54 protein-coding genes (2 of these 54 cut by a window edge) are annotated in these 56,243 nt (G+C 71.9%); 36 read left to right on the plus strand and 18 right to left on the minus strand.

The window, feature by feature from the left end:
* The 7 genes from IGS67_RS13660 to IGS67_RS07855 form a co-directional block, all read right to left on the minus strand.
* On the minus strand, positions 1-570 hold the 5' portion of the coding sequence (locus tag IGS67_RS13660; protein ID WP_210767139.1) for an ABC transporter ATP-binding protein. It extends 336 nt beyond the left edge of the window; 570 of the gene's 906 nt are visible here — the first part of the coding sequence; the start codon lies at positions 568-570; its stop codon lies off the left edge, out of view.
* A gap of 3 nt (positions 571-573) precedes the next feature.
* Positions 574-1,584, minus strand: a complete 1,011-nt coding sequence (locus tag IGS67_RS13665) for an ABC transporter permease (RefSeq protein ID WP_210767140.1) — start codon at positions 1,582-1,584, stop codon at positions 574-576.
* The gene (locus IGS67_RS07835) at positions 1,577-2,572 is read right to left on the minus strand and encodes an ABC transporter permease (protein WP_192279408.1); all 996 of its coding nucleotides are present in this window, start codon (positions 2,570-2,572) and stop codon (positions 1,577-1,579) included. The genes IGS67_RS13665 and IGS67_RS07835 overlap by 8 nt, the downstream gene beginning before the upstream one ends.
* 46 nt (positions 2,573-2,618) lie before the next feature.
* Positions 2,619-4,349 carry an ABC transporter substrate-binding protein gene (locus IGS67_RS07840; protein ID WP_192279411.1) on the minus strand — a complete coding sequence of 577 codons (1,731 nt, stop codon included), beginning with the start codon at positions 4,347-4,349 and terminating at the stop codon, positions 2,619-2,621.
* A gap of 282 nt (positions 4,350-4,631) precedes the next feature.
* Entirely contained in the window at positions 4,632-5,930 is a 1,299-nt protein-coding gene (locus IGS67_RS07845) for an MFS transporter (protein ID WP_192279413.1), read from the minus strand.
* Between the two features lie 92 nt (positions 5,931-6,022).
* Positions 6,023-7,117 carry an inositol-3-phosphate synthase gene (locus IGS67_RS07850; RefSeq protein ID WP_192279415.1) on the minus strand — a complete coding sequence of 365 codons (1,095 nt, stop codon included), beginning with the start codon at positions 7,115-7,117 and terminating at the stop codon, positions 6,023-6,025.
* The gene (locus IGS67_RS07855) at positions 7,114-7,770 is read right to left on the minus strand and encodes a PadR family transcriptional regulator (protein ID WP_192279416.1); all 657 of its coding nucleotides are present in this window, start codon (positions 7,768-7,770) and stop codon (positions 7,114-7,116) included. Before IGS67_RS07855 ends, IGS67_RS07850 begins: the two co-directional genes overlap by 4 nt.
* Positions 7,771-8,037: 267 nt before the next feature.
* On the opposite strand from IGS67_RS07855, the gene IGS67_RS07860 reads away from it, so the two are divergent.
* From IGS67_RS07860 to IGS67_RS07885, 6 genes are all read left to right on the plus strand, one after another.
* On the plus strand, positions 8,038-10,410 hold the full coding sequence (locus IGS67_RS07860) for a penicillin-binding protein (RefSeq protein WP_192279417.1): 2,373 nt from the start codon (positions 8,038-8,040) through the stop codon (positions 10,408-10,410).
* A 189-nt stretch (positions 10,411-10,599) separates the two neighbouring features.
* Positions 10,600-10,947 (plus strand): 30S ribosomal protein S6, encoded by a 348-nt coding sequence (gene rpsF / locus IGS67_RS07865; RefSeq protein WP_235978026.1) that lies wholly within the window; start codon positions 10,600-10,602, stop codon positions 10,945-10,947.
* A 65-nt stretch (positions 10,948-11,012) separates the two neighbouring features.
* Positions 11,013-11,519 (plus strand): single-stranded DNA-binding protein, encoded by a 507-nt coding sequence (locus IGS67_RS07870; RefSeq protein WP_192279419.1) that lies wholly within the window; start codon positions 11,013-11,015, stop codon positions 11,517-11,519.
* An 85-nt stretch (positions 11,520-11,604) separates the two neighbouring features.
* Entirely contained in the window at positions 11,605-11,841 is a 237-nt protein-coding gene (gene rpsR, locus IGS67_RS07875) for a 30S ribosomal protein S18 (protein WP_102510777.1), read from the plus strand.
* A 29-nt stretch (positions 11,842-11,870) separates the two neighbouring features.
* Positions 11,871-12,320, plus strand: a complete 450-nt coding sequence (gene rplI, locus IGS67_RS07880; RefSeq protein ID WP_102510776.1) for a 50S ribosomal protein L9 — start codon at positions 11,871-11,873, stop codon at positions 12,318-12,320.
* A 164-nt stretch (positions 12,321-12,484) separates the two neighbouring features.
* Entirely contained in the window at positions 12,485-13,021 is a 537-nt protein-coding gene (locus IGS67_RS07885) for a hypothetical protein (protein WP_192279420.1), read from the plus strand.
* A 7-nt stretch (positions 13,022-13,028) separates the two neighbouring features.
* On the opposite strand, the gene IGS67_RS07890 is transcribed toward IGS67_RS07885, so the two are convergent.
* Together IGS67_RS07890 and IGS67_RS07895 are read right to left on the minus strand one after the other, a co-directional pair.
* On the minus strand, positions 13,029-13,463 hold the full coding sequence (locus tag IGS67_RS07890) for a VOC family protein (protein ID WP_192279421.1): 435 nt from the start codon (positions 13,461-13,463) through the stop codon (positions 13,029-13,031).
* A gap of 113 nt (positions 13,464-13,576) precedes the next feature.
* Positions 13,577-14,917, minus strand: coding sequence for an MATE family efflux transporter (locus tag IGS67_RS07895; protein WP_192279423.1), 1,341 nt, complete (start codon positions 14,915-14,917; stop codon positions 13,577-13,579).
* 306 nt (positions 14,918-15,223) lie between these two features.
* Here IGS67_RS07895 and dnaB point away from each other — a divergent pair, with 306 nt between their 5' ends.
* Positions 15,224-16,588, plus strand: coding sequence for a replicative DNA helicase (gene dnaB, locus IGS67_RS07900; RefSeq protein WP_192279425.1), 1,365 nt, complete (start codon positions 15,224-15,226; stop codon positions 16,586-16,588).
* Positions 16,585-17,052, plus strand: a complete 468-nt coding sequence (locus tag IGS67_RS07905) for an NUDIX hydrolase (RefSeq protein ID WP_192279427.1) — start codon at positions 16,585-16,587, stop codon at positions 17,050-17,052. The genes dnaB and IGS67_RS07905 overlap by 4 nt, the downstream gene beginning before the upstream one ends.
* A gap of 149 nt (positions 17,053-17,201) precedes the next feature.
* Here the strand turns inward: IGS67_RS07905 and IGS67_RS07910 are convergent, their stop codons facing one another.
* Together IGS67_RS07910 and IGS67_RS07915 are read right to left on the minus strand one after the other, a co-directional pair.
* Positions 17,202-18,251 (minus strand): zinc-binding dehydrogenase, encoded by a 1,050-nt coding sequence (locus IGS67_RS07910; RefSeq protein ID WP_192279429.1) that lies wholly within the window; start codon positions 18,249-18,251, stop codon positions 17,202-17,204.
* Between the two features lie 175 nt (positions 18,252-18,426).
* Positions 18,427-19,287, minus strand: a complete 861-nt coding sequence (locus tag IGS67_RS07915) for a LysR family transcriptional regulator (protein WP_192279431.1) — start codon at positions 19,285-19,287, stop codon at positions 18,427-18,429.
* Positions 19,288-19,356: 69 nt separating this feature from the next.
* Between IGS67_RS07915 and IGS67_RS07920 the strand changes: the two genes are divergently transcribed.
* Positions 19,357-20,391: an EamA family transporter gene (locus tag IGS67_RS07920; RefSeq protein WP_235977981.1), complete on the plus strand. Its 1,035-nt coding sequence runs from the start codon at positions 19,357-19,359 to the stop codon at positions 20,389-20,391.
* A gap of 169 nt (positions 20,392-20,560) precedes the next feature.
* Here IGS67_RS07920 and IGS67_RS07925 read toward each other — a convergent pair whose 3' ends face one another.
* The gene (locus IGS67_RS07925) at positions 20,561-21,649 is read right to left on the minus strand and encodes a magnesium and cobalt transport protein CorA (RefSeq protein WP_192279433.1); all 1,089 of its coding nucleotides are present in this window, start codon (positions 21,647-21,649) and stop codon (positions 20,561-20,563) included.
* 180 nt (positions 21,650-21,829) lie between these two features.
* Between IGS67_RS07925 and IGS67_RS07930 the strand changes: the two genes are divergently transcribed.
* The 9 genes from IGS67_RS07930 (at position 21,830) to IGS67_RS07970 (ending at position 33,107) form a co-directional block, all read left to right on the plus strand.
* Entirely contained in the window at positions 21,830-22,474 is a 645-nt protein-coding gene (locus IGS67_RS07930) for a helix-turn-helix transcriptional regulator (RefSeq protein WP_192279435.1), read from the plus strand.
* Between the two features lie 174 nt (positions 22,475-22,648).
* On the plus strand, positions 22,649-23,962 hold the full coding sequence (locus tag IGS67_RS07935) for an MFS transporter (RefSeq protein WP_192279437.1): 1,314 nt from the start codon (positions 22,649-22,651) through the stop codon (positions 23,960-23,962).
* Between the two features lie 84 nt (positions 23,963-24,046).
* On the plus strand, positions 24,047-27,832 hold the full coding sequence (locus IGS67_RS07940) for a nitrate reductase subunit alpha (protein WP_407925814.1): 3,786 nt from the start codon (positions 24,047-24,049) through the stop codon (positions 27,830-27,832).
* Positions 27,832-29,622: a nitrate reductase subunit beta gene (gene narH / locus IGS67_RS07945; RefSeq protein ID WP_192279441.1), complete on the plus strand. Its 1,791-nt coding sequence runs from the start codon at positions 27,832-27,834 to the stop codon at positions 29,620-29,622. The genes IGS67_RS07940 and narH overlap by 1 nt, the downstream gene beginning before the upstream one ends.
* A complete protein-coding gene (gene narJ, locus IGS67_RS07950; protein ID WP_328742029.1) occupies positions 29,619-30,407 on the plus strand; it encodes a nitrate reductase molybdenum cofactor assembly chaperone in 789 nt (262 codons plus the stop codon). Before narH ends, narJ begins: the two co-directional genes overlap by 4 nt.
* Positions 30,404-31,150 carry a respiratory nitrate reductase subunit gamma gene (narI, locus tag IGS67_RS07955; RefSeq protein WP_192279443.1) on the plus strand — a complete coding sequence of 249 codons (747 nt, stop codon included), beginning with the start codon at positions 30,404-30,406 and terminating at the stop codon, positions 31,148-31,150. Before narJ ends, narI begins: the two co-directional genes overlap by 4 nt.
* A 13-nt stretch (positions 31,151-31,163) precedes the next feature.
* A complete protein-coding gene (locus tag IGS67_RS07960; protein WP_192279445.1) occupies positions 31,164-32,381 on the plus strand; it encodes a ThiF family adenylyltransferase in 1,218 nt (405 codons plus the stop codon).
* Between the two features lie 70 nt (positions 32,382-32,451).
* Positions 32,452-32,691 carry a FitA-like ribbon-helix-helix domain-containing protein gene (locus IGS67_RS07965; protein ID WP_192279447.1) on the plus strand — a complete coding sequence of 80 codons (240 nt, stop codon included), beginning with the start codon at positions 32,452-32,454 and terminating at the stop codon, positions 32,689-32,691.
* The gene (locus IGS67_RS07970; RefSeq protein ID WP_192279449.1) at positions 32,688-33,107 is read left to right on the plus strand and encodes a type II toxin-antitoxin system VapC family toxin; all 420 of its coding nucleotides are present in this window, start codon (positions 32,688-32,690) and stop codon (positions 33,105-33,107) included. Before IGS67_RS07965 ends, IGS67_RS07970 begins: the two co-directional genes overlap by 4 nt.
* Positions 33,108-33,182: 75 nt before the next feature.
* Here IGS67_RS07970 and IGS67_RS07975 read toward each other — a convergent pair whose 3' ends face one another.
* Genes IGS67_RS07975 through IGS67_RS14370 form a run of 3 tightly spaced genes read right to left on the minus strand, consistent with a single transcriptional unit; the run spans position 33,183 to position 35,534 of the window.
* Entirely contained in the window at positions 33,183-33,704 is a 522-nt protein-coding gene (locus IGS67_RS07975; RefSeq protein WP_192279451.1) for a MogA/MoaB family molybdenum cofactor biosynthesis protein, read from the minus strand.
* A 22-nt stretch (positions 33,705-33,726) separates the two neighbouring features.
* On the minus strand, positions 33,727-34,215 hold the full coding sequence (gene moaC, locus IGS67_RS07980; protein ID WP_192279452.1) for a cyclic pyranopterin monophosphate synthase MoaC: 489 nt from the start codon (positions 34,213-34,215) through the stop codon (positions 33,727-33,729).
* On the minus strand, positions 34,212-35,534 hold the full coding sequence (locus IGS67_RS14370) for a molybdopterin molybdotransferase MoeA (protein WP_328742033.1): 1,323 nt from the start codon (positions 35,532-35,534) through the stop codon (positions 34,212-34,214). Before IGS67_RS14370 ends, moaC begins: the two co-directional genes overlap by 4 nt.
* A gap of 103 nt (positions 35,535-35,637) precedes the next feature.
* Here IGS67_RS14370 and moaA point away from each other — a divergent pair, with 103 nt between their 5' ends.
* Entirely contained in the window at positions 35,638-36,744 is a 1,107-nt protein-coding gene (gene moaA, locus IGS67_RS07990) for a GTP 3',8-cyclase MoaA (RefSeq protein ID WP_407925815.1), read from the plus strand.
* Between the two features lie 2 nt (positions 36,745-36,746).
* Entirely contained in the window at positions 36,747-37,016 is a 270-nt protein-coding gene (locus tag IGS67_RS07995; RefSeq protein WP_192279453.1) for a MoaD/ThiS family protein, read from the plus strand.
* Between the two features lie 76 nt (positions 37,017-37,092).
* On the opposite strand, the gene IGS67_RS08000 is transcribed toward IGS67_RS07995, so the two are convergent.
* Positions 37,093-37,569, minus strand: a complete 477-nt coding sequence (locus tag IGS67_RS08000; protein ID WP_328742036.1) for a molybdenum cofactor biosynthesis protein MoaE — start codon at positions 37,567-37,569, stop codon at positions 37,093-37,095.
* 167 nt (positions 37,570-37,736) lie between these two features.
* Between IGS67_RS08000 and mobA the strand changes: the two genes are divergently transcribed.
* From mobA to IGS67_RS08060, 12 genes are all read left to right on the plus strand, one after another.
* Positions 37,737-38,336 carry a molybdenum cofactor guanylyltransferase gene (gene mobA / locus IGS67_RS08005; RefSeq protein WP_210767141.1) on the plus strand — a complete coding sequence of 200 codons (600 nt, stop codon included), beginning with the start codon at positions 37,737-37,739 and terminating at the stop codon, positions 38,334-38,336.
* 121 nt (positions 38,337-38,457) lie between these two features.
* Complete coding sequence (locus IGS67_RS08010) at positions 38,458-38,859, plus strand: TOBE domain-containing protein (RefSeq protein ID WP_192279454.1); 402 nt, start codon at positions 38,458-38,460, stop codon at positions 38,857-38,859.
* Positions 38,856-39,773, plus strand: a complete 918-nt coding sequence (modA, locus tag IGS67_RS08015) for a molybdate ABC transporter substrate-binding protein (protein WP_192279455.1) — start codon at positions 38,856-38,858, stop codon at positions 39,771-39,773. The genes IGS67_RS08010 and modA overlap by 4 nt, the downstream gene beginning before the upstream one ends.
* Entirely contained in the window at positions 39,770-40,684 is a 915-nt protein-coding gene (locus IGS67_RS08020; protein ID WP_192279456.1) for an ABC transporter permease, read from the plus strand. The genes modA and IGS67_RS08020 overlap by 4 nt, the downstream gene beginning before the upstream one ends.
* Entirely contained in the window at positions 40,681-41,466 is a 786-nt protein-coding gene (locus IGS67_RS08025) for an ABC transporter ATP-binding protein (RefSeq protein ID WP_192279457.1), read from the plus strand. Before IGS67_RS08020 ends, IGS67_RS08025 begins: the two co-directional genes overlap by 4 nt.
* Complete coding sequence (locus IGS67_RS08030; protein ID WP_210767142.1) at positions 41,463-41,798, plus strand: DUF6457 domain-containing protein; 336 nt, start codon at positions 41,463-41,465, stop codon at positions 41,796-41,798. The genes IGS67_RS08025 and IGS67_RS08030 overlap by 4 nt, the downstream gene beginning before the upstream one ends.
* A 198-nt stretch (positions 41,799-41,996) precedes the next feature.
* Positions 41,997-43,280, plus strand: a complete 1,284-nt coding sequence (locus IGS67_RS08035; RefSeq protein ID WP_192279458.1) for an SWIM zinc finger family protein — start codon at positions 41,997-41,999, stop codon at positions 43,278-43,280.
* On the plus strand, positions 43,277-44,761 hold the full coding sequence (locus tag IGS67_RS08040; RefSeq protein WP_192279460.1) for a DUF5691 domain-containing protein: 1,485 nt from the start codon (positions 43,277-43,279) through the stop codon (positions 44,759-44,761). The genes IGS67_RS08035 and IGS67_RS08040 overlap by 4 nt, the downstream gene beginning before the upstream one ends.
* Positions 44,758-45,849, plus strand: a complete 1,092-nt coding sequence (locus IGS67_RS08045; protein ID WP_192279462.1) for an ATP-binding protein — start codon at positions 44,758-44,760, stop codon at positions 45,847-45,849. Before IGS67_RS08040 ends, IGS67_RS08045 begins: the two co-directional genes overlap by 4 nt.
* Complete coding sequence (locus IGS67_RS08050) at positions 45,846-48,290, plus strand: DUF5682 family protein (RefSeq protein ID WP_210767143.1); 2,445 nt, start codon at positions 45,846-45,848, stop codon at positions 48,288-48,290. The genes IGS67_RS08045 and IGS67_RS08050 overlap by 4 nt, the downstream gene beginning before the upstream one ends.
* Positions 48,287-49,459 (plus strand): VWA domain-containing protein, encoded by a 1,173-nt coding sequence (locus IGS67_RS08055; protein WP_192279464.1) that lies wholly within the window; start codon positions 48,287-48,289, stop codon positions 49,457-49,459. The genes IGS67_RS08050 and IGS67_RS08055 overlap by 4 nt, the downstream gene beginning before the upstream one ends.
* Positions 49,460-49,606: 147 nt before the next feature.
* Positions 49,607-50,266: a DNA alkylation repair protein gene (locus tag IGS67_RS08060; RefSeq protein ID WP_192279690.1), complete on the plus strand. Its 660-nt coding sequence runs from the start codon at positions 49,607-49,609 to the stop codon at positions 50,264-50,266.
* A 133-nt stretch (positions 50,267-50,399) separates the two neighbouring features.
* Here the strand turns inward: IGS67_RS08060 and IGS67_RS08065 are convergent, their stop codons facing one another.
* Positions 50,400-51,482: a Gfo/Idh/MocA family protein gene (locus IGS67_RS08065; protein WP_328742043.1), complete on the minus strand. Its 1,083-nt coding sequence runs from the start codon at positions 51,480-51,482 to the stop codon at positions 50,400-50,402.
* A 468-nt stretch (positions 51,483-51,950) separates the two neighbouring features.
* On the opposite strand from IGS67_RS08065, the gene IGS67_RS08070 reads away from it, so the two are divergent.
* The 4 genes from IGS67_RS08070 to IGS67_RS08085 are packed head-to-tail and all read left to right on the plus strand — an operon-like array spanning position 51,951 to position 55,801.
* Positions 51,951-52,937: an ABC transporter substrate-binding protein gene (locus IGS67_RS08070; protein WP_192279466.1), complete on the plus strand. Its 987-nt coding sequence runs from the start codon at positions 51,951-51,953 to the stop codon at positions 52,935-52,937.
* A 50-nt stretch (positions 52,938-52,987) separates the two neighbouring features.
* Entirely contained in the window at positions 52,988-53,995 is a 1,008-nt protein-coding gene (locus tag IGS67_RS08075) for an ABC transporter permease (protein WP_192279468.1), read from the plus strand.
* Positions 53,988-55,049, plus strand: coding sequence for an iron chelate uptake ABC transporter family permease subunit (locus IGS67_RS08080; RefSeq protein ID WP_192279470.1), 1,062 nt, complete (start codon positions 53,988-53,990; stop codon positions 55,047-55,049). Before IGS67_RS08075 ends, IGS67_RS08080 begins: the two co-directional genes overlap by 8 nt.
* The gene (locus IGS67_RS08085) at positions 55,046-55,801 is read left to right on the plus strand and encodes an iron ABC transporter ATP-binding protein (protein WP_192279472.1); all 756 of its coding nucleotides are present in this window, start codon (positions 55,046-55,048) and stop codon (positions 55,799-55,801) included. Before IGS67_RS08080 ends, IGS67_RS08085 begins: the two co-directional genes overlap by 4 nt.
* 42 nt (positions 55,802-55,843) lie before the next feature.
* Here the strand turns inward: IGS67_RS08085 and IGS67_RS08090 are convergent, their stop codons facing one another.
* Positions 55,844-56,243, minus strand: the 3' portion of a protein-coding gene (locus IGS67_RS08090; protein WP_192279474.1) for a PP2C family serine/threonine-protein phosphatase. It continues 374 nt past the right edge of the window; 400 of the gene's 774 nt are visible here — the last part of the coding sequence; the start codon falls outside the window, past its right edge; the stop codon is at positions 55,844-55,846.

Consider the following 56,243-nt stretch of genomic DNA (forward strand, 5'->3'; position numbering starts at 1 on the left):
GAGTGCCATGGCGATCATCACGCGCTGGCGCATCCCGCCCGAGAGCTCGTGCGCGAAGGAACCGAGACGGTTCGGGTCGACGCCGACGAGCTGGAGCAGCTCGGCCGAACGTTCCTCCTTCTCCTTGCGCGACATCGCCGGACGGTGCGTCGTGAAGATGTCGTGGAGCTGCGCGCGGATCGAGATCACCGGGTTGAGCGAGTTCATGGCGCCCTGGAAGACCATGGACACCTTGTCCCACCGGAAGGCGCGCAGCTGCTTGTCGCCGAGAGCGACGACGTCGATGTCCTCGCCGCTCTCGTCGTGGAACGTCACGGAGCCGCTCGTGAGGAGGGCCGGCGGCTTGAGCAGCCGGTTGAGCCCGTACGCGAGCGTCGTCTTGCCGCAGCCGGACTCGCCGGCGAGGCCGAGGATCTCCCCACGGTTGAGAGTGAGCGAGACGTGCTTGACGGCCTCGACGGGTGGCTTGACCTCGTAGGTGACAGAGACGTTGGTCGCCGTGAGGACGGGGGTCTGCTGCGCCAGGTAGGCGGCGTGCTCGGCGGAGCTCAGCGGTGCGGTGATGGTCATGTCTCAGGCCTCCTTCGGGGTGGCGGAGGACGCGACCTCGGCGCCGGCCTTGCGCGCCTTGCGGACGCTCTTGACGGCGGCCGGAGCGTTGCGGAGCTTGGGGTTGATGATCTCGTCGATCGAGAAGTTGATGAGCGACAGGCCGCAGCCGAAGAGTGCGATGAGGAGGCCCGGCGGGACGAACCACCACCAGGCACCGACCTGGAACGCGTTGTGGGCCATCGCCTGGTTGAGCATGACGCCCCACGTGAGAGAGCCGGACGGGCCGAGACCGAGGAACGAGAGGCCGGCTTCCGCGAGGATGGCGGCGATGAACGCCCCGAGGAACTGGGCGGCGAGGAGCGGCAGGAGGTTCGGGAGGATCTCAACAAGGATGATGCGGTGCGGGCGCTCGCCCGCGACACGGGCGGCGGCGACGTAGTCGCGGTTGCGCAGCGACCGGGCCTGCGTCCTCAGGACGATCGCCGGCCCCGCCCAGCTCGTGAGACCGAGGATGATCGCGATGACGATGAGCGAGCGGCTCTCGAGGTAGGCGGCGATGACGATGATGAGCGGCAGGCCGGGGATGACGAGCATGATGCTCGTGATGAGCGAGAGGACCTCGTCGGTCCACCCACCGATGTACCCGGCGATGATGCCGAAGACCAGGGAGAGAAAGATCGCGATACCGCCGGTGACGAGACCGACCATGAGCGACCCCGCAGCACCCTCCGCAAGCTGCGCGAGGACGTCGGCGCCGAGGTTGTTCGTGCCAAGGAGATGCGCACCGCTCGGAGGGAGGAACCGGTCGGAGTCGTAGTTGCGCGGGTCCTGGGTGACGTACGGCGCGATGATCGCGAAGAGCGAGATGCCAATCGTGAGGAAGAGTCCCACGGCAAGCTTGCCGGTGAGGCGGGGCAGGAAGGCCTTGACGCCGCCGCGCTGCGGAGGACCGGACAGGGTGGGCCTGGCGGCCTCGGTCGCGGGCGAGCCGACGTCGGCGCCGGCGGACGGGGTGAGATCGATGTCAGACATTCTGGCGCGCCCTCGGGTCGATGAGTCCGTAGAAGATGTCCATCACGAAGTTGGCCGCGAGGACCGTGAGCGTGATGACCAGGAAGACGCCCTGCATGAGGGCGAAGTCCTTCTGCGTGACCGCGGTGATCATGAGCTTGCCGATACCGGGGTAGGAGAACACCTGCTCCATGACGATCGAGCCGGCGACGACGAACCCGAGGGTGATCGTGAAGCCTGCGAGCGAGGGGAGCGAGGCATTACGCGTCGCGTACGTGAGGAAGACGCGGGAGGGCTTGAGCCCCTTGGCCTCAGCCGTCGTCACGTAGTCCTCAGAGAGCGTCGCGACCATCATGTTGCGCATGCCGATGAGCCAGCCGCCGACGGACGAGATGACGATCGTCGCGGCGGGGAGGATCGCATGGAACGCGGCGTTCGAGACGAAGGCCCAGGACATCTCCGGGCCCGCCCGGAACTCACGGGCGGAGTACCCGCCGATGATGGGGAACCAGCCGAGGTTCACGGAGAAGACCGCGACGAGGACGAGCGCGAGCCAGAAGTAGGGGATCGACTGGAGGAGCGCCGAGCCCGGGATGAGGCTGTCCACCCAGGTGCCGCGCTTCCAGCCGGCCCAGGCGCCGAGGCCGACGCCCAGGACGAACGCGATGACGGTCGCCGTGCCGACGAGGACGAGGGTCCAGGGGAGCGCCTCGGCGAGGAGCTCGGTCACGGGGGTGGGGTACTTCGTGGTGGAGACCCCGAGGTCCCACTGCAGGAGGTTCGACCAGTACCGGGTGTACTGCTCCCAGAGGGAGTCGTCGGGTGAGCCGAAGAGGAGCTGGATCGTCTGCTCCATGGCCGGGGTGATCTCGCCACCCTGGCGGAGCAGGTTCTCCCGGAAGATGTCCGCGGGATTGCCGGGCATCAGCTTGGGGATGAAGAAGTTGAGGCTGATCGCGGCCCAGAGGGTCACCAGGTAGAAGGTGATCCTTCTGACGTAGAACTTCATCGTGCTGCCATCCTCACTTCGATCCAGCTCCTCTTCGGCTCAGGTGTCACTTCTTGGGGCCCTGCACGTTGCCGAGCACGATGCCCGAGGAGACGGAGCCCCACGAGGACGGGAACGCGAACATGTTGTCCTCGGTCGGCCAGTTGCTGTAGTCGACCGTGTTGAAGAACGACTGCGTCGCGTTGATGATGAGCGGGATGTACGGGAGGTCGCGCACGATCTCAGCCTGGACCTTGCCGTACGCCTCCTTCTTCACGGCCTCGTCACGCGTGCCAGCGGCCGTCTGGATCGCCTCGTCGACGATCTTGTTGGAGTAGCGGGTCATGTTCCACTCGCCGGGCTCGAGGTTCGTGCCGACCTTCTGGGTGTAGTCACCGGTGAACCAGTCGCGGTAGAGCTGGAACGGGTCGGCGAGAGAGGTGCCCACCATGCCGCCGATGATGAGCTCGTAGTCGCCGGAGAGGCGGGCGTTGGAGAAGCCGTCCCAGTCGGTCGTCTCGACCTTGACCTCGATGCCCGCGGCCTTGGCCTGCGACGCGATGAGCTCCGTCGCGGAGACGTAGTCCGACCAGTCGGAGATGACCTTGAGGGTCATGGAGACCTTCTGGCCGTCCTTGGCGAAGATTCCGTCCGAGCCCTTGGCGTAGCCCGCGTCGGTGAGGACCTTCTCGGCCTCCGCGACGTTGGCCTGCTGCGCGATCTCCTTGGGCATGCCGTCGGCGATCCACTTGTCGTCACGGCCGAGGAGCGCGAACGTGGGCGAGATGGTGCCGGCGAGGCCGACGAACGCCTTCTCGTTGATCGTCGCGCGGTCGAGCGCGAGGCTGAGCGCGTTGCGCACGGCCACGTCCGTCTGCGCACCCTTGCAGCCGAGATCGGCGTTGGCGCAGGTGTAGAGGACGGTCGGGTCCATCGGGGTGTTGACCATCGCGACGTCACCGGTGCCGGTGATCGACTCGGGGTTCGGCACGAAGAGCGACATGTAGTCGATCTCGCCGGCCTGCATCATGGCCTGGGCCGAGCTGTTGCCGTCGATCGCGAGGTACTGGACCTCCTGGAGCGCCGGCTTGCCTTCCTGCCAGTAGTTGGGGTTGGCCTTGAGCGTGTACGACGCGGAGGTCGCTGCCTCGAGGACGAACGGCCCGGTGCCGACGGGCGCCTTGTCGTTCGCGAAGGCCACGAGCTTGTCAAGCGATGTGAACTCGCCGAAGACGTGCTTGGGGACCATGAAGCTCGCGCCGAGGACGGCCCACTCGTTGGTGAACGAGGGCGCGTTGAACTTCAGCTTGACGGTCGTGGCGTCGACGGCCTCGGCAGACTCGATGTACGCGGCCTTGGCGACGTTCGTGAAGGAGAAGACGACGTCGTCGGCGGTGAAGTCCTTGCCGTCGTTCCACTTGACGCCCGCGCGGAGCTTGATCGTCAGTTCCGTGCCGTCCTCATTGAACTCGAAGGACTCGCCGAGCATGGGCTCGGGGTCGACGGCCTTCGTCTTGTTGTAGTGGAACAGCGTCTCGTAGATGGGGCCGAGCGCGCCGTGGAGCACGGTCGGCGCGTAGGGGTTGAAGTTCGGCGTGATCGGCGACTGCGAGCCGGCGAACACGACGAGGGGGCGGTCGACCTTCTCGGCCGGGCCGTCGGACGTCGGAGCCGCGGAGCCACCCGGCTTCGGGTTGTCCTTGGGGTCGGTGCTGTCCGAGCATGCTGCGGCGAGCATCGCGATGCTTGCCGTGAGAGCCACCACGGGGAGCATGCGCTTGCGGGTAGTGCGGAACATTCGTCGTCCCTTTCGCTCAATGACGCATCATTGCGCCAACGGGCCTCCGTCAGGAGGGCTGCAGCCATAGTAAGGAACACTTACTTAGGTCGGGTGGCGTGCGACACAGTCGTTACCAAGTCGAGACTAAGTTAGGTAGCCAGCCTGACAAACTTTCGCTGACTTCTGAACTCGCAGTGTACGTAAAGCGCAAACTCAGGGGGGTGCGATGGTCATCCCAGGACTTGAGGCCCCATGAGGCCGTGTCCATTCCGTGGTGTGGAGCGCAGCAGTCGCACCGCGTCAAGGCGTCGGACGGGGAGCGCGAGCCCCTCGCAAGCCATAGACGGACGCGACGACGACGTACGTCACCGCGAGCACCGCGTACAGAGGCCGCGAGTAGCCATCGTCGGGCAGCGCGACCGCGGCGAGCGCCGCTGCACCCACGAGCCCCGTGTTGTAGAGGACGTCGTAGAGCGCGAACGCCCGCCCCCGGAAGTCGTCCGCCGTGTCCCGCTGGACGATCGTGTCGACCGCGATCTTCGCCCCCTGCGACGACAGGCCGAGCGCCGCCCCCGCGACGAGCATCATCGGCAACGACACGTGCACCGCAAGGGCCCCTTGCGCGAACGCGCCCAGCCCCAGGCAGACGAGGATCCAGCGGCGCTGGCCGAGCCGCGCCCCCACCGTCGGCGAGAGGACGACGGCCGCCGCGAAACCCAGTCCCGTCGCGGCACCGACCTGCGCGAACACCGCAAGGCCGCCCGAGGAGTCCGACGGCGGTGCGAGGTAGTTCTTTGCGAGAAGGATCCCGTAGACCATCGTCATGCCGAAGAGGAACCGGTGCAGCGACATGACGACGAGCGCCTGCCCCGGCGTACCGCGCCGCACAAGGTAGCGGGCGCCCGCGAGAAGGTCCCGCGCCATGACGCCGAACGCCTCGCGCACGGGCGTCCGGTCCGGCTCCTCCGGACCCAGCCGGTCCTTCGCGAGCCGCAGCGCGAGCGCCGACGCGCCCGCCATGAGCAGCGCCGCGACGACGACCGCCGCCGCATCCTTGACCCGTCCCGACGGTGCGACGAGCCCGAGGAGCAGCCCGAGTCCCGCGCCCACGCCCGCCGAGACAGCGCCGAGCGTCGGCAGCAACGAGTTCGCTGTGAGCAGCAGCGGTCCTTCGACGATGCGCGGCAGTCCCGCCGACAATGCCGAGAGCAGGAAGCGGTTGAGCGACAGGTTGACGAGCGCGAGCACGTAGATGCCCACGCCGAGGTCCTCGCCGACCGGGGTCGCGAGCATGAGCCCGCCGATGACGAGCGAGAGCGCCGCCCGGAGGAGGTTGGCGACGAGCAGCACCTGGCGACGGCGCCACCGGTCGAGGAACACCCCGGCCCACGGCCCCACGATCGTGAACGGCGCGAGGAGCACCGCGAAGGCGATCGCGACCTGGCCCGCACTCGACGCGCGCTCGGGCGAGAAGAAGAAGAGCGTCGCAAGCCCTGCCTGGAACATGCCGTCGGCGGACTGGCTCACGACCCGGATCGCGAAGAGGCGTCGGAAGTCGCGGATCCGCAGGAGTGTCCGGAGCTCGGCAAGAACGCGCACCGGATCACGGTATCGCTCACCTGCGGGAACGGGAGAGCCCCCGCGCTGTACGGCGCGGGGGCTCTCCCGTCGGTGCTCGTCGCTGAGGGCGGTCAGCGCTCGATCTCGCCCGCGAGGAACGCCTCAAGACGGGCACGGCCGACGCCGTCCTCCATCTGCAGCGGCGGCGACTTCATGAAGTACGTCGACGCAGCGTGGATCGGGCCGCCGACGCCACGGTCCTTGGCGATCTTCGCCGCGCGGAGCGCGTCGATGATGATGCCGGCCGAGTTCGGGGAGTCCCAGACCTCGAGCTTGTACTCGAGGTTGAGGGGGACCTCGCCGAACGCGCGACCCTCGAGGCGCACGTACGCCCACTTGCGGTCGTCGAGCCACGCGACGTAGTCCGACGGGCCGATGTGGACGTTGCGGTCCTCCTTCTTGCCGGACAGCGGGCCGTCCTCGAGGTTGGACGTCACGGCCTGCGTCTTGGAGATCTTCTTGGACTCCAGTCGCTCACGCTCGAGCATGTTCTTGAAGTCCATGTTGCCGCCGACGTTGAGCTGGTACGTCCGGTCGAGAATGACGCCGCGGTCCTCGAAGAGCCGTGCGAGCACGCGGTGCGTGATGGTCGCTCCGACCTGCGACTTGATGTCGTCGCCGACGATCGGCACGCCCGCGTCCTCGAACTTCGCGGCCCACTCCGGGTCCGACGCGATGAAGACGGGGAGCGCGTTGACGAACGCGACGTTCGCGTCGATCGCAGCCTGCGCGTAGAACTTCGCAGCCTTCTCCGAGCCGACGGGGAGGTAGCAGATGAGGACGTCGACCTTGTTGTCCTTGAGCTGCTGGACGACGTCGACGGGCTCGGCGTCAGACTCCTCGATCGTCTCGGCGTAGTACTTGCCGATCCCGTCGAGGGTGTGGCCGCGCTGGACCGTCACGCCGAGCGGCGGGACGTCGGCGATCTTGATGGTGTTGTTCTCGGAGGCGAGGATCGCCTCCGAGAGGTCGAAGCCGACCTTCTTCGCGTCGACGTCGAGAGCCATGACGAACTCGATGTCCTTGACGTGGTAGTCGCCCATCTGGACGTGCATGAGGCCGGGGACCTTCTGGTCGGCCGGGGTGTCGCGGTAGTAATGGACGCCCTGGACGAGCGACGCGGCACAGTTGCCGACGCCGACGATGGCGACGCGGATGGAGGTCATCCTCGCTCCTTGATGGTCGTGCCGGGACGCGGGTCGCCCTCGGCTTCGTTCTGCGTGGTGCTGCCCGGAGCGCGTCGCGCCTCGGACCGCGGAGCACGGGCACGCCCGCGCTCGGTGTCGATGAGCTCGTCAAGCCAGGCGACCTCGTGCTCGACCTGTTCGAGGCCGTGCCGCTGAAGCTCGAGCGTGTACTCGTCGAGACGCTCGCGGGTCCGGTTCGCGCTCTCGCGCACCATCTCCAGGCGTTCGGCGAGCCGCGTGCGACGTCCTTCGAGGATGCGCAGGCGGGTCTCGGCGTCGGTCTTCCCGAAGAGGGCGAACCGCACGTCGAAGCTCTCGTCCTCCCAGGCCGCGGGGCCCGACGAGGAGAGAAGTCCCTGCAGGTGCTCCTTGCCGTGCGCCGTGAGCTCGTACACGATGCGCGAGCGGCGTCCGGAGAGCGCGTGCTGGGGAGGAGCGTCCTTGGTCTCGGTCCCGGCGATGAGCGTGCGCTGCTCGAGCGAGCGCAACGCCGGGTAGAGGGAGCCGTAGGAGAGTGCGCGGAACGATCCGAGCACCATGTTGAGCCGCTTGCGCAGCTCATACCCGTGGAGGGGAGAGTCCGCGAGGATGCCGAGGATCGCGGTCTCGAGGACCTCCGACCGTGCGCGCACCCTGCACCTCCTCCGTGGGTCGTCCCGTGACCCTGGGGCTCAGGAGCACGTCGATGTATCGCACCGATACATCGACGAGCGTAAGTCGCGCGGGTCGATGCCGCAAGGAGCCACACGTGTCGCATGCCACGTCCCCTGTGAAGATCGTGCGGAGCACACGCGGCAGGCACGGGCAGAGTCGGCGTCGGGAGGACGACGGACCCCCACGCCTCCAGCGTCAGCGCATAGGGTGCCTACGGCCGAACCAACGAACAAGAAGGGGCCATCGTGACCGGGACGAGGAAGGCAGCGAGCGCGAGCCGCACCGCAGCACCGACGTCAGGCCGACGCCGTCTGTTCAACTACCCGCGCGCCGGACGAGGACGCATCCACCGCTGGGTGCCCTCCTGGCGCTTCGTGCTGACCTCCTTCCTCTTCGTCGGAGCCGTCGGCGTCGGCGCTCTCGTCACCGCCTACGCGCGCACCGAGATCCCCGAGGCCTCAGCGTTCGCCCTCGCCCAGACGACGACCGTCTACTACTCCGACGGCACGACGGAGATGGGCAAGTTCGTCGAGAACAACCGCGAGATCATCGAGTCCGAAGAGATCCCCGACGTCGTCAAGGACGCCGTCGTCGCCGCCGAGGACCGCACCTTCTGGGACAACGCCGGGGTTGACCTCAAGGGCATGGCTCGCGCCCTGTGGATCAACGTCACGACAGGCAAGCGCCAAGGCGGCTCGACGATCACCCAGCAGTACGCCGAGCGCTACCTCGGGGACGAGACCGTCACCGACTACGTCGGCAAGCTCAAGGAAGCCCTCCTCTCCCTCAAGCTCGGCCAGCAGGCCGACAAGGAGGACATCCTCTCCGGCTACATCAACACCATCTACTTCGGCCGCGGCGCCTACGGCATCCAGACCGCCGCACAGGCCTACTTCGGCGTCGACGCCAAGGACCTCACGACCGCGCAGGCCGTCCTCCTCGCCGGCGTCATCCCGTCCCCCAGCAAGTGGGACCCTCGCGTGAGCATGGCCGACGCCGAGCGCCGCTTCGACTACGTCCGCGGCTCGATGGTGACGACCGGGACTCTCACTCAGGCCGAGTCCGACAAGCTCAAGATGCCCAAGACCATCGAGGTCAAGCGGTCCAACTCCCTCGCCGGCCCCCGGGGCTACCTCCTCGACATGGTGCGGCGCGAGGTCGTCGCCGCGGGCCTCACGACCGACGAGGAGATCGGCGCCGTCGGCCTGAAGATCATCACGACGATCGACCGCAAGGACCAGGCCGCGCTCCAGGAGACCATCCAGAAGGACGGGCTCCTCGACGGCTCCTCGAAGAACCTCCGCGCCGCGGCCGTCGCGCTCGACGCGAGCACCGGCGCGATCCGCGCCCTCTACGGCGGCGAGGACTACACGAAGGTCCAGCAGAACCGCGTCACGCAGGACCGGGCCCAGGCGGGCTCGACCTTCAAGCCGTTCACGCTCGTCGCCGCGCTCGAGTCCGGACGCACGCTCGACGACAGGTTCAACGGCAACAGCGGACGCAAGTTCGACGGCGTCAAGGAGCCGGTGCGGAACTTCGGGAACCAGAACTGGGGCAACATCAGCCTGCTCCGCGCGACCGAGCACTCCGTCAACACCCCCTTCGTCGAACTCAACCTCGAGCTCACGCCCAAGGTGACGAACGAAGTCGCCATCCGTGCCGGCATCCCGGCCGACACCCCCGACCTCAAGGACGTGCCGTCCTCGGTGCTCGGCGTCGCCGCCGTCCACCCTCTCGACATGGCCGAGGCGTACGGCACGCTCGCCTCCGGCGGCATGCACGCCGAGCCCTACATCGTCGAGTCCGTCCGTCGTCTCGGCGGCGATACCGACGTCTACCGCGGCGCGCAGGCGCCCGAGCGGGTCATCGAGCAGGAGGTCGTCACCGAGGCCACCTACGCGCTCACCCAGGTCGTCCAGCGCGGCTCGGGCGACAAGGCGAAGCAGCTCGGGCGGCCCGTCGCGGGCAAGACCGGCACGTCGAACGAGAACCGCTCCGCCTGGTTCGTCGGCTACACGCCCCAGGTTGTCACCGCCGTCGCCCTCTACCAGAGCGGCGAGAACGGCAGCCAGGAGACGATCACGCCCTTCCGCGGCTACCGCGAGATCACCGGCGGCAGCGCCCCCCTCGACATCTGGACCTCGTTCATGACGAAGGCCATGGACGGCGTCCCCGTCGTCGACTTCCCGGCGCGAGCCGTCCCCGAGCGACCGACGACGACACCCTCCGCGACGCCGAGCGAGGAGCCCTCCGAGACTCCCACCGAGGAGACCACGACCCCGACGTCGGCGACCGTCCCCGGCGGGCTCGTCGGAGTCCAGGAGAAGACCGCACGCCGGCTGCTCTCGCGCGCGGGGCTCGAGGCCGTCGTCGTCTACCGCGAGGACGCCAACATCCCCAAGGGGCTCGTCATCTCGACCCAGCCCGGCGAGGGCACCGAGGTGCCCCCCGGTTCGAGCATCACCATCGTCGTCTCGTCGGGACCGCCGCCCGAGCCCGAGCCCGAGCCGACCGACGAACCGACGGACGCCCCGACGACCGAGCCAGCCCCGCCGGCGACGCCCACGCCGGACCCGACCCCGACCGATGCCGCAGCCACGCCCACGAGCGAGGGCTGACGCCCTGGGCGACGGGCCGCACCTGAGCGTTCAGTCACACCGTTGGTGAGGGTGTCGACGTTTCCGGTACCCTGACACCCTGCCCTGCGTCGACCGTCCGCCATCGGACGTGCCCGCCGCAGGGAGACGCACAACCCTCCTGTCACGGAAATCCCGTGGCCGCCAAGTCCAGAGGAGGTGGGTATGAGCCTGCGTCAGTACGAGCTGATGATCATCCTTGATCCCGAGATCGAGGAGCGCACCGTCGCCCCGTCGCTCGACAAGTACCTCACGGTCGTCACGACCGAGGGTGGGTCCGTCGACAAGGTCGACATCTGGGGCCGCCGTCGTCTCGCCTACGAGATCAAGAAGAAGTCCGAGGGCATCTACGCGGTGATCGACTTCACCGCGTCCCCCGCGACCGCCAAGGAGCTCGACCGCCAGCTCGGCCTCAACGAGGTCGTCCTGCGCACGAAGGTGCTCCGCCGCGAGGAGTCCAAGGCTGCTGCGGCCCCCGCCGTCGCTGCCGAGGCCCCTGCCGAGGCCGACGCTTCCTGACGTCTCAACGCTCCACCCCCGCCGGCAGCAGCCGGGGGGTCCCGTACATCTCGAAGGAGTAGGCAATGGCTGGTGACACCGTCATCACCGTGGTGGGAAACCTCACCGCGGACCCGGAGCTCCGTTTCACCCCCTCGGGTGCAGCGGTGGCCAACTTCACGGTGGCCTCCACGCCCCGCACCTTCGACCGCCAGACGAACGAGTGGAAGGACGGCGACGCGCTGTTCCTCCGCTGCTCGATCTGGCGCGAGGCCGCCGAGAACGTCGCAGAGACCCTCACCAAGGGCATGCGCGTCATCGTTCAGGGTCGCCTGACCCAGCGGTCGTACGAGACCCGTGAGGGTGAGAAGCGCACCGTCGTCGAGCTGCAGGTGGACGAGATCGGTCCGTCCCTGCGGTACGCCTCCGCCAAGGTCACGCGAGCCCAGCGCTCGGGTGGCGGCGGTGGTGGCGGTTTCGGCGGCGCCCCCCAGGGTGGTGGTGGCGGTGGCTACCAGCAGCAGAGCGACCCGTGGGCCACGTCCGGTCCCGCCTCCTCCGGCGGCGGCTTCTCCGACGAGCCCCCGTTCTGACCGTCCCCCGCCCGGGACACAGACACGACGACCCTCCGCCCGCCGCGCGGCGCGGAGGGACAGCACCTGACAAGGAGCCCCCACGATGGCCAAGGCCGTTGTCCGCAAGCCCAAGAAGAAGTCCAACCCGCTGAAGTCCGCGAAGATCGACGTCGTCGACTACAAGGACTCCGCGCTCCTGCGCAAGTTCATCTCTGACCGCGGGAAGATCCGTGCGCGCCGCGTCACGGGTGTCTCCGTCCAGGAGCAGCGTCAGATCGCGCGCGCCGTGAAGAACGCGCGTGAGATGGCCCTCCTGCCCTACTCGTCCTCGGCTCGCTGAGCCGGCGCCACGAAGGGAAGTCACAGAAGATGGCAAAGCTCATCCTCACGCACGAGGTCTCCGGCCTCGGTGAGCCCGGCGACGTCGTCACCGTCAAGGACGGTTACGCGCGCAACTACCTCGTCCCCCGTGGCCTGGCGACCGCCTGGTCGAAGGGTGCCGAGTCCGAGGTCACCGCGATCCGCAAGGCCCGCAAGGCCCGCGAGATCGCGACGCTCGAGGACGCCCGCGCCGTGCGCGACGCGCTCCAGGGCAAGCCGTTCACCGTCTCGGCGAAGGCCGGCAACGGTGGCCGTCTCTTCGGCGCCGTGACGACCGCGGACATCGCCGCGGCCGTCGAGGCCGCCGGTGGCCCCAAGCTCGACCGTCGCAAGATCGAGGTCGGCCAGACGATCAAGTCGACCGGTGACTACACCGTGTCGGTGCGTCTGCACGCCGAGGTCGCCGCGAACCTCAAGATCAAGGTCGTCGCCGCCTGAGCGCAGCGCTGACCAGCGAGGCCCGGCATCCCGTGAGGGATGCCGGGCCTCGTGATTTCGGCGGGCCCGGATGCTCGGCGCGGCGCGCCGCAACCTGCCGCGAAGTGCACGAAATCATCCCAAGGGCGGATGCACCGCGCGCACCATCGCCCTACGGTCGGCCTGTGAGCACCCCCGAGCGACGCCAACCACAAGTCCGCCGGGCGCGCATCGTCGCCGTCGTCGGCGTCGTGACCGTCACCCTCTACGCGGCCTGCGCCGCGGTCCACGCGCTCGTGCTCAACCCCCTCGCGGCCGTCCCCGGACGCACGCTCAGCGAGATCGTCGTCCACATTGAGTCGAGCCACGACGCCCTCGGCACCTGGACGACGCTCGCCGTGCTCGTCGGAGGGGTGCTCATCGCGCTCACGCTCCTCGCCATCACGTGGCTCTCCGCCGCACCACGCCCCAGCCACGTGGCCGCCTGGTTCCTCGGCATGCTCGCGGCGGGGTCGCCCGCCTCGTTCATCGCGAGTGTTGGGCCCGCGGCGGCCGTCGCCGACGCCTACGGCGTGAGCGGCGACGACGCGTCACCGTCGGGCCTCGCGCTCCATCTCGCCTCGACGGTCGCGTTCCTCGCGCTCGTCGGCGTGCTCGTCCACGACGCCCGTCGGACCGGACCGGTCGGGCTGGGGCGCGGGACAGCGTCGGCGGCGGGCTGAGCGCCGCTCAGCCCGCCGCGCCGCGCTCGTCGAGCGCCGTGCGCGTTCCCGTGGTCCAGCCGCCGCCGTTGTCGACGACGAGGCACAGCTCGTTGCCCTCCGGGTCCTGGAGGACGACGAACCCGTCACCGTCGGGCCCCAGCTCGCGCGTGCCCGTGACGGTGGCGCCGAGCGCGACCGCACGGGCCGTCTCCGCGTCGGCATCCGCGACGAGGACGTCGAGGTGAAGGCGGTTCTTCGGAGAGCCCTTCGGCTCGGGGACCTGCTGGAACGCGAGGAGCAGCGGATCGGCGTCGACGACGGCCCAGCCCTCGTGGCGCATCACCCAACGGGTGCGGAGGAGCCCGGCCCAGAAGGTGGCGAGAGCGGCGGGGTCGGCACAGTCGACGACGACCTCCTGGATCGAGGGGCGTGAGGCAAGGCCCTGCGGTGGCGTCGTCATGCGGCGAGCGTACCGAGGCACCACGGATAGACGCTTCCCGCCCGTTCGACGGGCGGGACCCGTCAATCCGTCGAGGAGGGAGGGGGCGGGAGGAGGGCGGTGAGGGGCGGGGCTCAGGAGCCCGTGACCATCCAGGCCGTCGTCCGCGCACGCAGACCCGTCGTCAGCGCCCGCGCGAGCATGAACACCCCGCCGAACGCGAGCCACAACCACACGACACCCCACGTGCCCGCGGGCGCCCACGCGCGCACAGCGAGCGCGCACGGCGCGTACGCGACGAGCGTCAACATGCCCGCCCACGCGAGATAGCGGCCGTCGCCCGCACCGATGAGCACGCCGTCGAGCACGAACACCCAGCCCGCGAGCGGCAGCAGCGCGGCCGTCGTCACGAGACCAGCGACGACAGCGCGGCGCACGTCCGGATCCTGCGTGAACAGCGGCGCGAGCAGAGGCGACGCCGCCGCGACCACGGCGCCGAGGACGACGCCCGCCCCCAGGCCCCACCGCAGCGTACGGCGCAGGACGGTGCGGACCTGAGCCGTGTCGCCCGCGCCGAGCCCGTGCCCGACGAGCGCCTGCGCCGCGATCGCGAGCGCGTCGAGCGCGAACGCCGTGAGGCCCCACACGCTGTTGACGACCTGGTGGGAGGCGAGCGTCACCGCGCCCAGGCCCGTCGCGACCCACACCGTGAGGAGGATCGCGAGCCGCAGCGACAGCGTCCGCACGACGAGCGGAAGACCTTCGCGCGCCGACACCCAGATCCCGCCCCGCTGCGGACGCAGGCTCACCCGCTCGCGCCGCGCGTAGCGGACGACGACGATGCCGAGCACGACCGCCATCGCGAGCTGCGCGACCGCCGTGCCGGCGCCGGAACCTGCGATGCCGAGGCCGAGCCCCCACACGAGCGTGACGCTGAGGACCGTGTTGAGCACCGCGCCGCCGACCGCGACGTAGAGCGGCGTGCGCGTGTCGAGCATGCCGCGCAGCACACCCGTCGACGCGAGGACGACGAGCATGCCCGGCAGACCGGGAACCGACCAGCGCAGGTAGTCGGCGGCGTGGCGGGCGACGTCCGCGTCCGCGCCGAGGAGCCCGACGACGTGCGGCGCCGCGACGCCGAGCCCGACCGCGAGGGCGACGCCGAGCGCGAGCGCGAGCCACAGGCCGTCGATGCCAGCCTGGAGCGCCTCGGCACGATGCCCCGCGCCCGCACGTCGTGAGACGGCGGCGGTCGTCGCGTACGCGAGGAAGACGCACAGGCCGACGACGGTCATGAGGATCGTGCTCGCGAGGGAGAGCCCCGCGAGCTCGGCGGTGCCGAGGTGGCCGACGACGGCCGAGTCGACGAGCACGAACAGGGGCTCGGCGACGAGTGCACCGAGGGCGGGGACGGCGAGCGCGAGGATCGACCTGTCCAGCGCGCGATCACGCGATCGTTCAGCTGGTGGACGCATGGCGGACAACTTTCTGTCCACAGGCGTGAACGGCGGAATCTTGCGGATCTCGAGGGTGTGTGACAACGTGCCCCCATGTTATCCCCCGAATCATCCACAGGCTGTGGGTGGTCTGACGGGCGGTTTCCACACCCGTGGAGCCACCTGTGGATTAGTCGGTGCACGACGACGTTGGTCCCCAGCCCGGACCCGCCGTAGGGTGCGGGTGTCCCGGGCCCGCGGCCCGGACACCCCCGAGCCAGGATGTCCGACGCTCGAGGGACGATGCGGTGGAGCGACCACCCGGTCGCACGAGAGGCAGGGCCCATGTCGGCGGAGCACAGCGAGGACTACGGCATCCCCGAGGGGCGCACCTTCGACCGCACCCCGCCCCAGGACGTCGCCGCCGAGCAGTCCGTCCTCGGCGGCATGCTCATCTCGAAGGACGCCATCGCGGACGTCGTCGAGGAGCTCAAGGGCAACGACTTCTACCGCCCCGCGCACGAGCTCATCTACGACGCGATCATGGATCTCTACGGGCGCGGCGAGCCCGCTGACGCCATCACGGTCCTCGCCGAGCTCACCAAGCGCGGCGAGGTCGGCCGCATCGGCGGCGCCCCCTACATCCACGAGCTCATCGCGATGGTGCCCACCGCCGCGAACGCCGGCTACTACGCCCGCATCGTCCGCGAGCGGGCCATCCTCCGCCGTCTCGTCGAGGCCGGGACCCGCATCGTCCAGCTCGGCTACGCCGCCGACGGCGGCGACGTCGACGAGATCGTCAACAACGCGCAGGCCGAGGTCTACGCCGTCACCGAGACCCGCGCGACCGAGGACTACGTCATCCTCGGCGAGGTCCTCGGGTCGACCGTCGACGAGATCGAGGCCGCCGGAAGCCGCGGCGAGGGCATGGTCGGCGTGCCCACCGGATTCGCGGACCTCGACAAGCTGACGAACGGCCTGCACCCAGGTCAGATGATCGTCATCGCTGCACGTCCGGCCATCGGGAAGTCGACGCTCGCCATCGATTTTGTCCGGGCTGCGGCCATCAAGAACAATCAGGCTGCGGTCGTCTTCAGTCTTGAGATGAGCAAGACCGAGATCACCATGCGACTGCTCTCCGCCGAGGCGCGCGTGCACCTGCAGAAGCTCCGTAACGGCTCGATGAGCGACGACGACTGGCAGAAGCTCGCCGGCACCATGGGCCGCATCTCCGAGGCCCCGCTCTTCATCGACGACTCCCCGAACATGTCGCTCATGGAGATCCGCGCCAAGTGCCGGCGCCTCAAGCAGCGGCATGACCTCAAGCTCGTCGTCATCGACTACCTCCAGCTCATGACGTCCGGCAAGCGCGTCGAGTCACGCCAGCAGGAGGTCTCCGAGTTCTCCCGTGCGCTCAAGCTCCTCGCCAAGGAGCTCGAGGTCCCTGTCATCGCGCTCTCCCAGCTCAACCGTGGCCCCGAGCAGCGCACCGACAAGAAGCCCGCGATGAGCGACCTGAGAGAGTCCGGCTCGATCGAGCAGGATGCCGACATGGTGATCCTCCTGCACCGTGAGGACGCCTACGAGAAGGAGTCGCCGCGCGCGGGCGAGGCCGACCTCATCGTCGCCAAGCACCGTAACGGCCCCACCGACACCATCACCGTCGCGTTCCAGGGCCACTACTCGCGCTTCGTGGACATGCAGGCATGAGCGGGCGCACGGGCTACGCCCTCGTCCCCGCGTCCTACGTCTTCCTGCGCCGCGGCGACGAGGTGCTGATCCAGCACCGCACCGGAACCGGCTACATGGACGGGCACTGGGCCGCTGGCGCGGCCGGGCACGTCGAGCCGGGGGAGACCGCTGCCCAAGCCGCGGTGCGCGAGGTCGCCGAGGAGCTCGGTGTGACCGTCGACGTCGCCGACCTGACGCTCCTCACCGTCCTGCAGCGCACCGACGGCTCCGACGCGCCCATCGAGCAGCGCGTCGAGTGGTTCTGGAGCGTCGAGACGTGGGAGGGCACGCCTCGCATCATGGAGCCCCGCAAGTGCGACGGGCTCGAGTGGTGCGACCTCGCCGCGCTGCCCACGCCCGTCGTGCCCCACGAGCGCTTCGTGCTCGACGGGGTGCGCACCGGGACGCTCGCGGCCGCGAGCTCGTTCGGGTACCCGTCCTGAGCGCTCGATAGCCGATCCCGGCACGACGGGTGTGCCGATCGGCTATTGACGGGCTGATGGAGCCGGGTCGGCTCGTGCGGGGTCTCTCGATAGCCGATCCGCACGTGTGAGGCGCACGGATGGGCTATCGAGGGCACGCAGGAGTCGGGTCAGGGGCGCAGCGAGACCTTGAGGGACGCTCGGGAGTCCATGAGGCGGTAGGCCTCCGCGGCATCGTCGAGGCTCAGGACGGTGTCGAAGACGAGGCCCGGGTCGATGGCACCCGCGAGGACGTCGGCGATCGCCCCGTCCTGGTAGGCGCGCACGGGCGCCGGCCCACCCGCGAGCCGCGCGTTCTTGCCGAAGAGCGAGCCGAAACCGACAGGTGCCGACTCGTACTGCGGCACCCCGACCCGCGAGATGACCCCGCCCGGACGCACGATCCCGAACGACTGCTCGTAGGCAGGCATGTGCCCGACGGCCTCGAGGACGACGTGCGCCCCCTCGCCTCCTGTGAGTTCGAGCACCCGCTCGACGCCCTCGCCGCCGCGCTCCGCGACGACGTCCGTCGCGCCCCAGCGACGCCCGAGGTCCGTGCGGTCCGTGTGTCGGCCCATGAGGATGATGCGCTCGGCGCCCATCCGTCGCGACGCGAGCACCGCGGAGAGTCCCACAGCGCCGTCGCCGACGACCGCAACCGTCGTCCGTGGGCCGACTGCGCCCACGTGCGCAGCGTGATACCCCGTGAGGTAGACGTCGGACAGTGCGAGCAGCGAGTGCAGGAGCGCGTCCGACGCCGACGCGGGGTCGACGTCGGGCACCACGGCGAGGCTGCCGTCGGCGAACGGGATGCGAGCGAGCTCGGCCTGCAGCCCGCCGACCTCGTGGTTCCCGTAGAAGCCGCCGTGCGGGCACGACGTCTGGAGGCCTTCGCGGCAGAACGCGCACGTGTTGTCCGCGTACGCGAACGGCACGACGACGAGGTCGCCGACGCGCACCGTACGCACCTCGGGCCCGACCTCCTCGACGACCGCGACTAGCTCGTGGCCGACGGGGCGGCCCGTCGCCGACGGGTGCATCGACCGGTAGGGGTGGAGGTCGGACCCGCAGACGCACGCGCGCATCGTGCGGACGATCGCGTCAGTCGGGGCGCGGAGGACGGGATCGGGGACGGTCTCGACGCGAACGTCGCCCGCGCCATACATCAATGTTGCTCGCATCGGCCTATCTTCCTCGAGGACGTGGCTGGATGAGTATCTTCCCGACGCTAGAGGCACTGGCCAGGCCAGGGAAGAGTCCTCTGGTGCCCGGCCAACGCGGAGCCGGACGCACCGCACCACCCGCACTCGTAGGGTCTGTGCACCATGCGATGGTGCTCGGGACCTATGAGTCGAATCAGGGGGTTGCGTAGAGCTCCGTCACCGTGTGGACGAGCTCGTCGAGGCCCGCGGGACGTGCGTCGCGCAGCCACACGAGGCGCACCGCGATGCGCGGGCCGTCCTTGATCGGGCGGTAGGTGACGCCCGGGCGCGGATGGTGGTCGGCCGTCGCCTGCGCCGTCGTCCCGACGCCGCGGCCCGCCGCGATCGCGTCGAGCCACGAGTCGACGTCCGTCGACTCGACGAACGTCGGGAGCGTCGCCGCGCCCTGCCACAGGTCCGAGCCCGTCGTGCCCGTGCGCGGATCGATGACGACGGTCCGCCCCGCGATCTCCGCCATCGTCACCTGACGACGACGCGACCACAGGACGTCGTCCGACGCGAACGCCACGAGCCGACGCTCGAGCCCGACGACGAACGAGCCGTACCGACGGTCGTCGACCGGACGACGCACGATCGCGACATCGCAGCGACCCTCCGCGAGACCCGACGTCGGCGAGTTGAACCGCACGAGCTCAAGCCCCACCTCCGGGTGCTCGCGCGCCCAGCGCCGCTGAAGCGGCGCCGTGTGCCGACCGAGCGCCGACCACGCGTAACCGAGACGCAGCAGGCCGTGCCGCGACCGCACGAACTCGCTGAACCGACCTGCCTCCGCGAGCACCCGACGCGCGTGCGGCAGCAGCTGGAGGCCGAACGCCGTCGGCTCGCAGCCGCGCGGCACGCGGCGCAGTACCCGGTCGCCGAGCGCTCGCTCGAGCGCCGCGACCGTGCGCGACACCGATGCCTGCGAGACGTGTAGGAGGAGGGCCGCGTCCGTGAACGAGCCGGTGTCGACCGCGGCGACGAACACCTCGAGCTCCCGCACCGTCCAGTCCATGCATCAAGGCTATGGCAGGTATGCATCCTGCACTAGGAGATGGGACGCGACGCGCCTACCGTCGGCGGCATGAGCCTCCTCGCGGCGCGCACCACCGTGCCCGCCCCCAGCCCGACGGCGCCAGAACACCCCACTGGTACGGGCCAGCTCACCCCAAAGAATCCGCAGAGATGGTCACTGGGAGCAGCCACAGGCACGGATTCCTGGGCTGCCGGGGGAGCCGAGGCGCCCGGGACGCGGGTGCGGGCCGCCTCCACGACGCGCAAGGACCGCGCCGTCGGCCTCGGGCAGATGCTCGTGAGCACCGTCTCCGGGCAGAGCGGCGCCGCCCTCGGCGCGAGCGCCTTCCCGCTCATCGGCCCGGTCGGCGTCGTCGCCCTGCGGCAGCTCGTCACCGCCGCCGTTCTCGTGCCCGCCGTCCGACCGCGCGTGCGCGGCCGCAGCCGCACCCAGTGGCTCCTCGCGCTCGGCCTCGTCGCCGTCTTCAGCGTCATGAACCTCTCGCTCTACCTCGCCGTCGAGCGGCTCGGCCTCGGCCTCGCGGTGACCATCGAGTTCCTCGGCCCGCTCGCCGTCGCGATCCTCGGCTCCCGACGACGCCTCGACCTCGCGTGCGCCGTGCTCGCCGGCATCGGCGTCGTCGTCCTCACGAACCCCGGCCCGACGACCGACGTCACCGGCATCGGCCTCGCCCTCGCCGCCGCCGCCGCGTGGGCCGGGTACATTCTCCTCAACCGCGCCGTCGGGCAGCAGTTCTCCGGGCTCGACGGGCCCGCGCTCGCGAGCGGGCTCACCGCCCTCGCGTGGCTGCCCGTCGCTGCCTGGTGGTTCACGCAGCACCCGCTTACCTGGCACGCGCTCGCGCTCGCGGCCGGCTGCGCGCTCCTCGCGTCCGTCGTGCCCTACGCGTTCGACGTCCTCGCGCTGCGCCGCGTGCCGGCCCCGGTCTTCGGGACCTTCGCGAGCGTCAACCCCGTCATCGCGGCGCTCATGGGCTGGCTCGTCCTCCACCAGAGCCTCGACGTCAACGAGTGGGTCGGCATCGCGCTCATCGTCGCGAGCAACGCCGTCGTTTCCGCGCGCGGCCTGCGCCACCCCCACTAACCCCGCCCCGCCCGCCCCGGCTCGCCCGCCCCCGCTCGCCCGCCCCCGCTCGCCCGCCCCCGCTCGCCCGCCCCCGCTCGCAAGAATCCGCGCTGATGGCTACTGGGAGTAGCCACCAGCGCGGATTCTTGGGAATGGGGGCCGGGCGGGACGGTGGGACGGGGGAGGCCTACATCCAGCGGTTGCGGCGGAAGAGCACCCACAGGCCCACGCCCAGCGTCAGCATGAGGCCCAGCGCCATCGGGTACCCGAGCTTCCAGTGGAGCTCGGGCATGTCGTCGAAGTTCATGCCGTAGATCGCGCCGACGAGCGTCGGCGCGAAGAGGATCGCCGCCCACCCCGAGATCTTCTTCATGTTCTCGTTCTGCCGCTGGTTGACGAGTGTCGCGTTGACGTTGAGGATCTGCGCGAGCGCGTCCCGCAGCTCCGCGACCGCGATCGTCACCCGTGTGAGGTGGTCCGCGACGTCCTGGAGGTACGCGCGCAGCTCGAGATGGATCTTGTGCTCGTCGAACCCCGCGCGCAACGCCTCGACGACAGCGACGAGCGGCACCGCAGCGTGCTGAAGGTCGATGATCTCGCGTGACAGCCGGTAGATGCGCTCCGCCACCGCCTCGTCGCCGTCGAACACCTGCCGCTCGATCTCCTCGCGGTCCACCTCGAGGTCCGCGACGACGTGCGCGTACCCGTCGACCGCGACGTCGAGGAACGAGTGCACGACGGCCTCCGGCCCGAGCCGCAGGACCGCCGGGTCGCGCGCGATCCGGTGGACGTCGCCCACCGTCTCACCGCTGCGGGCCTGGCACACGATGACGACGACGTTCCCGCGCACGAGCAGGTGGAACTCCGTGACCTGCACGTCCTCCGTCGGATCGTCGTACGACGCGAGGCGCGCGACGACGAAGAGCACGTCGCCGTACCGCTCGAGCTTGGGCCGCTGCCCGGCCTTGAGGAGATCCTCGACGAGCAGCGGGTGCAGGTCCCACCGGCTGCCGAGGTGTGCGATCTGCTCCGGCGTCGGCATGTCGTAGCCGAGCACGACGAGGCCGTCGGGCTCCGCATCCGCGAACGCGATCGCCGCGTCCGCGGCGTCGTCAGAGGCGTCGGCGCCGACGGTCTGCGACTCGAGGACCTCGCCGTCCCGCAGGCGCGTCACGCGCAGGGTCGCGGCCTGCGCCGCGTCGTCAGCGCGCTCACGCCGCCCGACGAGGTCGAGCAGACGACGCGGACGCTCGCGGCGGGCAGGGCTCGAGGACATGCGCACTCCTAGGACGACAACGTTCCGAGCGTAACGACGAGCGGCGCGACCGGCGCACGCGCACGTCGGCGCGGTGAACCGGCCTGGAGCGTGCAGCGGTGCGACGAGTCGGGGACGGGAGGGGAGCCCGGGTAGGACCTTTGTCCCGGGAGGATTTCTCACGGCGCGTTACAACGAAGTATGACGACGAGCAGATCGGCGGTGGCGCGAGCGCTCGCGGCCGAGAGCCGCGTCGAGCTGCTCCACCGTCTCCAGGCCGACGGCCCCCAGCACATCGACGCCCTCGTCGCGCAGACCGGCCTCCACGCCAACACGGTCCGCGAGCACCTCGCCGTGCTCGTCGACGTCGGCCTCGTCCGGCGCGCCCCCGAGGTGCGCACGGTCCGTGGCCGCCCCCGCATGATCTACCGCGTGACGACCGCCGACGACCTCGTCGCTGACCCCGAGGCGCAGCAGCGCCTCGAGGCCGACATCGCGCAGGCACGTCGGGCCGCCGCGCTCCTCGCCGACGCCACGCAGGTCGACAGCGCGACCGGGCGGACTCCCGTGCCGGTCGAGTCGGAACGTGACGTCCTCGCGCTCGAGGCTCACCTCGACCGCATCGGCTTCGACCCGGTCTACGCGCCGGGCGACCTCACGTTCCACCTCTTCCGCTGCCCGTTCCTCGAGCTCGCCCGCGCCCGGCAGGACGTCGTGTGCCGCCTCCACACCGAGCTGGCGCAGTCCGTGCTCGAGCAGGCCGAGGGCGACCACGACGTCGAACGGCTCGAGCCGTTCGTCGGCGAGGAGCACTGCACGCTGAGCCTGCGCCGCCGCATCGGCTGACCGCGTCCAGCCGCACCAGGCGGGACGAGTTTCGCGTCTGGGGTGGCTCGGTCTCGGCGGCGCCGCTACGGTCGATTAAGCACGGTGTCGACGACGACATGCACGGAGAATGCCCGGGCATGCTCGCCACGACGGCACCTCCCGCCGTACTCGGAACGCACCCTGGGAGTGCAGATGGCGACGACAGCAGGACCCGACCTCGCCCGCGACCTGTCCAACTGGAACCCGGAGGACGAGCGCACCTGGGACAAGGGCCTCGCGTGGCGGACCCTGTGGGTGACGACGTACAACCTCACCCTCGCGTTCATGGTGTGGTACCTCGTCTCGGCGATCGCACCGCGCCTCAACAGCGTCGGCTTCGACCTCGACCCCGGCCAGCTCTACTGGCTCGCCGCGATCCCCGGCCTCGCCGGCGGCGCCATGCGGCTCATCTTCATGTTCCTGCCGCCGATCGTCGGGACGCGCACCCTCGTGGGCGGCGCGACCACGCTCCTCCTGCTCCCCGTGCTCGGGTGGACGTTCGCCGTCCGCGACTCAGCGACGTCCTACGAGACGCTCCTCGTCCTCTCGTTCATGACGGGCATCGGCGGCGGCGCGTTCGCCGGGTTCATGCCGTCGACGAGCTACTTCTTCCCCAAGAAGATGTCCGGCACCGCGCTCGGCCTCCAGGCCGGCATCGGGAACTTCGGCGTGAGCCTCGTCCAGCTGCTCGCACCGTGGGTCGTCGGCTTCGGCCTCTTCGGCACCGCCGTCCTCACCCCGCAGTCGACGACCGACGGCGGTGACCTGTGGCTCCACAACGTCGCGCTCGTCGTCGTGCCGTGGATCGTCCTCGGCATCGTCCTCGCGGCCGTCGTCCTCAAGCGCGTGCCGATCCGCGCGAGCTTCCGCGACCAGCTCGACATCTTCAGCGTCAAGCAGACGTGGGTGATGACCGCGATCTACCTCATGACGTTCGGCGCGTTCTCCGGCTTTGCCGCGCAGCTCGGCCTCATCACGCTCGCCGAGTTCGGCAACTTCGAGAACGCCCCCGACCCGCTGAAGTTCGCGTTCATCGGCCCGCTGCTCGGCTCGGCGACACGTGCCGCCTGGGGGCCGCTGTGCGACCGGTTCGGCGGCGCGATCTGGACGTTCGTCGCGGGCATCGGCATGACGATCTCGACGGTGTTCACGGTCTTCTTCCTCAGCCCCACCGACGTCTCGCAGTTCACGTGGTTCCTCACGGGCATGCTCGCGATCTTCACGTTCGCGGGCATCGGCAACGCGGGCACGTTCAAGCAGATGCCGATGATCTTCGACAAGCGCCGCGCCGGCGGCGTCATCGGCTTCACGTCAGCGATCGCGGCGTTCGGACCGTTCGTCGTCGGCATGGGCCTGTCCTTCGTCTCGCCGCGTTCGTTCTTCATCGGCGCCGCCGTCTTCTTCGCCTTCTGCACGTGGCTCACGTGGACGAACTACGTGCGCCCCGGCGCACCCCACCCGAGCTGACCTCCCGGGCGTCGTCCCCGCCGGGGACGACGCCCGACCTGCACGACGTCCACCCGACCCGGCGCCGCCGCCGAGAGAACGAGGATGAGCATGACCGACGCAGCGACCCGCACCCCGGGCCTCGACAACAGCCTCGTCGACGCGCTCGTGCGCGTCGGCTCGAAGCTGCACAAGGGCAAGGTCTCCGAGGACCTGCGGTCCGTCTTCGTCGAGGGGGGTCGGACGGGCGACGCGTTCTACCGGGACCGCTGGTCGCACGACAAGATCGTCCGCTCGACGCACGGCGTCAACTGCACAGGCTCGTGCTCGTGGAAGGTCTACGTGAAGAACGGCATCATCACCTGGGAGACGCAGCAGACGGACTACCCGTCGGTCGGCCCAGGCTCGCCCGAGTACGAGCCGCGCGGCTGCCCGCGCGGCGCCGCGTTCTCCTGGTACACGTACTCGCCGACGCGCATCCGCTACCCGTACGTGCGCGGAACGCTGCTCCACGCCTACCGGGCTGCGAAGGCCCGCACGGGTGACCCGGTGCTCGCGTGGGCCGAGGTGACGGGCGATCCGGAGACGGCGCGCGCGTACAAGGCGGCGCGCGGCAAGGGCGGGCTCGTCCGCGCGTCGTGGGAGGAGGCCGCGGAGATCGTCGCGGCCGCGCACGTCCACACGGCCAAGGAGTTCGGACCGGACCGCATCGCGGGCTTCAGCCCCATCCCCGCGATGTCGATGGTGTCGCACGGCGCGGGCGCGCGCTTCGTCCACCTGCTCGGCGGCACGATGCTCTCGTTCTACGACTGGTACGCGGACCTGCCCGTCGCCTCGCCGCAGGTCTTCGGCGACCAGACGGACGTCCCCGAGTCCGCGGACTGGTGGAACGCGTCCTACCTCATGATGTGGGGCTCCAACGTCCCCGTGACCCGCACCCCGGACGCGCACTTCATGACGGAGGCCCGCTACCGCGGGCAGAAGGTCGTCACCGTCTCCCCGGACTACGCGGACAACACGAAGTTCGCCGACGACTGGATGGCGCCGCACCCGGGCACGGACGGCGCGCTCGCGATGGCGATGGGTCACGTCATCCTCACCGAGTTCCACGTCGCGCGCCGCACCGAGCGGTTCATCGACTACATGCAGCGCTTCACCGACGCGCCCAACCTCGTGCGGCTGCGTCGTCGCGGCGACGCGTGGGTGCCCGGCAAGTTCCTCACGGCCGCGGACCTCCCGACGCCCGGGACCGACCGCGACGCTGCGTTCCAGACGGCCGTGCTCGACGCCGACGGCTCCGTGAAGATCCCCGGCGGATCGCTCGGCCACCGCTTCGACCCGGCGAAGGCCGGCACGTGGAACCTCGAGCTCGGCGACCTCGACCCGCGCCTGTCCGTCATGGACCTCGCCGGCTGGGACGGCCAGGCCGTCGAGCTCGACCTGCCGCGCTTCGACGTCGCCCCGGGCGACCCCGAGAAGGACGGCGCCGTCCCCGGCACGACCGAGCGGGGCCGCCACACGGGCGGCGCCGGAGCCGTGCGGCGCGGCGTGCCCGTCGTCGCCGTCGGCGACGAGCTCGTCACGACGGTCTACGACCTCATGCTCGCCCAGTACGGCGTCGGCCGTGAGGGCCTGCCGGGCACGTGGCCGACGGGCTACGACGACCCGAGCACCCCCGGAACCCCGGCGTGGCAGGAGGAGATCACCTCCGTTCCCGCCGAGCTCGCCGCGCGCATCGGCCGGGAGTTCGCGCAGAACGCCGAGGACTCGGGCGGCCGCTCGATGATCCTCATGGGCGCGGGCACCAACCACTGGTTCCACTCCGACACGATCTACCGCACGTTCCTCGCGCTCACCGCGATGACCGGCTGCCAGGGCGTCAACGGTGGCGGTTGGGCGCACTACGTCGGCCAGGAGAAGGTCCGCCCGCTCACGGGCTACACGCAGTACGCGAACGCGCTCGACTGGCAGCGCCCGCCGCGCAACATGATCGGCACGGCGTTCTGGTACCTCGCGACCGACCAGTGGCGCTACGACGGCCTCCCCGCCGACGCGCTCGCCTCCCCGCTCGCCGAGGGCACGTTCGCGGACCGCACGACCGCCGACTGCCTCGTCGAGTCCGCGCAGCGCGGCTGGATGCCGAGCTATCCGACGTTCTCCCGCAACCCGCTCGACCTCGTCGACGAGGCCCGCGCCGCAGGCAAGGAGCCCGCGCAGCACGTTGTCGACTCCCTCGCCGACGGCTCCCTGCGCTTCGCGTGCGAGGACCCCGACGACCCCGCGAACTTCCCGCGCGTCCTCAACATCTGGCGCGCCAACATCCTCGGCTCGTCGGGCAAGGGCAACGAGTACTTCCTCAAGCACCTGCTCGGCACGGACTCCGCGGTCCTCGCCGACGAGGCCGGCCCGGACCGTCGCCCGACGACGATGACGTGGCGGGACGAAGCGCCGCGCGGCAAGCTCGACCTCCTCGTGACGAGCGACTTCCGCATGACATCAACGACGCTCTTCTCCGACGTCGTCCTGCCGGCCGCGACCTGGTACGAGAAGTACGACCTCTCGTCGACCGACATGCACCCGTTCATCCACTCGTTCAACCCGGCGATCAACCCGCCGTGGCAGACGCGCACCGACTTCGACATCTACGCGACGCTCTCGAAGGAGGTCTCGCGGCTCGCCGTCGGGCACCTCGAGGCCCGCTCCGACCTCGTCGCGGTGCCGCTCATGCACGACACCCCCGACGAGCTCGCGTACCCGCGCGGCGAGGTTCCCGTGCAGGCCGAGCGCGTGCCGGGGCAGACGATGCCGAAGCTCGTCGTCGTCGAGCGCGACTACACGAAGATCGCCGAGAAGTGGTCTGCGCTCGGCCCGCTCACTGACCGCCTCGGCATGGTGACGAAGTCCGTCGCGTTCGACCCGACGCCCGAGGTCGCCGAGCTCGGTGTCCGCAACGGCCTCGTCGCCGGGAACGGCGTCGGAGCCGGCCGTCCCCGGCTCGAGACCGCGCAGCAGGCGTGCGAGATGATCCTCGCTCTGTCCGGCACGACGAACGGCCGCCTCGCCGTCCAGGGTTTCAAGGACATCGAGAGGCGCACCGGTACACGGATCGCGCACCTGGCCGAGGACAACGAGGGCCAGCGCATCACGTTCGAACGCACGCAGTCGGCGCCGGTCGCGGTGCTCACGTCCCCCGAGTGGTCCGGCTCCGAGCACGGTGGTCGCCGCTACACGGCGTTCGCGATCAACGTCGAGCACGCGCGTCCCTGGCACACCCTCACGGGACGCCAGCACTTCTACCTCGACCACGACTGGATCAGCGAGCTCGGCGAGTCCCTCCCCGTCTACCGGCCGCCGCTCGACATGCACCGCCTCTTCGGCGACGCGCGTGTCGGCTCGACCGCCGCGTCGGGGATGCGCGCGTCCGAGGGGCACGCCGAGGTCGCCGTCCGCTACCTCACGCCCCACTCGAAGTGGTCGATCCACTCCGAGTACCAGGACAACCTCTTCATGCTGGCTCTGTCCCGCGGCGGGCCCACGATCTGGATGTCGCCGCAGGACGCGGCGAAGATCGGCGTCACCGACAACGACTGGATCGAGTCGTACAACCGCAACGGCGTCGTCGTCGCCCGCGCGATCGTCTCCCACCGCATGCCGGAGGGCACCGTGTACATGTACCACGCGAAGGACCGCACGGTGGACGTCCCGAGGTCGGAGACCTCGGGGCTGCGCGGCGGCATCCACAACTCGCTCACACGCGTGCTGCTCAAGCCGAGCCACCTCGTCGGCGGGTACGCCCAGCTGTCGTTCGCGTTCAACTACCTCGGGCCGACGGGCAACCAGCGCGACGAGGTCACGACCATCCGCCGTCGGAGCCAGGAGGTGACGTACTGATGCGAGTCATGGCACAGATGACGATGGTGATGAACCTCGACAAGTGCATCGGATGCCACACGTGCTCGGTCACGTGCAAGCAGGCGTGGACGAACCGCTCCGGCATGGAGTACGTGTGGTTCAACAACGTCGAGACGCGGCCCGGCATCGGCTACCCGCGCACGTACGAGGACCAGGACCGCTGGAAGGGCGGATGGCAGCTCACGCGTCGGGGCCGGCTCAAGCTCCGCGCGGGCGGACGCCTCACGAAGCTCGCGAGCATCTTCTCCAACCCCGTGCTCCCGGAGATCTCCGACTACTACGAGCCGTGGACGTACGACTACGACACGCTCATCTCCGCCCCCCAGGGCGAGCACACGCCCGTCGCCCGTCCCATGTCGCTCCTCACGGGCGACAACATGGCCATCACGTGGTCCGCGAACTGGGACGACAACCTCGGCGGCGCGGGCGAGACCATGCAGCAGGACCCGATCCTCGCCACCATGTCCAAGCGTGTCGAGGCCGAGTTCTCGCAGTCCTTCATGTTCTACCTGCCGCGCATCTGCGAGCACTGCCTCAACCCGTCGTGCGTCGCCTCGTGCCCGTCGGGCGCGATGTACAAGCGCGAGGAGGACGGCATCGTCCTCGTCGACCAGGACCAGTGCCGCGGCTGGCGCATGTGCGTCACCGGCTGCCCCTACAAGAAGGTGTACTTCAACCACAAGACCGGCAAGGCCGAGAAGTGCACGCTCTGCTACCCGCGCCTCGAGGTCGGGCAACCGACCGTCTGCTCGGAGACGTGCGTCGGCCGCCTGCGGTACATCGGGCTCGTCCTCTACGACGCCGACAAGGTGCTCGAGGCCGCGACCGTCCGCGACGAGAAGGACCTGCTCGACGCGCAGCGTGCTGTGTTCCTCGATCCCCACGACCCCGAGGTCGTCGCCGCGGCGCGCCGCGACGGCATCGCGGAGGACTGGATCGAGGCCGCGCAGAACTCCCCGTGCTGGGACCTCATCTCCCGCTACGAGATCGCACTGCCTCTGCACCCCGAGTACCGGACGCTCCCCATGGTCTGGTACGTGCCGCCGCTGTCGCCCGTCGTCGACGTCGTCACCGACTCCGGCAACGACGGCGAGGACGCGCCGACGCTCTTCCACGCGATCGACAAGCTCCGCATCCCCGTCGAGTACCTTGCGGGCCTCTTCAGCGCGGGCGACACCGCGCCCGTCGTGCAGTCCCTGCAGCGCCTCGCCGCGATGCGTGCGCACATGCGCAACGTCAACCTTGGGCTCGAGCAGGACCCGCTCATTGCCGAGTCCGTCGGCATGGACGGCGAGACGATCGAAGCGATGTACCGGCTCCTCGCGATCGCCAAGTACGAGGACCGCTACGTCATCCCGACCGCGCACGCCGAGACGGCCCGCGAGCTCGAGATGCTCGGCCTCGACGAGCTCGACTCGGGCTGCTCCCTCGACCACGAGGGCGGCCCCGGCATGGGTGGCCCACGCTTCGGATCGTCGAGCGGCACGCCGTTGCGCGCCACCGTCGAGAACTTCCACGTCCTCCAGGAACGGCAGACGGCCGACGCGATCGACGAGCCCCGCTCCCGCGTCAACCTCCTCACGTGGGACGGCAAGGGCACGCCGCCCGGCATGTTCCCCGAGCGCGAGAGCACACCACCCCCGCACGGCGAGGCGCCCGGCGCGCCCGACCCCGACGGCGCGGCACCCCCCTCAGGCCCCGCGCCGAGCGCCGACCCCGGCCCCGACCCGGGTCCCGCCTCGTTGCCCGAGGGAGGGCCGCGGCTGTGAGCGCCCCCGCACCCACGCTGTGGCAGCGCGTCACCGGCCGCGCCCCGTTGCCCGCGGGGCCGCCCGAGCGCGTGACCTCCGTGCCGCCCGCGTCGACCGCGCCCCGGCGCGGCGGACGCACGGAACCTCTGCCGTTCCTCGACCCCGTCGAGCTACCCGACGAGCTGCGGCGCGCGACCCACATGGCCGTCGCGCTGCTCCTCGACTACCCGGGAGAATCGCACGGCGACCGGCTCGACGCCGTCGAGGCGACCGCGTCCGCACTCCCCGCCGTCATCGCCGACGACCTGCGCACGCACGTCGCCGCGGTCCGCGGGTGGGGCGTCGACCGCACGCAGATCCACTACGTCGAGACCTTCGACCAGAAGCGCCGTTGCGCCCTCCACCTCACCTACTACTCCTCGGGCGACACCCGCCGGCGCGGCATGGCGCTCGTGACGTTCGCCGAGGCGTTCGCCGCGTGCGGCTGGGAGCTCGGCGACGACGACCTGCCCGACTACCTGCCGAGCGTCCTCGAGCTCTCCGCACGCGAGGGCGGGCCGATCGTCGACATGCTGCTCGCGACCCACCGCGAGGGTGTCGAGCTCCTGCGGTCCGCGCTCCACCACGTGCGCAGCCCGTTCCGGCACCTGCTCGACGCGCTGTGCCGCACGCTTCCGCAGGTCGACGACGCCGCCGCCGCGCGGTTCGTCAACCTGCTCTCCGCCGGGCCGCCCCAAGAGATGGTCGGCCTCGGCGGCACCCTCCTCCCGTTCCCGTCCGTCCGCCCGGAGGCGACGCCATGAGTGCGACCGACATCCTGCTGTGGGGCGTCCTGCCCTACGTCGTCACCGCCGTGTTCATCGTCGGGCACGTGTGGCGCTACCGCTACGACCAGTTCGGGTGGACGACCCGCTCGAGCGAGGTCTACGAGAAGAAGCTCCTGCGCTGGGGCTCGCCGATGTTCCACGTCGGCGTGCTCATGGTCGCGGGAGGGCACGTCGTCGGGCTGCTCATCCCGCGCGAGTGGCTCTACGCGATCGGCATCGACGAGCACGCCTACCACCTCGGCGCGACGTGGCTCGGGACGTTCGCGGCGGTCCTCACCGTCGTGGGCCTCACGATCCTCATCTACCGGCGTCGCCGCACCCGCTCGGTGTTCCTCGCGACGACGCGCATGGACAAGCTCATGTTCGTCGCGCTCGGCGCGGCGATCGGGTTCGGTACGGCTGCGACCGTCGTCGAGCAGATCATCGGCGGCGGCTACAACTACCGCGAGACGATCTCGCCGTGGATCCGCTCCGTCATGTACTTCCAGCCGGACATCGCGCTCATGGACGGCATCCCCGTGCTCTTCACGCTCCACGTCGTCTCGGGGCTGCTGCTCATCGCGCTGTGGCCCTTCACGCGGCTCGTCCACGTGTGGTCGGCGCCCGTCGGCTACCTCGTGCGGCCGTACATCGTCTACCGCTCGCGCGACGCGCAGCAGGGCATGCGTGAGGGCCGTCCCGGCTGGGACCCGGTCGAGACGCGCTCGCGCAAGCGGTGAGACGCTGGGACGCATGACTTCTGTGAGGACGCCCGCCGCGCCCGGGGCGGTCCGCGCCCCGGGCCCGCGGCGGCTCGGGCCGCTCGTCGAGCCGGGACCGCCGCTCACGGGCGCGCAGGCCGCACGCTACGCGCGGCAGCTCGCGCTCCCGGAGGTGGGGACCGACGGGCAGAGGCGGCTGCTCGCCGCGCGCGTTCTCGTCGTCGGGGCCGGCGGGCTCGGCTCACCGACGCTGCTCTACCTCGCGGCCGCGGGCGTGGGGACGCTCGGGATCGTCGACGACGACGTCGTCGACGTCTCCAACCTCCAGCGGCAGGTTCTCCACACGACCGCGGACGTCGGGCGGCGCAAGGTCGACTCCGCGGCCGACGCAGTGCGCGCGCTCAACCCCGACGTCACCGTCGTCATGCACGACGTGCGTCTCGAGCCGTCGAACGTGCTCTCCGTCCTGGCGGGCTACGACCTCGTCGTCGACGGATCCGACAACTTCGCGACCCGCTACCTCGTGGGCGATGCCTGCGCGGAGCTCGGCCTGCCGTGCGTGTGGGGTGCCGTCCTCGGCGGGCACGGGCAGGTCTCGACGTTCTGGGCCGCGCCTCCCGGCGGTTCCGGGGTCGAGTATCGCGACGTGTTCGAGACGCCGCCGCCGCCCGGGAGCGTCTCGAGCTGCTCGACCGCCGGCGTGCTCGGCGCCGTGTGCGCCGCCGTGGGGTCGATGCTCTCGCTCGAGGTCGTGCGGCTCGTGTGCGGCGGACCGTCCCTGCTAGGGAGACTGCTCGTGCACGACGCGTGGGGGGCGACGTGGCGCGAGGTGCCCGTGGCCGGGACGCCCGGCGGGCGGCCGCTCGGGCGGGATCTCGTGGCCGCAGTTGAGGCGTGCGGGGTGCCTTCTGGTGCGGCTGCCGGGGCCGACGTCATCGACGTCGACGCGCTCGCGGACCTCCTCGCGGACGGGACCTGCGACGTCGTCGACGTGCGCTCGACGGAGGAGTTCGCCGCGTACGGCGTGCCGGGTACGCGGTCGGTCCCGCTCGAGGCGTTCGAGGACGCGTCGGCGTTCGACGGGCCGGACGCCGTGCGGTCTCCGCTCGTCGTCCTGTGCGAGCTCGACGCGCGCGCCCTGCGCGCGGCGATCCTTGCGCGGGAGGCCGGCCTGGCCGACGTGCGTGCCGTCGCCGGCGGTGTCGTCGCGTGGCACGCGACGGGGCGCGCAATCTCCCACGTCGCCTGACGACCAGCGAACCGCAGTGATATCATCGCACCGAAGTGATAGCGGTGCGAGAGTGGCGAGGGGAGACGCTATGGCTGCGATGACTGTGAGAGGCCTGTCCGACGAGACACATCGGGCACTCAAGCTGCGTGCTGCGCGGCACGGCCGGAGCGCCGAGGCTGAGGTCCGTGCGATCCTCGATGCGGCGGTCGCCGACGAGGGCCGTGTCCTTCTGGGTTCGCTGATGGCCGACATCGGGCACGCGGCCGGGGGCATCGAGCTCGAGACCCTGCGAGCTCGCGCACCGCACGTGCCCGTGGACCTCGGGTGATCGTCCTCGACACGAACGTCCTCTCGGAGCCGCTCCGACCGCGGCCCGAGCCTCGCGTCGTCGGCTGGATCGACGCTCAGCACGTCGGGACCCTCTACGTCAGCGCACTGACGCTTGCCGAGCTACGTCTCGGCGTCGCGGTGCTCCCCGACGGTGCGCGCCGACAGTCGATCGAGTGGCGGCTCGAGCGGGAGGTCTTCCCGCTCTTCACGGGGCGGGTCCTGCCCGTCGATGATTCCGTCGCGGTCGAGTTTGCGCGGCTGCTGGCCGCCGCGCGGTCAGCTGGCTCCACGATGCCGACCGCCGACGCTCTCATCGCTGCGACGTGCGCCGCCCACGGCTTCACGCTCGCGACACGCAACGTCGCGGACTTTGCAACGAGCGGGATCCCGCTCATCAATCCGTGGGCGAACTGACACGCACGGGTCACTGCGTGCGCGCGTGATCGCTTGCGTGCCCCAGCAGGCTGGCCTGTGACCCGTGCGGAGGGGTCAGTGGGTCTGGCCCGCGAGCTGGTCGAGGGCGTGAGGGAGGACCGGCGCGAGCGCGCGAACCGCGTCCCGCGCGGCGCCCGGCGAGCCTGCGACGTTGACGACGAGCGTGCGCCCGGCCACGCCCGCGATGCCGCGCGAGAGGACCGCCGCCGGGACGCCGTGGGCGAGGCCGTCGGCGCGGAGCAGCTCGGCGAGGCCCGGGACGGGACGCTCGACAACGCTCGCGGTGATCTCCGGGGTGAGGTCGCGCGGGCCGAGTCCCGTGCCGCCCGTCGTGAGGATGACGTCGACGTCCGCCCGGACCGCGTCGAGCAGTGCGGCGCGAACCGCGTCGCCGTCGGGCACGATCGTCGCGTCCGGAACCTCGAGGCCCAGGGCGCGCAGGCCCGCGACGAGCACAGGACCCGAGCGGTCCTCGTAGACACCCGCCGACGCGCGGTCGCTCACCGTGATGACGCGAGCGGTTCCCCGGCAGGGGCCGGTGGAGTTGCCGGCGGATCCGAGAGTCGCAGCGTGCACGTCGTGCCCGTGATCAGGAATCTCAGCGCGTCCAGTCGCCCGAGCGGCCGCCGCTCTTCGCCTCGACGCGCACGTCCGTGATCGTCGCGAGCTTGTCGACGGCCTTGACCATGTCGACGAGCGCGAGCCCCGCGACGGACACGCACGTGAGCGCCTCCATCTCGACGCCCGTCCGGTCCGCGGTGCGGACCGTCGCCGTGATGGCGACGCCGTCGTCCTCGACGACGAGGTCGACCTTGACGCCGTGGATCGCGATGGGGTGGCACAGCGGCACGAGGTCCGGCGTGCGCTTGGCCGCCGCGATGCCCGCGATCCGCGCGACCGCGAGGGCGTCGCCCTTGGGCACGCCCTCGCCGCGCAGCAGACCGACGACCTCGGGGGAGACGAGCACACGCCCCGTCGCCGTCGCCGTGCGGACCGTCACGGGCTTCTCGGCGACGTCGACCATGCGAGCAGCACCGCTCGCGTCGACATGGGTGAGGCGGGGAGCGTCGGGCGTCGGGGAGGTCATGCCTCATCCTCCCGCAGGTCGAGGACGTCGACCATCGACCCCGCCGCGAGGTCCGTGACGTCCGCGGGCACGACCGCGAGCCCGTCGGACGCGGCGAGGGCCCCGAGCAGGTGCGAGCCGCGACCGCCGACCGGCGTCGCCTCGGGCAGGCCGTCCGGCCACGTGAGCGCGACGCGCACGTACTGCTCCTTGCCCGCGGGCGAGGTGAGCGGGGCCGTGAGCGTCGCGCGCACGCGCCGGCGCGTGAGCGTCGTGGCACCCGCGAGGCGCCGCAGCAGCGGTCGTACGAAGACCTCGAAGGACACGTATGAGCTCACCGGGTTGCCCGGCAGCCCCACGACGACGGCGCCCGACGGCAGCGTGCCGACCGCCTGCGGACGCCCCGGCTGCATCCGCACGTGCACGAGCTCGAGGTGCTCGGCGAGCGCGTCGCGCACGACGTCGAACTCGCCGACCGACACCCCGCCGCTCGTCACGACGACGTCCGCCGCGAGATGAGGGTCGGTGAGCAGGGCGCGCAGCGCGGCGACGTCGTCGGGCACCGTCCGCACCGCCACCTCTGCGCCCGCCGCGCGCGCGAGCGCGGCGAGCTGGACGGAGTTCGACTCGAAGATCGCGCCGTGCGGCAGCGGTTCCCCGGGCGCGAGCGAACCGGGCGCGACAAGCTCCGAGCCCGTCGAGACAACAAGGACGCGCGGGCGCCTGCGCACCGGCAAGGTCGCGTGGCCCGTCGCCGCCGCAAGCCCGAGGCGCGCCGCCGTGAGGACCTCGCCCGCACGCAGAACCGTCGCGCCCGCGGCGACGTCCTCACCGCGACGGCGAATGTTCGCACCCGCCGGCACGGGCTCGAGAACCGTCACCGCGTCCCGGCCCGCGTCCGTCCGCTCGACCTGCACGACCGTATCCGCGCCCGACGGCACCGGGGCACCCGTCATGATGCGCACCGCCACACCTGGGACGAGCGTGAGGTCGCGCGGGTCGCCCGCCGGGACGACGTCGACGACGGGGAGAGTGCCTGTGCCACCCATGGCCGGCTCGTGCGCGTCGGCACCCTGGACCCCGGTGAGATCCGCGTGCCGCAGCGCGTACCCGTCCATCGCCGAGTTGTCCCACGGCGGCAGGTCGACGAGCGAGGTGACATCGGCGGAGAGGATGCGGCCGAGCGCGGCGACGTCGGCCGGGATCACCTCCGCAGGTAGCGAACCGCCGAGCGCGAGGACCGCGGCCGCGTGCTCAGCCGGTGTGCGCGTCGGGCGGGGGGCGTCGAGGCGCTGCACGGGAGTGCCGGGCGCGGGCGTAGCGTCGTCGGAGGGGCTCACGGCGCCAACCTACTCGGCGCCACCGACACCGCGCAGGGCCACCGCCGGGTTTTTCCACGGGCGACCCCGGGCAGATGTCGGGGGCCCCTCCTAGACTGGCGGCGTGGCGGACCTCACCTCGACCGACCACCCCGCGCAGGCGCCCGGCGCCGCACGCGACGGGGTGCCCGTGGGCGAGGGCGCACGGCCCGAGGACCCCGGTCTCGTCGACCGCTACGGTCGCCGCGCGATCGACCTGCGCGTCTCCCTCACCGACCGCTGCAACCTCCGCTGCACGTACTGCATGCCCGCGGAGGGCCTCGAGTGGACGCCCACCGAGCAGATGCTCACCGACGACGAGATCTCGCGGCTCGTGCGCGTCGCCGTCGAACGCCTCGGGGTGACCGAGGTGCGCTTCACGGGCGGCGAGCCGCTCCTGCGGCGCGGCCTCGAGGACATCGTCGCGGCGACGCACGCGTTGCGGACCCCCGACGGCGCTCGAGTGCCGACCTCCCTCACGACGAACGGCCTCGGCCTCGACCGGCGTGCCCGTGCGCTCGCGGACGCCGGCCTCACGCGCGTCAACGTCTCCGTCGACTCCCTCGACGCCGCGCGCTACGCGCAGCTCACCCGCCGCGACCGCCTCCACGACGTCCTCGCGGGCCTCGACGCCGCCGAGGCCGTCGGGTTCGCGCCCATCAAGGTCAACGCCGTGCTCGTCCGCAGCATCAACGACGACGAGGCGCCCGCGCTGCTCGACTGGGCGCTCGCACGCGGCTTCGAGCTGCGGTTCATCGAGCAGATGCCGCTCGGCCCGCACGGCACGTGGGTGCGCGAGGACATGGTGACGGCCGACGAGATCCTCGCGTCCCTCACGGCCGCGCACACCCTCGAGCCCGAGGGGGCCGCCGCGCGCGGGGGAGCGCCCGCCGAGACGTGGCGCGTCGTGCGCGACGGCGTCGTCGTCGGACGCGTCGGGGTCATCGGCACCGTCACCCGGCCGTTCTGCGGCGCGTGCGACCGCACGCGGCTCACCTCCGACGGACAGGTCCGCACGTGCCTCTTCGCGCGTGAGGAGACCGACCTGCGCGCGCTCCTGCGCGGCGGCGCTCCCGACGACGAGCTCGCGGACGCGTGGCGCGGCGCGATGTGGGGCAAGAAGGCCGGCCACGGCATCGACGACGACGGCTTCCTGCAGCCGCAACGACTCATGAGCGCGATCGGGGGATGAGCATGACGACGACCGACCTCAGCACGACCGTGACCGTCCGCTACTTCGCGGCAGCCGCCGCAGGGGCGGGCTGCGACGAGGAGACCCTCGTCGTCCCCGTCGACGCGACCGTCGGCGACGTCACGGCCGCTGTCCTCGCGGCCCACCCCGGCCTCGAGGCGCTGCTCGCACTCTGCAGCGTCCTCGCCGAGGGACGCCTGCTGCGCGACCCCGCCGCGCCGCTCGCGGGCGCGACGACCGTCGACGTCCTGCCGCCGTTCGCGGGCGGATGAGCCCGCCGGGCGAGCCGTCGTCGGGCGTCCGCGGCGTCGCGCGTCCTCGGCGTCGTGCGCCGCGCGAGGTCGCCGCTCAGGCGGAGCCGACCCACTCCTCGCCGCCGTCGGCGAGATCCTGCCGCTTCCACACCGGGAGGTGCTCCTTGACCGCGTCGACCAGCGCCGCCGCGGCCTCGAAGGCCTCGCGCCGGTGCGCCGAGCTCACCGCGAGAGCGAGCGCGCACTCGCCGACTGCGAGCGGCCCGAGGCGGTGCGTGACGGCCACCGCGTCGACATCGAGGTCCGCGACAGTCTCTGCGACGACCCGCGCGAGCACGTCGGCCGCGTCCGGGTGCCCGACGTACTCGATGCCCGTGACCCCGCGCCCCCCGTCATGGTCGCGGACGACGCCCGCGAACGTCACGACCGCGCCCGCAGCCGGATCGTCGACGAGCCGCGCGTGCTCGTCGACGTCGAGCGGGTCCGTCGTCACCGTCGCGCGCACGACGGCGCGGCGCGGCGGCACGATCCGCGAGCTGTCACGAGGGGCGGGAGCGTCGGGCAGGGTCACGCCCCCACCCTACGCACACGCCCTCGTCAGGCTGGCGGCACGGACCGTGCGAAAGACGCCCCACCCCCAGCGACGGATCGACGGCTTCCGCCCGTTCGACGGGGGGACCGCGTCAATCCGTGGGGTCGTGGTGGGGGCCGCCGGGGGCCCGGGGCGGAGGTGGCCGCGTGCTCTCCGCTGACGTGCTCGTCGTCGTGCCCGCCGGCGGGACCGCACGACGGCTCGGCGGAGGGGACAAGACCGCGCTCGACGTGGGCGGGCGCACCATCCTCGACCGCGTGCTCGATGCGACCGCCGCCTGGCCGCGCGTCGTCGTCGCCGACGACCCCGGACCCGCCGCCCGCGCCCGGCACCCCGGCGTGCGCTGGGTCCGCGAGGACCCGCCTGGAGGCGGGCCCGCCGCCGCACTTGCCGCCGGGGCCGCCACAGCGCCCGACGCGTCCGTGCTCGTCGCGCTCGCGGGCGACCAGCCGTGGGCGGGCATCGTCGTGCCGCGCCTGCTCGACGCTCTCGACGCGCACCCGGACGCGGGGGCGGCGCTCGCCGTCGGGGCGTCGGGCAGGCGCCAACCGCTGCTCGCCGCCTACCGGCTCGACGCCATCCGGCACGTGCTCGCAGGCGGCGCGCACAACCTCCCCGCGCGGGCCCTGGCCGAGGGGCTCGAGATCGTCGAGGTCCCTGTGACCGACGTCGAGGAGCTCGACGTCGACACCCCGGCCGACCTCGCGCGCGCCCGCGCGACCACACCTCCCGAGCCCGCGAGATAGCGCTCCTCCGGCGAGATAGCGCGTGAGACGCGCTATCTCGAACGGGGAGCGCTATCTCGCGATGCGGGGTTTTCACGTTGAAGCGCGCGCAGGTGCGGTTGTTTCCGTCTACGGTTGCCGCATGAGCGTTCTTCGGGTGAGTGAGGCCGCGCGGCTGCTCGGCGTGAGCGACGACACCGTCCGCCGCTGGATCGACGCCGGCCGCCTGCCCGCGACCCGCACCGACACGGGCCGCTGGATCGTCGCCGGCGTCGACCTCGCCGCGTTCGCACGTGAGCTCGCCGACGCGCCCGACGGCGGTGACGGCACCGTCTCCGCCCGCAACCGCCTCGACGGCATCGTCACGCGAGTCGTCCGCGACGGCGTCATGGCGCAGGTCGAGGTCCAGGCCGGACCGTTCCGCATCGTCTCGCTCGTGAGCCGAGAAGCGGCCGACGAGCTCGGCCTCGAGCCCGGCAGCCTCGTCGCCGCACGCGTCAAGGCGACGTCCGTGATGATCGACCGGCTCGGAGAAGCACTATGAACGCGGCCCGCCACGTCGCGATCCGTCCGACGGCCGCAGCGCGCGGCGAGGGCCGGGCGCGGACCCGTCCCGCCGCCCGCCCCGTTGCCTCCCGCCACGTCGCCGCCCTCGCGCTCGCGGCGCTCGCTGCGAGCGGGCTCGTCGCGTGCGCCGACGCGGTGCCGTCGTCCGGGGCGTCGTCGGGCACGGCGTCGTCCAGCGGGGCGTCGTCGGGCACAGCGTCGCCCAGTGGGACGACGCCCGCCGTCGCTGGACGCCTCGTCGTCCTTGCCGCCGCGTCCCTCGAGCCCGTCCTCACCGAGCTCGGCGACGAGCTCGAGGCCGCTCACCCCGGCCTGCAGATCGACTTCTCGTTCGCGGCGAGCTCCGCGCTCGCGGAGCAGGTCGTCGCGGGCGCTCCCGCCGACCTGCTCCTCACGGCCTCGGCCGCGACGATGACGACGGCCGCCGAGCACGTGACCGACCAGTCGGTGTTCGCGGGCAACACGCTCGTCATCGTCACGCCGCCCGACAACCCGGGGAAGGTCGCGACCCTCAAGGACCTCGAGAACGGCGACCTGCGGCTCGCGCTGTGCGCCGAGGAGGTGCCGTGCGGGGCCGCGGCCGCCCAGGTCATCGAGCAGGCCGGGCTCACCGTCACTCCCGACACGTACGCCGAGAACGTCACGGCCGCGCTCACGCTCGCCCTCACGGGCGAGGTCGACGCAGCGCTCGTCTACACGACCGATGCGAAGGACGCCGGCGAGGCCGTCCGCACGATCGAGGTCCCCGAGGCCGCGAGCGTCGTCAACGACTACCTCGTCGCGACCGTCGCCGAGGCGCCCAACCCGGCTGCGGCCGCCGCGTTCCGCGCGCTGCTCGACTCCGAGCGGGGCCGTGCCGCGCTCACCGACGCCGGGTTCCGCGTGCCGTGACGTCCGACGCCCCACGGCAGCCCGCTGCGGCGCGGCATCCGCGCGCCGCCGCGGGGAGTCGTCATGCGGCGCCGCGGCGCCGAGCAACCCGGCAGCGGCCGCCGCTCGCGCTCGCCATCCCCGGCGTGCTCGCGCTCGCGTTCCTCGTCGCGCCGTTCGTCGCGCTCGTCGCCTCGGCACCCTGGGGCGAGATGACGGCGCTGCTCGACGACGGCCCTGCGGCTGAGGCCCTCTGGCTGAGCCTGCGCACCGCGAGCCTCTCGGCGGTGCTGTGCGTCGTGCTCGGCGTGCCGCTCGCGTGGCTGCTCGCGCACGACGCCCTGCCGCTGCCCGGCCTCGTGCGCGCGCTCGTGACGATGCCCATGGTGCTGCCGCCCGTCGTCGGTGGCGTCGCTCTCCTCGCGCTGCTCGGCCGTCGGGGCCTGCTGGGGGAGCACCTCGACGCGTGGTTCGGCGTGCAGCTGCCGTTTACGACGGCGGCCGTCGTCGTCGCGCAGACGTTCGTCGCGCTGCCGTTCCTCGTCATCTCCGTCGACGCCGCGCTGCGGGCCGTCGACCCGCGGCTCGCGCAGGTTGCGGCGTCGCTCGGTGGCTCGCGCTGGTACGTGTTCCGGCGCGTGACGCTTCCCGTCGTTGCGCCCGGCGTCGCCGCGGGCGCCGTCCTCGCGTTTGCGCGCGCCCTCGGCGAGTTCGGCGCGACCATCACGTTCGCAGGCAACTTCCCCGGCGTCACGCGCACGATGCCCGTCGCGATCTACCTCGCGCTCGAACGCGACCGTGCGACCGCCGTCGCGCTCTCGCTCGTGCTCGTCGCCGTGTCGCTCGTCGTGCTCGTCGCGCTGCGCTCGCGCTGGCTCGGCGGGCTCGCGGGGCTCGCCGCGCGCGGCGTCGAGATGGCGGGTGCGCGATGACGCGCCCCGGTCCCGGAGTCGGGGCGGCCGGGGGACGCACGGCCGACGGTCGCGTCGGGCCCGGCACGACGACCCTGCCCGACGGCCTCCGCGCGCACGTCGTCGCCCAGCGCGGCCGCCTGCGGCTCGACGTGTCCCTCGACGTCGCGCCCGGCGAGGTGCTGTGCGTCGTCGGGCCCAACGGGTCAGGCAAGTCGACGCTCCTCTGGGCGCTCGCCGGCCTCGTGCCGCTGAGCGGCGGGACCGTGACGCTCGGCGGGACGGTGCTCGACGACGCACGCCAGCACGTGCCCGCTGCGGGCCGGCACGTCGGGCTCGTCCCGCAGTCCCACGTCCTCTTCACTCACCTCAGCGTCCTCGAGAACGTCGCGTTCGGGCTCCGCGCCCGCGGTGTCCGGCCGGGCGTCGCGCGGGCGCGCGCGACCGACGCCGTCGCACGCGTCGGCCTCACCGACCACGCCCACGACCGCGCCGACCGGCTCTCCGGCGGGCAGTCGCAGCGCGTCGCGCTCGCCCGCGCCCTCGTCGTCGAACCGCGGCTGCTGCTGCTCGACGAGCCCTTCGCGGCGCTCGACGCCGCCGTCCGGCCGCTCCTCCACGACGTCGTGCGCGACGTCGTCAGGCGAGGCATCCCGACCGTCCTCGTCACGCACGACGCCACCGAGGCGGCCGCCCTCGGCACGCGCACGTTGCATCTGGCTGACGGGAGGGCCACCCACGGGGGAGAATCAGGGCACGAGGCCCGCTCGGAGCGGGCCGACGACGGATGGAGACCCGTGTGAGCGACCTCGACCGCTGGCTCGAGCAGGCAGGACCCGCCCTCGACATCGAGCACGACGTCCTCGACCAGGTGACCGGCCCGCTGCTCGACATGGTCCGCGACGTCGCCCACAACGCCGTCCGCCCCGGCGCGCCGCTCACCGCGTTCCTCGTCGGGCTCTCCGCCGGACGCGTGCTCACGCGCCGCTCGAACGCCGAGGCCGTCGTCGCCGAGGTGCTCGCCAGGCTCGAGGTCGTCGACGGGCTCGTCTCCGAGTGGGAGCCGAACACTGTCACGCGTCCTGCGCGCGCTGTCGACGACGAGGAGACCGAGGAGCCGTCGGACGGGGCGTGAGCTCACGCGGGGCGCTGCCGGAGCTGCCCGTAGCGTTCGGCGACCTTCGCGTCGAGAGCGGCGATGAACCCGCGCCGCATCGCGGCACGAGGCGTGGTGTCGGGCGGTGCGGTCGCGATCGCGTCGCGAAGCGCCCCACCGAGGTCGCCCCACGCGTCTTGCGCCGCGAATGTCGGACCCGGCCGCTACTGTGTGCGCGTGGTCACCCCGTGGAGCATCGAGCAGGTTGCGGCCGTCGCCCCGGACGCGGCGTCCGTCACCGCTGCGCGCAAGCTCGCAGTGACGGGCACGTGGCCCGTCACGGGGGTGTGCGAGGAGCCCGCGGTGCTCTTCGGGGAGTGCAAGGGATCTGGCGCGACCCCCTACGTCGCGCTCGTCGACCTGGCCGGGCCCGCATGGAACTGTTCGTGCCCGAGCCGGAAGATCCCGTGCAAGCACGTGCTCGCGCTCCTGCTGCGCTGGAGCAGCGGCTCGGTGCTTGCGGCCCCGGCGCCGTCGGCCGCAGCCACGGCCTGGCTCGACAAGCGCGCAGCACGCGCGGAGAAGGTCGCGGAGCGCGCCGCCACCCCGCCCCGAGCGCCCTCACAGGCGACCCTCGAACGTCGCGCCGAGCGCATCGCCGCAGGCCTCGACGAGCTGGGCACGTGGCTCGAGGACCTGGTGGCAGCAGGCGTGAGCGTCCCGCAGGGCGACGACGTGGCACGGGCCGCCGCGCGCCTCGTCGACGCGCAGGCCCCCGCGATCGCCGAGCGCGTCCGACGCCTCCACGTCCGCAGCGACGACCCCTCGTGGCCCGGCACGCTCCTCGAGTCCTACGGGCTCCTCCACCTGCTCGTCACCGCGCACCCGCGCGCGAGCGAGCTACCGGGAACGCTCGGTGCCGTCGTCCGACGTCGCGTCGGGGAGCCGACCCGCACCGAGGTCGTCCTCGCACAGCCACCCCTGCGCGACGTCTGGGACGTCGTCGCGCTCCACACCGATGAGACGAGCCGACCCGTCACCCACCGCACCCACCTGCGCGGACGGACGCTTGGGCGGTCGTTCGTGCTTGTCGAGACGGGACCGCGCAGCGGCACCAACCCCGTACCCGGGACGAGCATCGACGCCGATCTCCACCCGCACCCGGCCGCCACCGACCGCGCGCTGCTCGGCACCGTCCACACGCCGGCCGTGCCGCTCGAGCACGCGCCCCACGGCGACCCCGCGCACGAGCTCCCGCTCCTGTGGAGCGCGGCCGTCGCCGCCGACCCGTGGCGGGAACGGCACCCGGTGGTCCTCGCCGACGCTCGCCTGAGGCTCGACGGTGACGGCGGCTGGCTGCTCGACCTCGGCGACGAGTCCCTCCCGCTCCTCGGACGGTCCGCTGCGCGCGTATGCGCAGCCGTCGCGGGCGGGCGCGCCGTGACGCTCGTCGGCGACTGCACCCCGCGCGGCCTCGAACCGCGCGCGGTCTGGGACGGACGGAGGCTCGTCACCGCATGACGTCCCTGCCCGACCTCACCGCCGCGGCGCTCAGCGGCACACCAGACGCGCTGCCGCCGCACCCCATCGCCTCCACCGCACTCGCCGCCCTGCCGCCCGACGCCTCGCGGGCGACGACCCTGCTCGGGGTCGCGGGTGCCGTCGCCGTCGCGCGCAGCGCCCTCCTGCCGACGCGCCCGACCACAGGAAGCACCACCGACCCCGCGCCCGTCGACGAGACACCGACGCTCAGCCCCGCCGCCGCGCTGCGCGCCCGCACCCTGCTCGGCGTGCACGACCACGCGATGCTCCCCGAGTGGCTCGCCCACGCGCGCGCAGCGGGCCGCGTCCTACCGCCCGAGCTCGTGCCAGCTGCGCTCGACCTCGCGACGGCAACCTCACGGCGCGACATCCGGCACGGCCTCGTCGCGGTGATCGGGGCACGCGGCCGCTGGTTCGCGGCGCTCGACGCGACGACGCGGCACCTCATCGCCGACGTCCCCCACCTGCCCGACGGCACCCTCGACCTCGACACACTCGCCGCGAGCGCCGCGTGGACCGACGGGACCATCGCCACGCGCGGCCGCTGGTTCGAGATGCTCCGGGCAACCGACCCTGACGCCGCCCGCGAGCTGCTCGCCCGAGACTGGGACTCGCTCGGCGCCGCGCTCCTCGCGCGGTGCACCGAGCTGCTCGCCGACGGAGCCACTCTTGCCGACGAGCCCCTCGCCGAACGCGCAGCCGCCCACACCTCGAAGCCCGTCGTCGAGGCCGCGCACCACGTCCTGGGCCGGCTGCCCGGTCCCGCCCGGAATCGTGCGACCGCAACGCCCGGGAGCGACGTCGTCACGGTGACGCGCGGTCGACTGCTCGCCAAGGACCGCCTGACGATCAGCCAGACCGCGACTCCCGAGCACCTCGCGTCCGTCGTCGCGGCAACGCCCCTCGCCTCCTGGACGGCGTCAGGGCTCTCCCCGGAGGCCCTCGTCCGGCTGGCGGTCGAGGCTGGGGAGTCCGCCGCCCCCGTCCTGGACGGCTGGCGCACCGCGGCGTTCCGCGAGGGGAGCACCGACTGGGCGGACGCCCTGCTCGTCGCCGAAGGCGGCGTGCCCCACGCCTGGCTCCTCGCCCTCGCGAGCCCCAAGGTCCGGACCGCCACCTGGGACCGCCTCACCCGCGCCGCGCTCGCCGACGGCACGAACATCTGGCCGCTTCGCACCCTCCTCGAGGATCGCACCGTCGTCGTCCCCACCGGAGCCTGCGAGCGCATCCTCGCGCTCGTCGTCCCCGCAGCAGCGGAGATCGGCCCGCGCCGGCTGCGCGAGATCGTCGAACCTCTCGCCCTCCGGGTCGAGGCCACCCCAGCCGCCCGCGACTTTCTCACCGCCGCCGCCGCACAGATCGACGCGACCGACGACCTCCGCCCCGATCTCGACGCGGTGCTCCACGCGGGCGCCGCCACCGTCCAGGACCGACTCACCCTCGCCGAGGAGCTCACGTGACCACGACCCCCGACCTGCTCCGTCCGCACGCCGAGCAGCAGTTCGCGAGCGAGCTCGCGGCGCTCGCCGCTCAGGACGACCGGCCGCGCCCGCCCGCGTGGCACCTCTCGCCGCAGGCCGTCGTCACCTACCTCATGGGCGGCACCCTGCCCGACGGCACCGTGATCTCCCCGAAGTACGTCGGAGCACGGCGGCTCGTCGAGGTCGCCGTCGCGACGCTCGCAACCGACCGCGCGCTGCTGCTCCTCGGCCTGCCGGGCACCGCCAAGACCTGGGTGGGTGAGCACCTCGCCGCCGCCGTCTCGGGCCGCTCGACGCTGCTCGTGCAAGGGACGTCGGGCACCGCCGAGGACGCAGTGCGCTACGGCTGGAACTACGCCCGGCTCATCGCCGAGGGACCGAGCGAGGCCGCACTCGTGCCCTCACCCGTCATGACCGCGATGCGCGAGGCCTCGGTCGTCCGCATCGAGGAGCTCACGCGCATCCCCTCGGACGTCCAGGACGCGCTCATCACGATCCTCTCCGAGAAGACGCTGCCCGTCCCTGAGCTCGGCACCGAGGTCCAGGCAGCGCGCGGCTTCAACGTCATCGCGACCGCGAACGACCGCGACCGTGGCGTCAACGAGCTGTCCTCCGCTCTCCGCCGCCGCTTCAACACGGTCGTCCTGCCGCTGCCCGCGACGTTCGAGGAGGAGGTCGAGATCGTCACGCGCCGCAGCGCACAGCTCGGCACGTCGCTCGACCTGCCGACGCTGCCCGCCGGCCACGAGGAGATCCGCCGGGTCGTCACCGTGTTCCGCGAGCTGCGGTCGGGGCGCACTCTCGACGGCCGGACCGCGGTACGACCGCCGTCCGGCTCGCTGTCGACGGCCGAGGCGATCTCGGTCGTCACCAACGGTGTCGCGCTCGCCACGCACTTCGGCGACGGTGCGATCGGGCCCGACGACATCGCCGCAGGCATCCTCGGCGCCGTCGTCAAGGACCCGGCGGGCGACGCGGCCGTGTGGAGCGAGTACCTCGAGACCGTCGTCCGCGAACGGGAGGGGTGGGGGAGCTTCTACGCCGCGTGCCGCGAGGTCGCGGGATGACGGTGACCGACGTCCCGACCGGGCCCGTCGTCCCCGTCGAGCCTGACCCAGGCGCGCGCACCGGTAGACCCGTGGCGCACGACGGTCCGCGCGTCGACGTGCTCGGCGTGCGACACCACGGGCCCGGGTCGGCACGTGCCGTGGCCGCCGCCCTCGACGAGCTCCGCCCGACGGTCGTGCTCCTTGAAGGCCCCGCCGACGCCGATCCGCTCAGCGTCTACGTGCCGGGCCTCGTGCCGCCCGTCGCGCTGCTCGCGACCGTCGACGACGATCCCGCGCAGGCGTCGTTCTGGCCCTTCGCGTCGTTCTCGCCCGAGTGGCAGGCCCTCGCGTGGGCCGCCGCGCACGACGTGCCCGTGCGGTTCATCGACCTTCCGTCGGGCACGGTCGCGGCCCTCACGGCCGCACGGCGGGCCGCCGAGGCAGCCCTCGACGTCCCGGCGGACGAGGACGAGAGTGCCGTGCCGGGAGGCGCGGATTCCCATGCGTCATCCGTTCCGGACGTCGAGCACGACGTTCCGGGCGACGAAGCGCCTGACACCCCGGCTCCCGCGTCCGTCCGCGAAGACCCCCTCGGCGCGCTCGCCGCCGCTGCGGGGCACGACGACGCCGAGCGATGGTGGGAGGACGTCGTCGAGCAGCGCTCCGGCAGCCTCGAGACCTTCGCCGCCGTCGCCGAGGCGATGGCCGCCCTCCGCGAGCACGCCGAGCACGACACCAGGACCCCGGAAGGCGACGAGGACGAGGAGCTCCGCGAGGCGCACATGCGCCAGCAGGTGCGCGCCGCGCTGCGCGAGGGCCACGCGCGGATCGCTGTCGTCTGCGGTGCCTGGCACGCACCCGCGCTCACGACGCCGCTGCCGCCCGCCGCACCCGACGCACGCCTGCTGCGCGGGCTGCCGCGCGTACGCACGACCCTCACGTGGGTGCCGTGGACCACCGCACGCCTCGCGCGCGGCTCCGGCTACGGCGCCGGAGTGAGCGCACCAGGTTGGTACTCGCACCTCTTCTCCGTGCACGAGGACGTCGTGCCCCGCTGGTTCGTCGGCGTCGGCGCGGCACTGCGGGGCCGAGACCTGCAGGTCTCGAGCGCGCACGTCATCGAGGCCTCGCGCCTCGCCGAGTCGCTCGCCACCGTCCGCGGTCATCGCTCGGTCGCGCTCGACGACGTCATGGACGCGACGCGCGCGGCCCTCTGCGACGGCGACGCAGGCCTCACCGAGTGGGTGACGCGCGAGCTCGTCGTCGGCACAGGCCTCGGCTCCGTGCCCGACGGCGTCCCCGCCCTCCCGCTCGACGTCGACCTGCGTGCGACCGCACGACGCCTGCGCCTCAAGCTCGAGGACGCGCCGCGCAACCTCGACCTCGACCTCCGCACCGACGGCGGCCTCGCACGCTCGCACCTCTTCCACCGTCTCACGCTGCTCGACGTGCCCTGGGCGACGCCGCGGACGAGCACCGTGCGTTCCTCCGGCACGTTCCGCGAGAGCTGGACCCTCCGCTGGCAGCCTGAGCTCTCGGTCGCGCTCGCCGAGGCCGCGCTCCACGGCACGACCGTCGTCGGCGCAGCGAACGCGGCCGTGCGCGCCGCAGCGCGCGACGCCGACCTGCCGCGCCTCACGGTGCTCGTCGAGCAGACGCTGCTCGCCGACCTTCCCGAGGTGCTCGACGCCCTCCTCGGTCGCGTCGACGAACGCGCCGCCCACGCGGGCGACGTCGAACAGCTCCTCGACGCCGTCACCCCGATCATCCGGGCGCATCGCTACTCCGACGTGCGCGGCACCCCCGTCGCGCGGCTCGCCCACGTCGCCCGGACGATGCTCGTCCGAGCGAGCTCCGGCATCGTTCCCGCGGCGCTCGGCCGTGATGACGACACCGCAGCCGACCTCGCGCGCCGCGTCGCCGAGGCCGACGCCGCCGTCGCGCTGCTCGACCACGACCCCACGACCGACGTGTGGGTGCGCACGCTCCGCACCGTCGCGGCGCACGACCACCTGCCCGGCCACCCTGTCGGACGGGCCACGCGGCTCCTGCTCGACGGCGCCCGGATCACACCCGAGGACGTCGCCGAACGGCTCTCGCGCGTCCTGTCCGTCGGCACCCCCGTGCGCACCCAGGCAGGGTGGATCGAGGGGTTCCTCGCCGGCGGGGGACTTGTCGTCGCGCACGACGCGACGTTGCTCGGCGTGCTCGACGACTGGCTCGCGACGGTTCCGGGCGACGCTCTCACCGACGTCCTACCCGTGCTGCGACGCACCTTCGGTGCCATGCCCGCGGCCGAGCGACGGGCGATCGGCGACGCCACAGCGCGGCTTGCGGCGCGTCGGGGTCGAGGCGGGCCCGCGGCCCCGACCGGCGACGACGGTGGCCTTGCGATCGACGACCCGCGAATCGCCGGACCGCTCGCGACCGCGCTCCTGCTCCTCGGAGGTGGACGATGACCGGCCGCACGGCACCACGCGTCGACGAGTCCGAGCTCGCCCGCCGCTGGCGGCTCGTCCTCGGGGAGGAGGGACGACCGGACGTGACGCTCGGACGTTCCGACGGCCGGGTCGACGGCGCTCTCGCGGCCGTCTACGACACGCGTCCCGAGACGTCCGGCGGGCGTTCCGCGGGCCTCGGGTCGAGCGCGCCCGCCGTGGTCCGCTGGCTCGGTGACATCCGCACCTACTTCCCGACGAGCGTCGTCGAGGTCGTCCAGCGCGACGCCGTCGACCGTCTCGGCCTGCGCCGGCTCCTGCTCGAGCCCGAGCTGCTCACGAGCGTCCAGCCCGACGTCTCGCTCGTCGCTACGCTCGTCTCGCTCAAGGACGCGATGCCGGAGACGACCCGCTCGACGGCGCGGCAGGTCGTCGCCCAGGTCGTCGCCGAGATCGAACGACGGATCATGGTCGCGACGACGACCGCCGTCTCCGGAGCGCTGCGGCGCGAGCGGACCCACCGGCCACGGCTCGCCGACGTGGACTGGCCCGCGACGATCCGTGCGAACCTGCGCCACTACCTGCCCGAGCTCGGCACGATCGTGCCCGAACGGCTCATCGGGACGGCACGTCGCGGGGGAGCCGTCGCGCGTGACGTCATTCTCGCGGTCGACCAGTCGGGATCGATGGCTTCCTCCGTCGTGTACTCCGCGGTCTTCGGCGCGGTGCTCGCGACGATGCGGTCCGTGCGCACGTCGTTCGTCGTCTTCCACACGGAGGTCGTCGACCTCACCGCTGAGCTCACCGACCCGGTCGACCTGCTCTTCGGCACGCAGCTCGGCGGCGGCACCGACATCGACCGCGCCGTCGCCTACTGCGCCGACCTCGTCGGACGGCCCGAGGACACCGTGATGTTCCTCGTCACCGACCTCTACGAGGGCGGTGACCGCGCCTCGCTCGTGCGCCGCGTCGCCGCGCTGCGCGCGTCGGGCGTGCTCGTCGTCGTGCTCCCGGCACTGTCCGACGACGGCACGCCCGCGTTCCACCACGATCTGGCGGCCGAGCTCGCCTCGCTCGGCGTCCCGACGTTCGCGTGCACGCCGGACACGTTCCCCGACCTGCTCGCGATGGCGCTCACGGACCGCGACGTGAGCGGGTGGTCGGCGATGGGCGGGGCGACGGGGCGGTAGGGCGGACGCCTGTCGCGTGATCCGCGGCGGGACGTGCTGGCGACGCCGGCACGCAGGTACGTCAGAGGGAGCAGAGGCGGCTCAGTGTCGGAGGCTCGTCGTACGCTGCGAGCACCGGCTGACAGTGGAGGAACCGTGCCCGTGACCATGACCCGTGACGACGCCCTGGCGGAGCTTGCCGCGCTCGAGGACCCCAAGGTCCGTGAGGTCAACGCACGTCATGGCGACAACCACACGGTCAACCTCACGAAGCTCCGGGCGCTCGCCAAGCGCCTCGGCGCCAACCAGACGCCGCTCGCGCGCGAGCTCTGGGCGACGGGCGACGGTGACGCACGCCTGCTCGCGCTGCTCGTGCTCAAGCCCAAGGACCTCAGCGCCGATGAGCTCGACACGATGCTCCGCGAGGGCCGCACGCCCAAGCAGCAGGACTGGCTCGTCGGGTACGTCGTCAAGAAGTCCCCGCACGCCGAGGCCCTCCGTGTCCGCTGGAAGGGCGACCCCGACCCGTGGGTCGAGTCGGCGGGCTGGGCGCTCACGAGCGACCTCGTGCCGGCGAAGGCCGACGGGCTCGACCTGCCCGCGCTGCTCGACGAGATCAGCGTCCGCATGAAGGACGCCCCTGAGCGGCTGCAGTGGGCGATGAACTGGTGCCTCGGCACGATCGGCATCCACCACCCTGCGCTGCGCGAGCGTGTCCTCGCGATCGGCGAGCGGCTCGAGGTCCTCAAGGACTACCCGACGCCCCGCGGCTGCGTGAGCCCGTACGTGCCCCTGTGGGTCCCCGAGATGGTCGCGCGGCAGGGTTGATCGCCGCCGCTCGATAGCCGATCCGTACGCGGGAGTCGTGCAGATCCGCTATCGAGCGGGCTGGTGCTGTCGACGGATCGACGCGCTGCGCCCATCGGATGGGAGGAACGCGACGATCCGTCAGAGGGGAGTGTCAGGACCAGGGCTGACGGTCGACGGTCACCGGGCGGTCCGACGCGACGGCCTCGTCGATCGCGAGCGAGATCGCGTGGTCATGACACGCCCGCGCGAGCGGGTACGGCCCCGGGCCGTCGTCGAGCGCGAGATCGGCCGCGCCGAGCATGAGAGTCGCGATGGCGATCTCCTCGTCCATCCAGCGTTTCCCGACGAACGGGTTGCTCCACAGCACCTCACCGCCGAGCGACACATGGTCCGTGTCGTACCCGTCAAGATCGAGGTCGTAGCCGAGCTGACGGCGCCGCAGCGTCGTCGTCGTCACCTGCCGTGGGCCCGACAGCCGCAGGACGTCGTCGTTCGAGATCTCCCCGTGCATGCCGCGCACGAGGATGCGGCGCGAACGCAGCTGGTTGTGCCATTGGTTGTCCGTGAAGTCGTAGAGGCCGTGCCGGCCGTCGAGCTCGAGCGTCGCGAGGACGGTGCCCGCGTCGTGCACGGAGGGGTCGTCGGTCCAGCCCTCGCGTGAGAGCGGCTGGACGATGCGTCCCGCGAAGCGGTGCGCGCGGACGGTGACGGGGCTGTGCTCGTCGGCGGCTCCGAGCAGCCCGCGGATCATCGACACCGCGTGGTAGCCGTGGGTCGAGGACACGTGGACGGACTGCGGCTCGCCGACGAGCCCACGTTCGACGACGGTGAGTCGTGCGGCGTGCATGGGCAGCGCGAGGTACTGCTCGGCGACGTGGACGCGGCCGGTCGCGCCGACCTCGGCCCACAGTGCGTGCAGGCCTGCGAGGTCGGGGGCGGGCGGGGTCTCAGCGAGGACGACGCCACCGGCGCGGGCGACCTCCGCGGTCGCGACGGGGGTGACGGGCCACGGCGTCGACACGATCGTGACCTGCGGGGACGCTGCTGCGAGCAGGTCGGCGACGGTCGCGTAGCCCCGCGTTCCCCACGCCGTTGCGGCGCGCTCGACGCTCTCGGGCCGACGGCTCGTCATGCCGGCGAGCTCGAAGCTCTCGGGCAGGGCGCGGGCGAGTCGGGCGAAGAACTGCGCGCGCCAGCCGGAGCCGACGATCGCGAGGCGGACGGGTGCGGGCACGGAGATCTCCTTCGATGCAGGTGTTCACCGACGCTACGCCGGGCCTGGCGGTGCGGGACGCTGCCCCGCCGTCCGACGTCGCCGACGTACGCGGTGCGGTGCGCACCCCGCCGGGGCTCATCGATAGCCGATCCATACACGGGTGCCGTACGGATCAGCTATCGAGCGCGCACGCCGCCGGGCCTTGTGGTTCCGATAGCCGATCCGTGTACATGAGGTGGCTCGATCGGCTATCGAGACAAGGGGGTGGGGACGTGGCGGGGGACAGGCGGGGCAGTCTCGGTAGACGGAGGGTGGGTTGACGGCGCCCAGGCGTCTCGGTTGGTGACACGGTGTCATCCGTGTAGCGGACTGCCGGGGAATATGGTTAGGGTCACATCACGTAAATGCGGTGAGGTGAGGCTTACCTGAGATGATGGTCCTCGTCGCAGCGCACGCGCCCTGCTTGCACCGACCGAGGAGAACCACATGATCCGCGTCCGACCCGCGCTCACCGCGCTCGTCGCCGCCACCGCGCTCGCCCTCACGGCCTGCGCCGGCGACACCGACGCCGCCGCGCCCGCCGCCACCGGCGACGCGAAGACCGCCACCGTCGAGGACAACACCGGCTCGAAGACCGTCACGCTTCCGCTCACGTCCGTCGTCGCAACCGACAACCGGACGTTCGAGACTCTCGAGTCGTGGGGCGTCGAGCTCACCGCCGCGGCCCGCACGCTCATGCCGACGACCATCGGCTACAAGACGAACGACAAGATCGTCGACCTCGGCAGCCACGCCGAGCCCGACCTCGAGGCGATCGTCGCCGTCGAGCCGCAGCTCGTCGTCAACGGCCAGCGCTTCACGCAGCACGAGGCCGCGATCGCCAAGCTCGCCCCGGACGCGACGATCCTCAATCTCGACCCGCGCGACGGACAGCCGCTCGACGCCGAGCTCAAGCGCCAGGTCACCGTCCTCGGCGAGGTCTTCGGCAAGCAGACCGAGGCGAAGAAGCTCGCCGACGACCTCGACGCGGCCGTCGCCCGCGTCAAGGCCGCGTACGACCCCGCGCAGAAGGTCATGGCCGTGACGACGTCCGGCGGCGAGATCGGCTACATCGCCCCCGAGGTCGGCCGCACGCTCGGCCCGCTCTTCGGCCTCCTCGGCCTCACGCCGGCGCTCGAGGTCGAGGGCGCGTCCGACGACCACCAGGGCGACGACATCTCCGTCGAGGCCATCGCCGACGCGAACCCCGACTGGATCCTCGTCATGGACCGCGACGCGGCCGTCGCGGCGGACGACCCCGCGTACACGCCTGCGGCGAACGTCCTCGCCTCCGCTGAGCCGCTGTCCAAGGTCTCGGCCGTCACGAAGAAGCAGCTCGTCTTCATGCCCACGGACACCTACACGAACGAGGGCATCCAGACGTACACCGAGTTCCTCAACACCCTCGCCGACGCCCTCGAGGCAGCGGCCTGATCCCGCGGTGACGCGCGGCCCCACGGGGCCGCGCGTCACGAGGAGCACCGATGAGCACCACGACGGCCCGCACCGCGGGCACGCCCGACGCCGACGCGGCCCCCGCGCGCCGGCGTCGCGGCGTGCCGTGGCTCCTCCTCGCGAGTCTCGGCGTCGCCGCGCTCCTCGTCGCCTCGCTCTTCACGGGCCAGTACGACGTCGTCGGCGCCGACGACGGGGCGTGGATGTTCGCCGTGACGCGCGTCCCGCGCACCGTCGCGCTCGTCCTCGCGGGCGCCGCCATGGCCGTCTCCGGACTCGTCATGCAGATGCTCACGCAGAACCGCTTCGTCGAGCCGACGACGACCGGCACGACCGAGTGGGCCGGCCTCGGTCTCCTCGCCGTGACGATCCTCGCGCCGACCGCGAGCATCATGACGCGCATGGGTGTCGCGATCGTCGCGTCGTTCGTCGGGACGATGATCTTCTTCCTCGTCCTGCGGCGCATCACCCTCACGAGCTCCCTCGTCGTGCCCGTCGTCGGCATCATGCTCGGGGCCGTCGTCGGCGCGTTCTCGAGCTACCTCGCGCTCGCGACGAACTCCCTGCAGTACGTCTCCGTGTGGTTCGCGGGGTCGTTCACGTCGGTGTTCCGCGGGCAGTACGAACCCCTCTGGGTCGTCCTCGTCGTCCTCGTGGGGATCGTCGTCGCAGCCGACCGCTTCACCGTCGCCGGCCTCGGCCGGGACGTCGCGACGAACGTCGGCCTCAACCACGACCGCGTCGTCATGCTCGGGGCAGGGCTCGTCGCCGTCGCGACGGGCGTCGTCGCTGTCGTCGTCGGGAACCTGCCGTTCGTCGGGCTCGTCGTGCCCAACGTCGTCGCGCTGCGGCGCGGCGACGACCTGCGCTCCAACCTGCCGTGGGTCGTCGTCCTCGGCGTCGGCCTCGTCGCCGCGTGCGACCTCGTCGGGCGCGTCATCATCGCGCCGTTCGAGGTGCCCGTCTCGCTCGTCCTCGGCGTCGTCGGATCGCTCGTGTTCATCACGATGCTCGTGCGCGGGAGGCGCCGTGGCTGACACCCTGCTCGCCCCCGTCGAGGCGCCCCCGGCGCCCGATCGCGCGACCGTCCCGCGTCGCTCCGGCCCCTTCACGAGCCGCAGCGCCGCCCGACGCTACGTCCTGCTCGTCGCCGGGCTCGTCCTCGTCGCCCTCGGCCTCACCGCCGTCTACCTCCTCGTCGGCAACCCCGGCCGCCCCGGGAGCACCGGCTACTGGCTCGTCGCGCAGCGGCGGGCGACGAGCATCGTCGTCATCGCCATCGTCGCGTTCTGCCAGGGCCTCGCGACCGTCGCGTTCCAGACGGTCACCGGCAACCGCATCGTCACGCCCGCGATCCTCGGCTTCGAGGCCCTCTACGTCACGGTGCAGACCGCGGGCGTCTACCTGCTCGGCGTCGCGGGCATCACCGCGCTCAGCGGAGTGCCCCAGCTGCTCCTGCAGATCGGTCTCATGGTGACGCTCGCCGTCGCGCTCTTCGGCTGGCTGCTCTCCGGGCGCTTCGGGAACCTCCACGTCATGCTGCTCGTCGGGGTCGTCCTCGGCACGGGCCTGCGGTCCGTGTCGAGCTTCATGCAGCGGCTCCTCACGCCCTCGGAGTTCGACGTCCTCACGGCACGCATGTTCGGCTCCGTCTCCAACGCCGACCCCTCGTACCTGCCCGTCGTCGTGCCGCTCGCGGCGCTCGCGGGCGGTGCCCTCCTGTGGCGCTCGCGCCGCCTCGACGTCCTCGCGCTCGGCGCTCCCGTCGCCGCGGGCCTCGGCGTCGACCACAAGCGTGAGACGCGCGTCGTCCTCACGCTCGTCGCCGTGCTCGTCGCCGTGTCGACCGCGCTCGTCGGCCCCATGACGTTCCTCGGGTTCCTCGCCGCGACGATCGCCTACCAGGTCGCCGGCACGTTCTCCCACCGGCACGTCCTGCCCGTGGCCGTCCTCACGGCGTTCGTCGTCCTCGCCGGCGCGTACGTCACGCTCAAGCACGTCTTCTACGCGCAGGGCATGGTGTCGATCGTCGTCGAGCTCGTCGGCGGCACCGTGTTCCTCGTCGTCCTCCTGCGGAAGGGCCGCCTGTGATCACCCTCGCCAACGTCCGCAAGGACTACGCGTCCGACGTGCGCATCGGGCCGCTCGACGTCGAGCTGCCCGCGGGCGGCATCACAGCGCTCGTCGGCCCCAACGGCGCAGGCAAGTCGACGCTTCTCACGATGGTCGGGCGGCTCCTCGGGCTCGACGCCGGCACGGTGACGATCGGCGGCTACGACGTCACGCGCACGCCGTCGAAGCAGCTCGCGAAGGTCGTCTCGGTGCTGCGGCAGGAGAACCATTTCGTCACACGGCTCACCGTGCGCCAGCTCGTCGGCCTCGGACGCTTCCCGCACTCCAAGGGCCGGCTGACCGCCGACGACGAGCGGCACGTCTCCGACGCGATCGACTTCCTCGGCCTCCACGAGCTCGAGGGCCGCCACCTCGACGAGCTCTCCGGCGGGCAGCGGCAGCGCGCCTACGTCGCGATGGTGCTCGCCCAGGACACGCCGTACGTGCTGCTCGACGAGCCGCTCAACAACCTCGACATGCGTCACGCCGTCGGAATGATGCAGCACCTGCGGCGCGCGGCGGACACCCTCGGCCGCACGGTCGTCGTCGTCCTCCACGACGTGAACTTCGCGGCCCGCTACGCGGACCACGTCGTCGCGATGAAGGACGGGCTCGTCGTCGAGCAGGGCAGCCCGGCCGAGATCATGCGGGACGACGTGCTCTCACGGATTTTCGACACCCCGGTGTCGGTCGTCGACGGGCCCCACGGGCCCGTCGCCTGCTACTTCTGACCGACTCCGTTGACCTGACGCGCGGACTTCGCGCCGGACGGGCTAGGCGCGGCTGGAGGGCGACAGCGCAGGGAGCCGTGCGAGAAGCGCGAGACTGCAATCGTCCTTCGTCGCTTCGCGTACGCGGGTCGCGAGGAACTTCCGGAGGCGCTTGCGATGGATCGGGTTCTTTGTCTGGTAGGTGGGCGAGTCCGCAAGCAGCCTGACGAGCTTGAGACACGCAGGAGCGAGCATCTTCGTCCTCTGGTTGTAGAGGCTCTCGGCAGCACCGTCGCTCATGAGGATGAAACCGGTCACTCCCTCGAGCGACCCCCGCAGGAGGCGCATCGACGTGATCGCGCTGGACGACGTGACAAAGGTCGTGGTGTTGGCGAACTCATCGTTGTCCGGTGAGCTCGCGATCCTCAGCTCTCCATCGCGAACATATCCGATGACTCCGTCA

The organism is Flavimobilis rhizosphaerae (genome assembly GCF_014852685.1).
GTDB lineage: Bacteria > Actinomycetota > Actinomycetes > Actinomycetales > Cellulomonadaceae > Flavimobilis > Flavimobilis rhizosphaerae.

What these genes read in the sequence shown, in the direction of transcription:
- IGS67_RS13665 (WP_210767140.1), bottom strand. Translation starts at nt 1,584, where the DNA reads ATGTCTGACATCGATCTCACCCCGTCCGCCGGCGCCGACGTCGGCTCG.
- IGS67_RS07835 (WP_192279408.1), bottom strand. Translation starts at nt 2,572, where the DNA reads ATGAAGTTCTACGTCAGAAGGATCACCTTCTACCTGGTGACCCTCTGG.
- IGS67_RS07840 (WP_192279411.1), bottom strand. Translation starts at nt 4,349, where the DNA reads ATGTTCCGCACTACCCGCAAGCGCATGCTCCCCGTGGTGGCTCTCACG.
- IGS67_RS07850 (WP_192279415.1), bottom strand. Translation starts at nt 7,117, where the DNA reads ATGACCTCCATCCGCGTCGCCATCGTCGGCGTCGGCAACTGTGCCGCG.
- IGS67_RS07870 (WP_192279419.1), top strand. Translation starts at nt 11,013, where the DNA reads ATGGCTGGTGACACCGTCATCACCGTGGTGGGAAACCTCACCGCGGAC.
- rpsR (WP_102510777.1), top strand. Translation starts at nt 11,605, where the DNA reads ATGGCCAAGGCCGTTGTCCGCAAGCCCAAGAAGAAGTCCAACCCGCTG.
- rplI (WP_102510776.1), top strand. Translation starts at nt 11,871, where the DNA reads ATGGCAAAGCTCATCCTCACGCACGAGGTCTCCGGCCTCGGTGAGCCC.
- IGS67_RS07890 (WP_192279421.1), bottom strand. Translation starts at nt 13,463, where the DNA reads ATGACGACGCCACCGCAGGGCCTTGCCTCACGCCCCTCGATCCAGGAG.
- IGS67_RS07895 (WP_192279423.1), bottom strand. Translation starts at nt 14,917, where the DNA reads ATGCGTCCACCAGCTGAACGATCGCGTGATCGCGCGCTGGACAGGTCG.
- dnaB (WP_192279425.1), top strand. Translation starts at nt 15,224, where the DNA reads ATGTCGGCGGAGCACAGCGAGGACTACGGCATCCCCGAGGGGCGCACC.
- IGS67_RS07905 (WP_192279427.1), top strand. Translation starts at nt 16,585, where the DNA reads ATGAGCGGGCGCACGGGCTACGCCCTCGTCCCCGCGTCCTACGTCTTC.
- IGS67_RS07910 (WP_192279429.1), bottom strand. Translation starts at nt 18,251, where the DNA reads ATGCGAGCAACATTGATGTATGGCGCGGGCGACGTTCGCGTCGAGACC.
- IGS67_RS07915 (WP_192279431.1), bottom strand. Translation starts at nt 19,287, where the DNA reads ATGGACTGGACGGTGCGGGAGCTCGAGGTGTTCGTCGCCGCGGTCGAC.
- IGS67_RS07920 (WP_235977981.1), top strand. Translation starts at nt 19,357, where the DNA reads ATGAGCCTCCTCGCGGCGCGCACCACCGTGCCCGCCCCCAGCCCGACG.
- IGS67_RS07925 (WP_192279433.1), bottom strand. Translation starts at nt 21,649, where the DNA reads ATGTCCTCGAGCCCTGCCCGCCGCGAGCGTCCGCGTCGTCTGCTCGAC.
- IGS67_RS07930 (WP_192279435.1), top strand. Translation starts at nt 21,830, where the DNA reads ATGACGACGAGCAGATCGGCGGTGGCGCGAGCGCTCGCGGCCGAGAGC.
- IGS67_RS07935 (WP_192279437.1), top strand. Translation starts at nt 22,649, where the DNA reads ATGGCGACGACAGCAGGACCCGACCTCGCCCGCGACCTGTCCAACTGG.
- IGS67_RS07940 (WP_407925814.1), top strand. Translation starts at nt 24,047, where the DNA reads ATGAGCATGACCGACGCAGCGACCCGCACCCCGGGCCTCGACAACAGC.
- narH (WP_192279441.1), top strand. Translation starts at nt 27,832, where the DNA reads ATGCGAGTCATGGCACAGATGACGATGGTGATGAACCTCGACAAGTGC.
- narI (WP_192279443.1), top strand. Translation starts at nt 30,404, where the DNA reads ATGAGTGCGACCGACATCCTGCTGTGGGGCGTCCTGCCCTACGTCGTC.
- IGS67_RS07960 (WP_192279445.1), top strand. Translation starts at nt 31,164, where the DNA reads ATGACTTCTGTGAGGACGCCCGCCGCGCCCGGGGCGGTCCGCGCCCCG.
- IGS67_RS07965 (WP_192279447.1), top strand. Translation starts at nt 32,452, where the DNA reads ATGGCTGCGATGACTGTGAGAGGCCTGTCCGACGAGACACATCGGGCA.
- moaC (WP_192279452.1), bottom strand. Translation starts at nt 34,215, where the DNA reads ATGACCTCCCCGACGCCCGACGCTCCCCGCCTCACCCATGTCGACGCG.
- IGS67_RS07995 (WP_192279453.1), top strand. Translation starts at nt 36,747, where the DNA reads ATGACGACGACCGACCTCAGCACGACCGTGACCGTCCGCTACTTCGCG.
- IGS67_RS08010 (WP_192279454.1), top strand. Translation starts at nt 38,458, where the DNA reads ATGAGCGTTCTTCGGGTGAGTGAGGCCGCGCGGCTGCTCGGCGTGAGC.
- modA (WP_192279455.1), top strand. Translation starts at nt 38,856, where the DNA reads ATGAACGCGGCCCGCCACGTCGCGATCCGTCCGACGGCCGCAGCGCGC.
- IGS67_RS08025 (WP_192279457.1), top strand. Translation starts at nt 40,681, where the DNA reads ATGACGCGCCCCGGTCCCGGAGTCGGGGCGGCCGGGGGACGCACGGCC.
- IGS67_RS08040 (WP_192279460.1), top strand. Translation starts at nt 43,277, where the DNA reads ATGACGTCCCTGCCCGACCTCACCGCCGCGGCGCTCAGCGGCACACCA.
- IGS67_RS08050 (WP_210767143.1), top strand. Translation starts at nt 45,846, where the DNA reads ATGACGGTGACCGACGTCCCGACCGGGCCCGTCGTCCCCGTCGAGCCT.
- IGS67_RS08055 (WP_192279464.1), top strand. Translation starts at nt 48,287, where the DNA reads ATGACCGGCCGCACGGCACCACGCGTCGACGAGTCCGAGCTCGCCCGC.
- IGS67_RS08060 (WP_192279690.1), top strand. Translation starts at nt 49,607, where the DNA reads ATGACCCGTGACGACGCCCTGGCGGAGCTTGCCGCGCTCGAGGACCCC.
- IGS67_RS08070 (WP_192279466.1), top strand. Translation starts at nt 51,951, where the DNA reads ATGATCCGCGTCCGACCCGCGCTCACCGCGCTCGTCGCCGCCACCGCG.
- IGS67_RS08075 (WP_192279468.1), top strand. Translation starts at nt 52,988, where the DNA reads ATGAGCACCACGACGGCCCGCACCGCGGGCACGCCCGACGCCGACGCG.